The 56,266-nt window shown below is 68.0% G+C and carries 48 protein-coding genes and 1 other RNA gene (2 of these 49 only partly in view); 32 read left to right on the top strand and 17 right to left on the bottom strand.

The features are described 5' to 3' along the window. On the bottom strand, positions 1–745 hold the 5' portion of the coding sequence (locus ACFFJ7_RS19970; protein ID WP_377594764.1) for an N-acetylmuramoyl-L-alanine amidase. Its footprint begins 71 nt before the window's first position; only the first 745 of its 816 coding nucleotides appear in the window; the start codon lies at positions 743–745; its stop codon lies off the left edge, out of view. Positions 746–835: 90 nt separating this feature from the next. After that, positions 836–1,069: a YMGG-like glycine zipper-containing protein gene (locus ACFFJ7_RS19965; RefSeq protein ID WP_166955070.1), complete on the bottom strand. Its 234-nt coding sequence runs from the start codon at positions 1,067–1,069 to the stop codon at positions 836–838. 565 nt (positions 1,070–1,634) lie between these two features. Between ACFFJ7_RS19965 and ACFFJ7_RS19960 the strand changes: the two genes are divergently transcribed. The 19 genes from ACFFJ7_RS19960 to ACFFJ7_RS19870 all read left to right on the top strand — a co-directional run bounded on the left by ACFFJ7_RS19960 (position 1,635) and on the right by ACFFJ7_RS19870 (position 24,352). Then, positions 1,635–2,474, top strand: a complete 840-nt coding sequence (locus ACFFJ7_RS19960; RefSeq protein ID WP_377594761.1) for a lytic transglycosylase domain-containing protein — start codon at positions 1,635–1,637, stop codon at positions 2,472–2,474. A gap of 57 nt (positions 2,475–2,531) precedes the next feature. Beyond that, positions 2,532–2,924, top strand: an RNA gene (gene rnpB / locus ACFFJ7_RS19955) — RNase P RNA component class A. A 383-nt stretch (positions 2,925–3,307) separates the two neighbouring features. Then, complete coding sequence (locus tag ACFFJ7_RS19950) at positions 3,308–3,793, top strand: division/cell wall cluster transcriptional repressor MraZ (protein WP_166955073.1); 486 nt, start codon at positions 3,308–3,310, stop codon at positions 3,791–3,793. Further along, on the top strand, positions 3,790–4,830 hold the full coding sequence (gene rsmH / locus ACFFJ7_RS19945; protein ID WP_377594759.1) for a 16S rRNA (cytosine(1402)-N(4))-methyltransferase RsmH: 1,041 nt from the start codon (positions 3,790–3,792) through the stop codon (positions 4,828–4,830). The genes ACFFJ7_RS19950 and rsmH overlap by 4 nt, the downstream gene beginning before the upstream one ends. After that, the gene (ftsL, locus tag ACFFJ7_RS19940) at positions 4,830–5,219 is read left to right on the top strand and encodes a cell division protein FtsL (RefSeq protein WP_246225403.1); all 390 of its coding nucleotides are present in this window, start codon (positions 4,830–4,832) and stop codon (positions 5,217–5,219) included. The genes rsmH and ftsL overlap by 1 nt, the downstream gene beginning before the upstream one ends. Positions 5,220–5,253: 34 nt before the next feature. Further along, positions 5,254–7,056: a peptidoglycan D,D-transpeptidase FtsI family protein gene (locus tag ACFFJ7_RS19935; RefSeq protein WP_166955077.1), complete on the top strand. Its 1,803-nt coding sequence runs from the start codon at positions 5,254–5,256 to the stop codon at positions 7,054–7,056. Between the two features lie 36 nt (positions 7,057–7,092). Then, the gene (locus tag ACFFJ7_RS19930) at positions 7,093–8,571 is read left to right on the top strand and encodes a UDP-N-acetylmuramoyl-L-alanyl-D-glutamate--2,6-diaminopimelate ligase (RefSeq protein WP_377594756.1); all 1,479 of its coding nucleotides are present in this window, start codon (positions 7,093–7,095) and stop codon (positions 8,569–8,571) included. Continuing rightward, on the top strand, positions 8,568–10,085 hold the full coding sequence (locus ACFFJ7_RS19925; RefSeq protein WP_377594755.1) for a UDP-N-acetylmuramoylalanyl-D-glutamyl-2,6-diaminopimelate--D-alanyl-D-alanine ligase: 1,518 nt from the start codon (positions 8,568–8,570) through the stop codon (positions 10,083–10,085). Before ACFFJ7_RS19930 ends, ACFFJ7_RS19925 begins: the two co-directional genes overlap by 4 nt. Before the next feature lie 47 nt (positions 10,086–10,132). Beyond that, positions 10,133–11,236 carry a phospho-N-acetylmuramoyl-pentapeptide-transferase gene (mraY, locus tag ACFFJ7_RS19920; RefSeq protein WP_166955083.1) on the top strand — a complete coding sequence of 368 codons (1,104 nt, stop codon included), beginning with the start codon at positions 10,133–10,135 and terminating at the stop codon, positions 11,234–11,236. A 116-nt stretch (positions 11,237–11,352) separates the two neighbouring features. After that, a complete protein-coding gene (gene murD / locus ACFFJ7_RS19915) occupies positions 11,353–12,753 on the top strand; it encodes a UDP-N-acetylmuramoyl-L-alanine--D-glutamate ligase (protein ID WP_377594753.1) in 1,401 nt (466 codons plus the stop codon). Between the two features lie 11 nt (positions 12,754–12,764). Next, positions 12,765–13,913 (top strand): FtsW/RodA/SpoVE family cell cycle protein, encoded by a 1,149-nt coding sequence (locus ACFFJ7_RS19910; RefSeq protein ID WP_166955087.1) that lies wholly within the window; start codon positions 12,765–12,767, stop codon positions 13,911–13,913. Beyond that, positions 13,906–15,042: an undecaprenyldiphospho-muramoylpentapeptide beta-N-acetylglucosaminyltransferase gene (gene murG / locus ACFFJ7_RS19905; RefSeq protein ID WP_377594750.1), complete on the top strand. Its 1,137-nt coding sequence runs from the start codon at positions 13,906–13,908 to the stop codon at positions 15,040–15,042. Before ACFFJ7_RS19910 ends, murG begins: the two co-directional genes overlap by 8 nt. Before the next feature lie 102 nt (positions 15,043–15,144). Next, positions 15,145–16,554, top strand: coding sequence for a UDP-N-acetylmuramate--L-alanine ligase (gene murC, locus ACFFJ7_RS19900; RefSeq protein WP_377594749.1), 1,410 nt, complete (start codon positions 15,145–15,147; stop codon positions 16,552–16,554). Continuing rightward, complete coding sequence (gene murB / locus ACFFJ7_RS19895) at positions 16,551–17,480, top strand: UDP-N-acetylmuramate dehydrogenase (RefSeq protein WP_166955093.1); 930 nt, start codon at positions 16,551–16,553, stop codon at positions 17,478–17,480. The genes murC and murB overlap by 4 nt, the downstream gene beginning before the upstream one ends. Before the next feature lie 339 nt (positions 17,481–17,819). Further along, positions 17,820–18,746, top strand: coding sequence for a cell division protein FtsQ/DivIB (locus tag ACFFJ7_RS19890; RefSeq protein ID WP_166955095.1), 927 nt, complete (start codon positions 17,820–17,822; stop codon positions 18,744–18,746). Beyond that, the gene (ftsA, locus tag ACFFJ7_RS19885; RefSeq protein ID WP_166955097.1) at positions 18,743–20,095 is read left to right on the top strand and encodes a cell division protein FtsA; all 1,353 of its coding nucleotides are present in this window, start codon (positions 18,743–18,745) and stop codon (positions 20,093–20,095) included. The genes ACFFJ7_RS19890 and ftsA overlap by 4 nt, the downstream gene beginning before the upstream one ends. 94 nt (positions 20,096–20,189) lie before the next feature. Next, a complete protein-coding gene (ftsZ, locus tag ACFFJ7_RS19880; protein ID WP_377594746.1) occupies positions 20,190–21,947 on the top strand; it encodes a cell division protein FtsZ in 1,758 nt (585 codons plus the stop codon). A 411-nt stretch (positions 21,948–22,358) separates the two neighbouring features. After that, on the top strand, positions 22,359–23,309 hold the full coding sequence (gene lpxC / locus ACFFJ7_RS19875; RefSeq protein ID WP_377594744.1) for a UDP-3-O-acyl-N-acetylglucosamine deacetylase: 951 nt from the start codon (positions 22,359–22,361) through the stop codon (positions 23,307–23,309). A 134-nt stretch (positions 23,310–23,443) separates the two neighbouring features. Beyond that, complete coding sequence (locus ACFFJ7_RS19870; RefSeq protein ID WP_166955104.1) at positions 23,444–24,352, top strand: outer membrane protein assembly factor BamD; 909 nt, start codon at positions 23,444–23,446, stop codon at positions 24,350–24,352. A gap of 18 nt (positions 24,353–24,370) precedes the next feature. Here ACFFJ7_RS19870 and ACFFJ7_RS19865 read toward each other — a convergent pair whose 3' ends face one another. The 4 genes from ACFFJ7_RS19865 to ACFFJ7_RS19850 all read right to left on the bottom strand — a co-directional run bounded on the left by ACFFJ7_RS19865 (position 24,371) and on the right by ACFFJ7_RS19850 (position 28,828). After that, positions 24,371–25,705: a class I SAM-dependent RNA methyltransferase gene (locus ACFFJ7_RS19865; protein ID WP_377594742.1), complete on the bottom strand. Its 1,335-nt coding sequence runs from the start codon at positions 25,703–25,705 to the stop codon at positions 24,371–24,373. Further along, complete coding sequence (locus ACFFJ7_RS19860) at positions 25,702–26,430, bottom strand: TlyA family RNA methyltransferase (protein WP_377594740.1); 729 nt, start codon at positions 26,428–26,430, stop codon at positions 25,702–25,704. The genes ACFFJ7_RS19865 and ACFFJ7_RS19860 overlap by 4 nt, the downstream gene beginning before the upstream one ends. Positions 26,431–26,460: 30 nt before the next feature. Continuing rightward, complete coding sequence (dxs, locus tag ACFFJ7_RS19855) at positions 26,461–28,383, bottom strand: 1-deoxy-D-xylulose-5-phosphate synthase (RefSeq protein WP_377594738.1); 1,923 nt, start codon at positions 28,381–28,383, stop codon at positions 26,461–26,463. Between the two features lie 181 nt (positions 28,384–28,564). After that, positions 28,565–28,828, bottom strand: coding sequence for an exodeoxyribonuclease VII small subunit (locus tag ACFFJ7_RS19850; protein ID WP_166955110.1), 264 nt, complete (start codon positions 28,826–28,828; stop codon positions 28,565–28,567). Positions 28,829–29,027: 199 nt separating this feature from the next. On the opposite strand from ACFFJ7_RS19850, the gene ACFFJ7_RS19845 reads away from it, so the two are divergent. The 4 genes from ACFFJ7_RS19845 to ACFFJ7_RS19830 all read left to right on the top strand — a co-directional run bounded on the left by ACFFJ7_RS19845 (position 29,028) and on the right by ACFFJ7_RS19830 (position 31,621). Continuing rightward, complete coding sequence (locus ACFFJ7_RS19845) at positions 29,028–29,750, top strand: SDR family NAD(P)-dependent oxidoreductase (protein ID WP_166955247.1); 723 nt, start codon at positions 29,028–29,030, stop codon at positions 29,748–29,750. Next, entirely contained in the window at positions 29,747–30,241 is a 495-nt protein-coding gene (locus ACFFJ7_RS19840) for a TIGR02301 family protein (protein WP_377594736.1), read from the top strand. Before ACFFJ7_RS19845 ends, ACFFJ7_RS19840 begins: the two co-directional genes overlap by 4 nt. Before the next feature lie 196 nt (positions 30,242–30,437). Beyond that, complete coding sequence (gene mscL, locus ACFFJ7_RS19835) at positions 30,438–30,878, top strand: large conductance mechanosensitive channel protein MscL (protein ID WP_166955112.1); 441 nt, start codon at positions 30,438–30,440, stop codon at positions 30,876–30,878. A gap of 242 nt (positions 30,879–31,120) precedes the next feature. Further along, on the top strand, positions 31,121–31,621 hold the full coding sequence (locus ACFFJ7_RS19830) for a hypothetical protein (protein WP_377594734.1): 501 nt from the start codon (positions 31,121–31,123) through the stop codon (positions 31,619–31,621). Between the two features lie 7 nt (positions 31,622–31,628). Here ACFFJ7_RS19830 and ACFFJ7_RS19825 read toward each other — a convergent pair whose 3' ends face one another. From ACFFJ7_RS19825 to ACFFJ7_RS19780, 10 genes are all read right to left on the bottom strand, one after another. Continuing rightward, complete coding sequence (locus ACFFJ7_RS19825; RefSeq protein WP_377594732.1) at positions 31,629–33,953, bottom strand: PAS domain-containing sensor histidine kinase; 2,325 nt, start codon at positions 33,951–33,953, stop codon at positions 31,629–31,631. Positions 33,954–34,175: 222 nt separating this feature from the next. Then, the gene (locus tag ACFFJ7_RS19820; RefSeq protein ID WP_377594731.1) at positions 34,176–35,675 is read right to left on the bottom strand and encodes a phosphomannomutase/phosphoglucomutase; all 1,500 of its coding nucleotides are present in this window, start codon (positions 35,673–35,675) and stop codon (positions 34,176–34,178) included. A 261-nt stretch (positions 35,676–35,936) separates the two neighbouring features. Then, complete coding sequence (upp, locus tag ACFFJ7_RS19815) at positions 35,937–36,566, bottom strand: uracil phosphoribosyltransferase (protein WP_377594729.1); 630 nt, start codon at positions 36,564–36,566, stop codon at positions 35,937–35,939. 48 nt (positions 36,567–36,614) lie between these two features. Continuing rightward, entirely contained in the window at positions 36,615–38,336 is a 1,722-nt protein-coding gene (locus ACFFJ7_RS19810) for an ABC transporter ATP-binding protein (RefSeq protein WP_377594727.1), read from the bottom strand. Positions 38,337–38,347: 11 nt separating this feature from the next. Then, positions 38,348–39,469, bottom strand: coding sequence for an ABC transporter permease (locus ACFFJ7_RS19805; RefSeq protein WP_166955118.1), 1,122 nt, complete (start codon positions 39,467–39,469; stop codon positions 38,348–38,350). Between the two features lies 1 nt (position 39,470). Then, the gene (locus tag ACFFJ7_RS19800; RefSeq protein ID WP_377594724.1) at positions 39,471–40,574 is read right to left on the bottom strand and encodes a microcin C ABC transporter permease YejB; all 1,104 of its coding nucleotides are present in this window, start codon (positions 40,572–40,574) and stop codon (positions 39,471–39,473) included. A 3-nt stretch (positions 40,575–40,577) separates the two neighbouring features. Further along, on the bottom strand, positions 40,578–42,371 hold the full coding sequence (locus tag ACFFJ7_RS19795; RefSeq protein WP_377594955.1) for an extracellular solute-binding protein: 1,794 nt from the start codon (positions 42,369–42,371) through the stop codon (positions 40,578–40,580). Positions 42,372–42,632: 261 nt separating this feature from the next. Then, on the bottom strand, positions 42,633–43,424 hold the full coding sequence (locus ACFFJ7_RS19790) for an ABC transporter permease (RefSeq protein ID WP_166955121.1): 792 nt from the start codon (positions 43,422–43,424) through the stop codon (positions 42,633–42,635). Next, the gene (locus ACFFJ7_RS19785; RefSeq protein WP_166955123.1) at positions 43,421–44,377 is read right to left on the bottom strand and encodes an ABC transporter permease subunit; all 957 of its coding nucleotides are present in this window, start codon (positions 44,375–44,377) and stop codon (positions 43,421–43,423) included. Before ACFFJ7_RS19785 ends, ACFFJ7_RS19790 begins: the two co-directional genes overlap by 4 nt. 15 nt (positions 44,378–44,392) lie before the next feature. Next, complete coding sequence (locus ACFFJ7_RS19780) at positions 44,393–45,589, bottom strand: ABC transporter ATP-binding protein (RefSeq protein WP_377594722.1); 1,197 nt, start codon at positions 45,587–45,589, stop codon at positions 44,393–44,395. A 212-nt stretch (positions 45,590–45,801) separates the two neighbouring features. Here ACFFJ7_RS19780 and ACFFJ7_RS19775 point away from each other — a divergent pair, with 212 nt between their 5' ends. Together ACFFJ7_RS19775 and ACFFJ7_RS19770 are read left to right on the top strand one after the other, a co-directional pair. Then, entirely contained in the window at positions 45,802–47,199 is a 1,398-nt protein-coding gene (locus ACFFJ7_RS19775) for a glutamine synthetase family protein (protein ID WP_377594720.1), read from the top strand. A gap of 219 nt (positions 47,200–47,418) precedes the next feature. Next, the gene (locus ACFFJ7_RS19770; protein WP_377594718.1) at positions 47,419–48,726 is read left to right on the top strand and encodes an NAD(P)/FAD-dependent oxidoreductase; all 1,308 of its coding nucleotides are present in this window, start codon (positions 47,419–47,421) and stop codon (positions 48,724–48,726) included. A gap of 176 nt (positions 48,727–48,902) precedes the next feature. On the opposite strand, the gene ACFFJ7_RS19765 is transcribed toward ACFFJ7_RS19770, so the two are convergent. Further along, positions 48,903–49,514, bottom strand: a complete 612-nt coding sequence (locus tag ACFFJ7_RS19765) for a c-type cytochrome (protein WP_377594716.1) — start codon at positions 49,512–49,514, stop codon at positions 48,903–48,905. Positions 49,515–49,744: 230 nt separating this feature from the next. On the opposite strand from ACFFJ7_RS19765, the gene ACFFJ7_RS19760 reads away from it, so the two are divergent. The 7 genes from ACFFJ7_RS19760 to rnhA form a co-directional block, all read left to right on the top strand. Next, positions 49,745–50,488 carry a 3-deoxy-manno-octulosonate cytidylyltransferase gene (locus ACFFJ7_RS19760; protein ID WP_377594714.1) on the top strand — a complete coding sequence of 248 codons (744 nt, stop codon included), beginning with the start codon at positions 49,745–49,747 and terminating at the stop codon, positions 50,486–50,488. Continuing rightward, a complete protein-coding gene (locus tag ACFFJ7_RS19755; RefSeq protein ID WP_166955135.1) occupies positions 50,485–51,360 on the top strand; it encodes a prephenate dehydratase in 876 nt (291 codons plus the stop codon). The genes ACFFJ7_RS19760 and ACFFJ7_RS19755 overlap by 4 nt, the downstream gene beginning before the upstream one ends. Positions 51,361–51,592: 232 nt before the next feature. Then, positions 51,593–52,195, top strand: coding sequence for a GNAT family N-acetyltransferase (locus tag ACFFJ7_RS19750; RefSeq protein WP_166955137.1), 603 nt, complete (start codon positions 51,593–51,595; stop codon positions 52,193–52,195). A gap of 278 nt (positions 52,196–52,473) precedes the next feature. After that, a complete protein-coding gene (locus ACFFJ7_RS19745; protein ID WP_166955139.1) occupies positions 52,474–53,667 on the top strand; it encodes a GGDEF domain-containing protein in 1,194 nt (397 codons plus the stop codon). 225 nt (positions 53,668–53,892) lie between these two features. After that, positions 53,893–54,888: a 4-hydroxy-3-methylbut-2-enyl diphosphate reductase gene (gene ispH, locus ACFFJ7_RS19740; RefSeq protein ID WP_377594710.1), complete on the top strand. Its 996-nt coding sequence runs from the start codon at positions 53,893–53,895 to the stop codon at positions 54,886–54,888. A gap of 15 nt (positions 54,889–54,903) precedes the next feature. Then, positions 54,904–55,869 carry a homoserine kinase gene (gene thrB, locus ACFFJ7_RS19735; protein WP_166955143.1) on the top strand — a complete coding sequence of 322 codons (966 nt, stop codon included), beginning with the start codon at positions 54,904–54,906 and terminating at the stop codon, positions 55,867–55,869. Next, positions 55,866–56,266, top strand: partial view of a ribonuclease HI gene (rnhA, locus tag ACFFJ7_RS19730; protein ID WP_166955145.1) — the 5' portion only. It continues 40 nt past the right edge of the window; 401 of the gene's 441 nt are visible here — the first part of the coding sequence; it begins with the start codon at positions 55,866–55,868; its stop codon lies beyond the right edge, outside the window. Before thrB ends, rnhA begins: the two co-directional genes overlap by 4 nt.

The following is a 56,266-nucleotide window of genomic DNA, read 5'->3' as shown; positions in this document are numbered from 1 at the left end:
CGGGCCGGAAATGGCGCTGGAAGGCGCGCACCGCCGCTTCCGTGGCGATGCCGTAGTGGCCATCGATGTCGAGGCCGTAGCCATACAGCGCCAGCATTGCCTGCAGCGCCTCGACCGGCTGGCCGCGCTCGCCCGGTGAGAGAAAACGCCCGCCGCGCAGCGGCGCCGGCGGCACCCAGTGGCCGACGCCCGCCTTCGCCAGTTCCTGCCACGGGAAGGCTTCGCCCGGGTCGCGCTTGCGCAGCGGCGCGACGTCGGAATGGGCGAGCACCCGGTCGGCGCGGATGCCCCAGCGAGCGACGATGTCGCGCGCAAGCGCGATCACCGCCTCGATCTGCGTGGGCGGATAGGGCGGCATCGCCTCCGGCTGCGCCGGTTCGCGGTAATGGCCGGGGTGGGCGATCTCGATGCCGATGGAGGCGGAATTGATGTCGCGCTCCTCGCCCCACACGGCCGCCCCCGCGTGCCACGCCCGCCGCGCCTCCGGCACGAGCTGCAGGATGTGCCCGTTCTCGAACACGAAGTAATGCGCGGATACCTCCGACGTCGCGTCGCAAAGCCGATTGAGCGCCTGCCCGGAATCGCTCATGTCCGTGTAGTGCAGCAGCAGGATGTCCGGCCGGCGCGCCGCGCCTTCCCCGCCGGCCTTCGCGGCGCGCGCGCCGTGGTTGGGAGACGGGAACACCTTCGACGCGACGGGACTGTCGGGTGTGGGGCGGGCCATGGTGCCGGGGCTGGATGTCATGTCGGGCGGGCCGTGAACGGTGAGAGCGTCAATGGCAGACTTCTATATCCGCTTCGCCTCATGCCCGCAAACCGCCGCGCGGAACTGTTCCTACCTTCTGGGTGCCGTGGCGTGGCCGATGATCGCGCCGCCCGCCGCGCCGATGGCGCCGCCGGCGAGCGCACCGCCCGCGCGGCCCGTCGCCGCACCGCCGACGACCGCGCCGGTGGCGCCGCCGATCAACGCCCCCTCCACCGTGCGTTGACGGGGATTCGAGCTGCAGGCACCGAGCGAGAGCGCCAGCGCCCCCACAGCGACCAGACCGACAAGCCGTGACGTGACCATGATGACCTCCGAATGCTTGCAAAAACCTCGCCCGCGGGAAAACCGCCACGGGCAAGAGCGGAAAATGCAGCCTTTTTATAGCTTATTTGCACACGGGAAGGCACGACATGCGGCCCGTCAATTTTTTGCCGCATCACGAAAACTTTATATCTGCGGAAATGAAAAGAAAAGAATGGATAATGGAATGTAAATTTTATGTAAAATGATTAACTTTTATAAATCTTAATATATAAATTTACATGATTTATTATTGTGCCAGAAGATCGCCGCATTTGCCCGCTGAATGTACGTCTGTTCGTGGCCGGGGGGCATGCGGAGACTGGTGTCATGTCTGTCATGAACTTGTACCCATCCGGATAAGCTGATCCGGTGCGCTGATGTTCTGGCCGCGCACCGGGCCGTGCCCGATCGGGGGCGGCATCTTCCGCAGTTGTTGTGTCATGTCCGGACGGAGCGTGTCTGCGCTCCGAAGGCTTTCTGTCGGCCTGCCGCTGGCTGGATCGTCAAGCCGTCCCGCCATCGGGGCGCGGGCGTATCAGCGTCGGGTCGGCCAAGGAGCATTGGATTGAATAGAGTACAGATGTTCGCGCTGGCCGGCGTATTGGCCGGCGCTTTGGGCGCGGTTCCCGCGTATGCATCGGATAACGCAGGTGTTTATGAGTTCCTGGCCGCCGAGAAGGCCAGGGCCCTTGCCGCGGCGGCGACAGTCGCGCCGGGCAAGGCTCCCGCCGGAAAGCGCGCCGCCGTCGCGGACGCAGGCGGAACGGACAGGGCCTCCCGCAGAGGGCCTTCCCTTGATAAACCTTCCATCGAGAGGCGCTCATCCGGAAAATTCCGTGCCGACAAGGCGTCGCGCGGCAAGGCACCGCGCGGCAAGCGGGCGATCGTTGCGCCGCCGGCGCTTGCGGCCGTTGAGCCAGAGCGGGTTTCCCGCACTCTCACGGGGGGGCAGCCGCTCGGCTATCATCAGCCGGCGCGTGAGCGCTACCGGGCGCTGATCGCCAAGCACGCTGCCGCCAACGGTGTGCCCTTCGCGCTGGGCGACGCGGTGGTGCGGGTGGAGAGCCGCTATCAGCCGCGCGTCAGCAACGGCGGCGCCGTCGGGCTGATGCAGATCAAGCCGGCGACGGCGCGCGGAATGGGCTATCGCGGTGGTGCCGGCGGGCTGATGGAGCCCGAGACCAATCTCATGTATGGCATGAAATATCTGGGCCAGGCCTATCGGCTCGCGGGCGGCGACACCTGCGGCACGGTGATGCGCTACCAGAGCGGGCACTACGCCCGACGCATCAACCGCGCCAATCTCGCCTACTGCGCCAAGGTGCGCACCATCGCCGCCAGCCTGGCGCGCGAGAAGGTGGCACAGGCGGGGACCGGAAACACCGGTACGGTCGTCGTCGACTGAAGGCGGCTACAGACTTGCACTTGACCGCGCGTGCGCATGACCTTATCTCGCACTATGTCAGCCGGCCGGACGGCCGCTGTCCGGAAGGGCAGAGGAAAGTCCGGGCTCCACGGAAACACGGTGCCGGATAACGTCCGGCGGGGGCGACCCCAGGGAAAGTGCCACAGAAAGCAAACCGCCCCGGATGCGTCCGGGGTAAGGGTGAAAGGGTGCGGTAAGAGCGCACCGCGGGCCCGGTAACGGGAACGGCAAGGTAAACCCCACCGGGAGCAAAACCGAATAGGGATGACGGACGGTCCGGTCCGCCGGGCCGTCAGGCGCGTTTCCGCGCCGGTTATCCGGGTTGGTTGCCAGAGGCGGCTGGCGACAGCCGTCCCAGATGAATGGTCGTCACGCGGGTGCCGCAGGGCATCCGCCATACAGAACCCGGCTTACAGGCCGACTGACATCAAGGCTGCGGATGCCGCGAGGCATCCGCAGCCTTATTTTTTCGGCCGGACGTTTTTCTTTTTCATGGGATAGCGCGAATTTTTTCCGGAATGCGCGAAATCCGTTCCGATTCAACGGTTCATTAACCCTAACGCGGTTGTGATGGGGGTGGAAATCCCGGCCGCGGTGGCCGTGATTCCATTGACGACCATGGCATCCCATGATATCCCAAATCATCCCGTTCGCGATCGGCCGGACGCGGTTTGCCCATCGGGCGAATTGCCTTGCCGGCCAGCGCTTTCGCCCGATGTTGCGGGCGCGCGTCGCGGTCGTGACGGCGGCCTTGTTGGTGAGGGCGGCGGATAACGCCGCGATCGGGCTGCGGCTCTGCGGATATGGGCTTCATGGATCGGTTCGTATCCAACTTCACCAACCGGCTGGACGCCAAGGGGCGGGTGTCGATCCCCGCGTCGTTCCGGGCGGTGCTGGCGCGGGACGGTTTCGAGGGGCTTTACGTGCATCCGGCTCTGGACAGCCCGGCGCTCGACGCCGGGGGCAACCTTCTGTTGCGGGAGATCGATGGGCTGCTGTCGACGCTTCCGCCCTATTCGGACGAGCGCGACCATCTGTCGACGGCGCTGCTTGGCACGAGCGAGATTCTCAAGGTGGACCCGGAAGGGCGCATCATCCTGACGGAAGGGCTGCGCGAGCATGCGGGCCTGACGCAGGCGGTGACCTTCGTGGGGCACGGGTACAAGTTCCAGATGTGGGAGCCGGAGCGCTTCCGCGCGCACCTCGACGCGGCGCGGGAGAAGGTGCGGGCGTTGAAGAAGGCGCTCGGCGGACAATCCGGCGTGCCAGCCGCGGTTTCGGGAGCGCGGGAACGATGACGGGTCGCGACGACGGCCCGGCCGGCGTCGCAGGCGGACCGGCCCGTCACGTTCCCGTGCTTCTGGGGGAGGTGCTCGCAGCGCTCGCCCCGCGCGACGGCGGCCTCTACCTCGACGGCACTTTCGGCGCGGGCGGCTATACGTCCGCCATCCTCGCCGTTCCCGGCGCGCGGGTCATCGCGCTCGACCGCGATCCCGACGCGATCGCCGCAGGTGCGCCGCTCGTCGCGGCGGCGGGCGGGCGGCTCGCGCTGGTGGAAACGGTCTTCGGCGCGATGGAGGCGGCGGCGCGAGGGCAGGGCGCGGATCGCCTCGACGGCGTTGTGCTCGATATCGGCGTGTCCTCCATGCAGATCGACGAGGGCGAGCGCGGCTTCTCGCTGCGCTTCGACGGCCCGCTCGACATGCGCATGGCGCAGGCGGGCGAGAGCGCGGACGAGGTGGTCAATACGGCGGATGAGGCGCTGCTCGCCGATATCATCTACAATTTCGGCGAGGAGCGGCGCGCGCGCGCCGTGGCGCGGGCCATCGTGGAGCGGCGGGCGGCGGCGCCCATCGCGACGACGAAGGAACTCGCCGATCTCGTCGCATCCGTCGTCTGGGCCGAGCCGCACGGGCCGCATCCGGCGACCCGCACGTTCCAGGCGTTGCGCATCTATGTCAACGACGAACTCGGCGAACTCGCGCGGGCGCTGCATGCCGCCGAGCGCCTGCTGCGGCCGGGCGGAAGGCTGGCCGTGGTGACCTTTCATTCACTGGAAGATCGTATCGTCAAGCAGTTCCTGGCCCGCCGCGCGGGCCGCGCCGGCGGCGGCTCGCGCCATCTGCCCGAGGAAGCGGGCGAGGCGCCGACCTTCCGGCTAGTCACCCGCGGCGCGGTGGCGCCGTCCGAGGCTGAATGCCGCGCCAACCCGCGCGCGCGTTCGGCCAAGCTGCGGGCGGCCGAGCGCACCGACGCGCCGGCACGGGAAGAGGATGAATCGGTGATGTCGCTGGCTACGTTGCCGGAGCGGCGTTTTCGCAAGAGGGGGCGGTGATGCTGGTACGTCTGCTGCACGTCCTGGCGGTGTTGGCGCTGATCGGCTCGGCCGGCTACGCCTATTCGATCAAGTACGAATCGATTTTCTATGCCGAGAAGCTGTCCAAGCTGAAGGCGCAAATCCAGCGCGAGAAGGATGCCATCGCCGCCTCCCGCGCCGACTGGCAGTTTCATGTGCGTCCCGACCGCCTGACCGTGCTCGCGGGCAAGTATCTCGACACGCAGCCGCTCCAGATCGGGCAGATCGTGCGTTTCGCGGATATCCCGGAGCGCCGGGCGAAAGTGGACGAGATCGGCAAGAAGCTTGAGTCGCTGGGACTGTCGATGTCCACCAGCACGCCCTCCGGCCCGCAGGGCGGGCGGGCGGGCTCGACGGCGACCCCGTGAGGCCCGACATGGAACGGATCGACGAGAGGGTGTCATGACAGAGGCGATGGACGAGATGAACGGACGCGATGCCGCCGGCGCCGGCCCGCGGGGTATGCCCGTCTACGAGGAGGCGCCGCAGCCGCACCTCTCGCGCGGCGCGCGCCTGTGGCTGTTCGTGCGCGATCTCTTCCGCATGCGGTCCGACCGCTCCGGCCAGCGGGTGACGCTGGTGGGGGCGTTCTTCGTCGTGCTGTTCGCCACGCTGATCGGCCGCCTGTCGTGGATGGCGATGCATCCCAAGGCGCCGAACGAGTTCAGGGGCGGCACCACGGTGGCGGCGGCCCGTCCGGATATCATCGACCGCAACGGCGTCGTGCTCGCCACCGACATCAAGACGGTGTCGGTATTCGCCGAGCCGCGCAACATCATCGACGCCGACGAGGCGACCGAGCTGCTGACCGCCGTCCTGCCCGATCTCGACGCGCGTGAACTGCGCGACAAGCTCAGTACCAGCAAGGGCTTCGTCTGGGTCAAGCGCCAGATCACGCCGCGTCAGCAGGCGGAGGTGCACCGTCTTGGCATTCCCGGCGTCGGCTTCGTGCCGGAGAACAAGCGCGTCTACCCGAACGGCCCCATTGGCGCGCACGTGCTCGGCTTCGCCAACGTGGACAACGAAGGCATCGCCGGCATCGAGAAATACATGGACAACCAGGGGCTGAAGGCGCTGGCCGGCTACGGCTTCGCCCGCTCCGCCGACGATCTGGAGCCGGTGCGCCTGTCGCTCGACCTGCGCGCCACGGCTGCGGCGCGCGACGAGCTGGTGAAGGGCCTGGCGTACTTCCGGGCGAAAGCGGCAGCCTCCCTCATCCTCGACGTGAACACGGGCGAGGTGGTTTCGCTCGTCTCGCTGCCCGACTACGATCCCAACAATCCTGTCGATGCATTGCAGCCCGACCGCATCAACCGCATGATCGTCGGCGTGTTCGAGATGGGCTCGACCTTCAAGGCGCTGACGCTGGCCATGGGCCTCGACTCCGGCAAGGCCAACATCAACTCCACCTACGACGCGCGCGGCGGCCTGCATTACGGCCGCTTCACCATCAAGGACTACCACGGCAAGAACCGCATTCTCAACGTGCCGGAAATCTTCATCTATTCGTCGAACATCGGCACTGCCCGCATGGCCCTGCAGCAGGGCGTGCCGGCGCACAAGGCGTTCCTCAAGAAGATGGGCCAGCTCGACCGCATGCGCACGGAAATGCCGGAAAGCTCCGCGCCGCTGCTGCCGCCCAACTGGGGCGAGCTGAACACCATCACCATCTCCTACGGCCACGGCCTCGCGGTGGCGCCCATGCAGGCGGCGGCGGCCGTCGGCGCGCTGGTGAACGGCGGGCAGCTCGTCAACCCCACCTTCCTGCTGCGCACGGAGCAGGAGGCGCGGGCGAACGCGCCGCAGGTCATCAAGCCCGAAACGAGCGAGGCCATGCGCTTCGTCATGCGCCTCAACGCGACGAAGGGGTCGGCGCGCAAGGCCGATGTGCCGGGTTACTTCGTGGGCGGCAAGACGGGCACTGCGGACAAGGTCATCAACGGCCGCTACGCCAAGAACAAGAACTTCACCACCTTCATGACAGTGCTGCCGGCGGACGATCCCAAATACCTGTTCCTGACTGTCTACGACGAGCCGCAGGCAACGGCGGACAGCTACGGCTACGCAACCGCCGCCTGGAACGCGGGCGTGACGACGGGCAAGATCATGGCGCGGGTGGCGCCGCTGCTCGGCCTGCCGCCGCGCTTCGATGAGCCGGCCAATCCGTTCCCCACCATGGCGCGGCTGGGCGCCTGGGGGCTCTGACGTGCATGACGGGCGATGACCGTGGGAGGCTGTGACATGGCGGACAACGATCGCGGCGCGGCCGCCCTCGCCGAGCTGCTGCCGGGCGTCGCCGTTCCCGATATCCGGGTGACGGGGCTGCGCCTCGACTCGCGCGCTGTCGCTGCCGGTGACGTGTTCTTCGCCGTGCCGGGCAACCGGGCGGACGGCCTCGCCTTCGCTGCGGACGCGGCGGCGAAGGGCGCGGCCGCGGTCGTGGGGGAGGCCGCGCGTCCCGCTGCCCTGCCGCCCTCCGTCGCCTATGTTCAGGTCGCCGACGTGCGCCGGGCCGTGGCGCTGGCGGCAGCGAGGTTCTACCCCCGCCAGCCGGAGAGGATCGTCGCCGTCACCGGCACCAGCGGCAAGAGTTCCGTGGTGGATTTCACGCGCCAGATATTCCTGCGCGCCGGCCGCCAGGCGGCGAGCCTCGGCACCATCGGCGTCGTCGCGCCGTCCGGCGCGGTCTACGGCTCGCTGACGACGCCGGACAGCATCAGCCTGCACAAGACGCTTGACCAGCTCGCGGGCGAGAGCGTGACGCATCTGGCGTTCGAGGCGTCCTCCCACGGCCTCGACCAGCACCGGCTCGACGGTGTGCGCCTGACGGCGGCAGCCTTCACCAATCTGGGGCGCGACCATCTCGACTACCATCCGGACATCGAATCCTATCTCGCGGCCAAGCTGCGGCTGTTCGCGGACCTGCTGCCCGACGGCGCGCCCGCCGTCGTCAACGCCGATTCGCCGGAGGCCGCGCGCGTGGCCGAGGTCGCGCGTCGCCGGGGCCTGCCGCTCGTCGGCGTCGGCAGGGCGGGCGGGGAGATCGCGCTGCTGAACGCGGCGCGCGAGGGCTTCGCGCAGCGCCTGACGCTCCGCCATGCGGGCGTGACCCGCGACATCCGCCTGCCGCTCGCGGGCGATTTCCAGGCCTCGAATGCGCTCGTCGCCGCCGGCCTCGCCATCGCGGCGGGGGAGGAGGCCGATGCCGTATTCTCCGCGCTGGAGACGCTTCAGGGCGTGCGGGGAAGGCTGGAACGGGTCGCGGAGGTTAACGGCGCGCTCGTCGTGGTGGATTACGCCCACAAGCCCGATGCGCTGGGCGCCGTGCTCGACACCCTGCGCGGCTACGCGACGGGCCGGCTCGTCGTGGCCTTCGGCGCGGGCGGCGACCGCGACAGGGGCAAGCGGCCGCTGATGGGCGCCATCGCGGCGCGCAAGGCTGACGTCGCCATCGTCACCGACGACAATCCGCGTTCCGAGGAGCCCGCCGCCATCCGCGCGGCCATTCTGGCGGCGGCGCGCGAGGTGTCGGGTGCCGACGTGATCGAGATCGGTGACCGTCTCGCGGCCATCCGCCACGGCGTGCGGCTGCTGCAACCGGGGGATATCTTCGTCGTGGCCGGAAAAGGCCATGAAACGGGCCAGATCATCGGGTCAACCACGGTTCACTTTTCTGATCACGAGGCGGTGCTCGCCGCCGTCGCGGAGCTGACATCATGACGCTTGCCATCCGGCCGGGGGATGCCGATTCGGTTGCCCCCCGCGCGCCCCAACCGCCCGCCGAGGTGCTCTGGTCGGGGCTCGACCTCATCCCGGCGCTGAACGCCCGTGCCGCTGACGGCCTGCCCGACCGGGTCACAGGCATCTCCATCGACACGCGCACGCTCGCGCCGGGCGACCTGTTCTTCGCCGTCAGGGGCGGCAACAGCGACGGCCATGCCTATGTCGCGCAGGCACTGGAAAACGGCGCGGCGGCGGCCGTCGTCGACGAGGCGCACGCGCCGCAGCTCCAAGGCACGGGGCCGCTCTACGTGGTGAACGACGTGCTCGCCGCGCTCGTCTCGCTCGGCCGTGCGGCGCGGGCCCGCGCGCGCGCGCATGTCATCGCGGTCACCGGCTCCGTCGGTAAGACGAGCACGAAGGAGGCGCTGCGGATGGCGCTCGGCGGCCAGGGGCGCACGCATGCCTCCGCGGCCTCCTACAACAACCATTGGGGCGTGCCGCTGTCGCTGGCGCGCATGCCGCGGCGCACGCAATACGGCATCTTCGAGATCGGCATGAACGCGCCGGGCGAGGTGCGGCCGCTGTCGCAGATGGTGCGCCCGCACGTGGCCATCGTCACCACGGTGGGGCCGGTTCACCTCGAATACTTCCCCTCCGTCGCGGCGATCGCGGATGCCAAGGGTGAGATTTTTGCGGGGCTTGAGCCGGGCGGCGTCGCCATCCTCAACCGCGACAACGACCAGTTCGAGCGGCTGAAGGCGCATGCGCTCGCCTCCCGCGCCGGGCGGATCGTTTCCTTCGGCGAGCATGAGCAGGCGGACGTGCGCGCCCAACGGATCATCCTGAAGCCGGAGATGACGGTGGTCGAGGCGCAGGTGTTCGGCGCGCCGGTGGTGTACCGCATCGGCTCGCCCGGGCGGCATATCGCGCTCAACAGCCTCGCGGTGCTCGCGGCCGTCCAGGCGGTGGGCGGCGACCTCGCGCTGGCGGCGCTGGCGCTCGGCCAGCTCGCTCCCCCCGAGGGGCGCGGCGAGCGCGTGCGGCTGTCCGCGCCCGGTGGCGAGTTCAGCGATCCGGAAGGCGCGTTCCTGCTGATCGACGAGAGCTACAACGCCAATCCGTCATCGATGACGGCGGCGCTCAACATGCTGGGGCAGGCGGACGTCGGCCTGCGCGGCAGGCGCATCGCGGTGCTCGCCGACATGCTGGAGCTGGGTGCCGACAGCGCCGGCCTGCACGCGGCGCTGAACGGCCCCATCGTGGACAACGATATCGATCTCGTCTTCGCGGCGGGCCCGGCCATGCATCACCTGTGGCGCGCCCTTGCACCCGAGACGCGCGGGGCGTATGCCGAAACGCCGGCCGAACTTGAGGGCGCTGTCCTGCGCACCGTCCGCGCCGGCGATGCCGTCATGGTCAAGGGATCGAACGGCACGAAAGTGTCGCGCATCGTCGCGGCGCTGAAGAACCATTTCCCGGCGGTGAACACGAATGGCGCCCGCACCGCCTGACCGGCAATCGGAACAGCAACTTCAGGGCTGACGGAGACCGACAGCGCATGTTTATCTGGCTTGCGGAACTGAGTGCCTCGGTGCCGGCGCTCAACGTGTTCCGCTACATCACCTTCCGCACCGGGGCGGCGACCGCCACCGCGATGTTCTTCGTCTTCATGTTCGGCCCTGCCATCATCGCCTCGCTGCGGGTGCGGCAGGGCAAGGGCCAGCCGATCCGCACCGACGGACCGCAGTCGCACCTCGCCAAGAAGGGCACGCCGACCATGGGCGGCCTGATGATCCTCTCCGGCGTGCTGGTCTCCGCGCTGTTGTGGGCGAACCTCGCGAATCCCTATGTCTGGGTGGTGCTGTTCGTCACGCTTGGCTTCGGCGCCATCGGCTTCTATGACGACTATCTGAAGGTCACCAAGCAGTCGCACAAGGGCTTTTCGGGCCGCCTGCGGCTCGGCATCGAGGGGCTGATCGGGTTCGTCGCCTGCGTCGTCATCGTGCTGGTGAGCCGCGAGACGCTGCCGCCGGCGCGCGAGCTGCTGGCGACGTCGGTGGCGATCCCCTTTGTCAAGGATCTGCTGATAGATCTCGGCTGGTTCTTCGCCGTGTTCGGCACGCTCGTCATCGTGGGCGCGGGCAACGCCGTCAACCTCACGGACGGCCTCGACGGCCTCGCCATCGTGCCGGTGATGATCGCTGCCGCGACCTTCGGCTTCATCGCCTATCTCGTCGGCAACGCCATCTTCGCCAACTACCTGCAGCTCAACTTCGTGCAGGGCGTGGGCGAGCTTTCGGTGCTTTGCGGCGCGCTGATCGGGGCGGGCATCGGCTTCCTGTGGTTCAACGCGCCGCCCGCGCAGATCTTCATGGGCGACACCGGCTCGCTGGCGCTCGGCGGCATGCTGGGGACGATCGCGGTCGCGACCAAGCACGAGATCGTGCTCGCCATCGTCGGCGGCCTGTTCGTGCTGGAGGCGCTGTCCGTCATCGTGCAGGTGGCTTCCTTCAAGCTCACGGGCAAGCGCGTGTTCAAGATGGCGCCCATCCATCATCACTTCGAGCAACTCGGCTGGACGGAGCCGCAGGTCGTGATCCGCTTCTGGATCATCGCCGTGGTGCTGGCGCTCGTCGGCCTCTCCACGCTGAAGCTGCGGTAGAGCGCTTCTACGTTCCATTAAAACGCGGAAGTGTTCTGTCCTTTTGTTCGAGCATATCTTTCCGGAAAGCGGCACGCGCTTTCCGGATCATGCCTCAGATTGAAAGCTGACTTGGAATGACCCCGGTAACATCGTTCAAGGGCAAGCGCGTTCTTGTTTTCGGTCTCGGCGGCTCGGGCCTCGCCACGGCCGGGGCGCTGGTGGCGGGCGGCGCGGACGTCATCGCCTGGGACGACGGCGAGCAGGGGCGCGAGAAGGCGCGCGCCGCCGGCATCGCGGTTGCGGATCTGCGCGAGGCGGACTGGAACGCGACGCAGGCGCTCGTGCTGTCGCCCGGCGTGCCGCTCACCCATCCCGAGCCGCACTGGTCGGTGAAGCTGGCGCGCGCGGCGGGCGTCGAGGTCATCGGCGACATCGAGCTGTTCGCACGCGAGCGGCGGCTGATCGCCCCCGACGCGCCCTTCATCGCCATCACCGGCACCAACGGCAAATCGACGACCACGGCCCTGATCGCCCACCTGCTGCGCGAGGCGGGGCGGGACGTGCAGCTCGGCGGCAACATCGGCACCGCCATCCTGTCGCTGGAGCCGCCGGCGCGGGAACGGGTGCACGTCGTCGAGTGCTCGTCGTTCCAGATCGATCTCGCGCCCTCGCTCGATCCCACGGTGGGTGTGCTGCTGAACCTCACGCCGGACCATATCGACCGCCACGGCTCGATGGAGAACTATGCCGCCATCAAGGAGCGGCTGGTGGCGAAATCCGGCACGGCAGTCATCGGCGTCGACGACGCATATACGGCCGCCATCGCGGCAAGGCTTGCGGAAATCGTCGCGGCGGCGGGCGTGCGCGTCGTGCCGCTCAGCGTGGCGCGGGCGCTGGAGCGGGGCTTCGCGCTTGCCGGCACGCGGATCGTGCGCGATGGCGTCCCGGTGGCGGACCTGGCGGGCATCGGCTCGCTGCGCGGCCGGCACAACGCGCAGAATGCGGCCGCGGCCTTCGCCGCCGTAACGGCGATCGGCGTGCCCGACGACGTGGCCGCCCGGGGCCTCGCGACCTTCCCGGGCCTCGCCCACCGCATGGAGACGGTGGGGCGCGCGGGCAACGTGCTGTTCGTCAACGATTCCAAGGCCACCAACGCGGATGCGACCGAAAAGGCGCTCGCCGCCTTCGATCGCATTTTCTGGATCGTCGGCGGGCGGCAGAAGGAAGGCGGCATCGCGCCGTTAACGGAATATTTTCCAAAAATCGTTCATGCTTACCTCATCGGTGAATCGAGCGCGGACTTTGCGCGCACGCTCGACGGCAAGGTGCCCTGCAGCCTGAGCGGCACGCTCGATCAGGCGTTGCGGGATGCGGCCGCGGCGGCGGGCAACGACCGGGCGGGAGAGGCGCAAGGTGAAGCGGTCGTGCTGCTGTCGCCGGCCTGCGCCTCCTACGACCAGTTCCCGAATTTCGAGGTGCGTGGCGATCGTTTTCGCGATGCCGTGCGGGCTTTGCCGGGAGTTACGCCGGTTTGAGGGGTTGAGGAATGGCTTCGCGGGCTGAGCGCACCTATGCGGGGGAATGGCTGTGGACGGTCGACCGGCTGTCGCTGGCCGCCGTCGGCGCGCTGATGGTGGCCGGGCTCGTGTTCCTGATGGGCGGCGGTCCGCCCGTGGCGGAGCGGCTGGGCCTGTCGGACTTCCACTTCGTCAACCGGCAGGTGTTCCACCTCATCCCGACAATCGTCATCCTCCTCGGCGCCTCCATGCTGCCGCCGCGCTACGTGCGGCGCGCGGCGCTGCTCACCTATCTCGGCGGCATGCTGCTCATCGTCCTCGCGCTCTACATGGGGCCGGAGGTGAAGGGCTCGCGGCGCTGGTTCGTGCTCGGCGGGCTCACGCTGCAGCCGTCCGAATTCGTCAAGCCGGCTTTCGTGGTGCTCACCGCCTGGTTGTTCGCGGAGGGTAACCGCCGCAAGGACATGCCCGGCACGCTGCTCGCCATCCTGATACTGCCCGCCACCATCGTGCCGCTGATCCTTCAGCCGGACATCGGCCAGACCATGCTCACGACGATCGTATGGGCGTGCCTGTTCTTCACGGCGGGGCTGCATATGTTCTGGGTGCTCGGCATCGGCGGCATCGCGCTGCTCGGGCTCGTGGCGGCCTATGAGTTCATCGGCCACGTGCGGGCGCGCATCGAGCGCTTCCTCGATCCCTCGTCTGGCGACAGCTTCCAGGTCAATACGGCGCTCGATGCCTTCGCGCAGGGCGGCTGGCTCGGCAAGGGGCCGGGCGAGGGCACCGTGAAGCGCATCCTGCCCGACGCCCATACCGACTTCATCTTCGCCGCCACCGCGGAGGAGTTCGGCGTCGTCGTCTGCATCGGCCTCGTGCTGCTCTTCGCCTTCATCGTGCTGCGCAGTCTCGCCATGGCCCGGCGCAACGAAGACCCGTTCTGCCGGCTGGCCGCGACGGGGCTCATCACGCTGTTCGGCGTGCAGGCCTGCATCAACATGATGGTGAACGTGCATCTTCTCCCGGCGAAGGGCATGACGCTGCCCTTCGTCTCCTACGGCGGCTCGTCGCTGTGGTCGCTGGCGCTCGCCATGGGCTTCCTGATCGCGCTCACCCGCAAGCGCCCGCGCGCGGCGATCCTCGACCGCGGCATTCCGGCGGATGGCTACGATGGTTGAAACGCAGAACGCGCCTCTTGTCATCGTCGCCGCCGGCGGCACGGGCGGCCATCTGTTCCCGGCCGAGGCGCTGACAGTGGCACTGAAGGCGCGCGGCGCGCGGGTGGAACTCGCCACCGATACGCGCGCGGCGAAATTCGCCGGCAGTTTTCCCGCCGACGCCATCATCGAGTTTCCCGCCGCGACGCCGTCCGGCCGCTCGCCACTCACGGCGCTGAAGGCGGTGGTGACGCTGGCGCGCGGCTTCCTCGCCGCGCGCGGGGCCATCCGCGCCCGCCGGCCTGCGGTCGTCGTCGGCTTCGGCGGCTATCCGACAGTTCCGCCGCTGCTGGCGGCCGCGTCGCTGCGCGTGCCCGTCATCGTGCATGAGCAGAATGCGGTGCTGGGGCGTGCCAACCTGATGCTGAGCCGCTTCGCCACGCTGATCGCCACGGGGTTTCCCGGCGTCGGCAAGGTGCCCGAGGGCGCGCGGGGCCGTGTCGCGCATGTCGGCAACCCGGTGCGCCCGGCGGTGCGCGAGGCGGCGGCGGTGCCCTTCCGGCCGCTGGATGCGGCGGGCACGCTCAGCCTGGTGGTGACGGGCGGCAGCCAGGGCGCGCGGGTGATGAGCGACATCGTGCCGCCCGCTGTCGAGCAGCTGCCGGAGAACCTGCGCCGGCGCCTCTCCATCGTCCAGCAGGCGCGCGCCGAGGATGTGGAGCGCGTGCGCGAGACCTACGCCCGGCTCGGCGTGGCTGCGGAAATCGCGCCCTTCTTCACCGATCTGCCGCGCCGGATGGCGGAGGCCCATCTCGTGATCGGGCGCGCGGGCGCTTCCACGGTGGCGGAACTCGCCGTGATCGGGCGCGCGTCCATTCTGGTGCCGCTGCCCGGCTCGCTCGATCAGGATCAGGCGGCGAACGCGGCGGTGCTGGTGCACGCGGGCGCGGCCTCCGCCGTGGCGCAGAAGGACTTCACGCCGGACTGGCTGGCGCGCGAACTCGCGGCCCGCTTCGACGATCCGGCATCGTTGCAGCGCGCGGCGGAGGCGGCGCGTACGGCCGGCTATCCGGATGCGGCGGAGCGGCTCGCCGACAGGGTCCTGCGCGTGGCGCGCGGCGAAAAGATAACCGAAACGGCGGCCGGATAGTTGAATTCGGGCGCACACGGGCGCAAAACGCGAACGTGACATCGAAATCTGAAATCACGGAAGCAAGGGCGTCCGTGAAACAAGTCTGAAGGAAAGCGGTTCATGAAACTGCCGCGCGAACTGGGCCCCATCCATTTCATCGGTATTGGCGGCATCGGCATGTCGGGCATCGCGGAGGTGCTGATCAACCTCGGCTACACCGTGCAGGGTTCCGACGCCAGCGACAACGCCAACGTCAAGCGTCTGCGCGACAAGGGCGCCGCCGTCTACACCGGCCACGAGGCGAGCCATCTCGGCGAGGCGGAGGTCGTCGTGGTGTCGACGGCCATCAAGCGCGACAACCCGGAGCTGGTGGAGGCGCGCCTGCGCCGCCTGCCTGTGGTGCGCCGTGCGGAAATGCTGGCCGAACTCATGCGGCTGAAGACTTGCGTCGCGATCGCCGGCACGCACGGCAAGACGACGACCACCTCTCTCGTGGCGACGCTGCTAGACGGCGGCGGTTTCGATCCCACGGTGATCAACGGCGGCATCATCAACGCCTACGGCACCAACGCGCGCCTCGGCGCCGGCGACTGGATGGTGGTGGAGGCGGACGAGTCCGACGGCACCTTCCTCAAGCTGCCTGCCGACGTTGCCGTCGTCACCAACATCGACCCGGAGCACCTCGACCATTTCGGCACGTACGACAAGGTCAAGGAAGCGTTCCGCGCCTTTGTGGAAAATCTGCCGTTCTACGGCTTCGCCGTGATGTGCATCGACCATCCGGTGGTGCAGGATCTCGTCGGCGCCATCGAGGACCGGCACGTCATCACCTACGGCCAGAACCCGCAGGCCGACGTGCGTTTGCTCGACGTCGATCTCACCGGCGGCCGCAGCCGCTTCACGGTGCTGATCCGCGAGCGCCAGTCGAATGCCGCGACCGTCATCGACAACCTGACGCTGCCGATGCCTGGCCTGCACAATGCACTGAACGCCACGGCGGCCATCGGCGTCGCCTTCCGGCTTGGCATGACGCCGGATGCCATCCGCAAGGCCATCGAGGGCTTTGGCGGCGTGAAGCGCCGCTTCACGCGCACGGGCGAGTGGAACGGCGTCGCCATCTTCGACGACTACGGCCATCACCCGGTGGAGATCGCCGCCGTGCTGAAGGCGGCGCGCGCCTCGACCGCCGGGCGTGTCATCGCGGTGGTGCAGCCGCATCGTTACACGCGCCTGCAGTCGCTGTTCAACGATTTCTGCACCTGCTTCAACGACGCCGACGCCGTGCTCGTCGCTCCCGTCTACGCAGCGGGGGAGGCGCCCATCGAAGGCGCGGGGCGCGACGATCTCGTGGCCGGCCTGCGCGCGCGCGGCCACCGCGACGTCATCGCCATCGACGGTCCGGAAGGGCTCGCGGACAAGGTGCGGGCGCTTGCCTCGCCCGGCGATTACGTGGTGTTTCTGGGCGCGGGCAGCATCACCGGCTGGGCGAACGCGCTGCCGGGCGAACTCGCGGCAAGCGAGGTGGCATGACGTTTCCGGACATCTCCGCGCCGTTCCGCGACGCGCCGCTGCGGGGAAGTCTTGCCGTCAACGCGCCGCTGGCGCCGCTGACGTGGTTCCGCACCGGCGGCCCTGCCCAGTTGCTGTTCACCCCGGCGGACGCTGAAGACCTCGCGCTGTTTCTGCGGCATCTGCCGGCCGACGTGCCGCTGCTCGTCATTGGGCTCGGCTCCAACCTGCTGGTGCGCGACGGTGGCGTGCCGGGCGCTGTGGTGCGGCTGGGCAAGGGGTTTTCCACCATCGCTATCGAGCCGGGGCACCGCGTGCGCGCAGGTGCCGCCGCTGCCGACGTGAAGGTGGCCCGCGCGGCGGCCGAGGCCGGCATTGACGGGCTCGCCTTCCTGCGCGGCATTCCGGGCACCATCGGCGGCGCGCTGCGCATGAACGGCGGCGCCTATGGCGGCGATGTCGCGCAGGTGCTGGTGGAGGCGCGGGCGCTCGATCGCGGCGGTGAAAGCCGCGTCCTCACCCATGCGGACATGGGATTCAGCTACCGCCATACGGCCGCGCCCGACGATCTCATCTTCACCGGGGCGCTGTTCCAGGGCACGCCGGGCAATCCCGAAGAGATACTGGCGCGCATGGGCGCCATCACGGAGGCGCGCTCGGCCACGCAGCCCGTGAACACCCGCACGGGCGGTTCTACCTTCACCAATCCCGAGGGCAGCAAGGCCTGGGAGCTGGTGGACGCCGCCGGCTGCAGGGGGCTGCGAATCGGCGCGGCGCAGGTGTCCGAGCTGCACTGCAACTTTCTCGTCAACACGGGCGGCGCGACGGCCGCCGACATTGAGACGCTCGGTGAGGAAGTTCGCCGAAGGGTCCATGAGAAAACGGGAATTGTCCTGCAATGGGAAATCAGGCGGGTCGGCGTGCCTGCGGAAAGCCTCAAATCTTAACATCCGGGGACAGTGGATTTCGCGAACGGTTAATGGTTGTGAATAACCGCTTCTCCAGCCCCTTGCCGGCTCATCACGGCTCTTGGAAACTCCATCCATCCCCTTGATGGAAAACGGATTATCCGGGCAGGGAAGGCGCCGGCGCCGAGCCCGGGGGATGAGGAAAACCGCATTTTCCGCCGCCGCGCCGCGCGCTCCTTAAACCAAATATTTACCAAAAGGCTGAAGAGTCATCGTTAACGGTGGCCGCGACGCCGTTGATGCGATTGTCGATGTGTCGGCGTTCCGGCGGCTGTTCCCGACATGTGTTCTCAGGCGAGTTTTTCGGGCGGGCTTTCGATGGCTGGTGGCAAGCATTTTCTGCGAGGTCTGAAGAGCGGCGGTCCCTCCTTCGCCGCCGCTGGCCCGCGCGCCGGGGGCGACCGGCGTTCGCAGCGCCTGACGGCGTTCGAGAAGGCGGCGCGCTACATGCCGCGCGGCAGCGGGACGGCGATGACAATCGCCTTCTTCACGCTCGTCGGCGTTGTCGGCGCGTCGTACGGCGGCCAGATGGAGACGTTCCGCGCCACCTACGGCGAGCCGTATGATGCGTTCGCGCGGGCCGTGGGCCTCGGCATCGACGAGGTGCAGATCAGCGGCATGGTGGAGCTGCGCGAGAGCGAGGTACTGGCGGCGGCGGGCATCACGCCCCTGCGCTCGCTCGCCTTTCTCGACGCGGGCGAGGTGCGCAAGCGTCTCGAACTGGTGCCGATGATCCGCCAGGCGTCGGTCAGCAAGCTCTATCCGGACGCGCTGGCGATCAACATCGTGGAGCGCGAGCCGCGCGCGCTGTGGCAGCTCAACGGCGAGCTGTTCGTCATCGCCGGCGACGGCACGGTCATCGACCTGATGACCGACGCGCGCTTCGCGCGCCTGCCCTTTGTCGCGGGCGACGGGGCGAACACCCGCTCCCAGGAATACATCGACGTGCTGCGCGCCGCCGGCCCCATCGCCGGCCGCATCCGCGCCGGCATCCTGGTTTCCGGCCGGCGCTGGGACGTCAAGTTCGACAACGACCTGATCGTGCGCCTGCCCGAGATGGAACCCGTGGAAGCGATGCAGCGTCTCGTGGAGCTGGAGAAGCGCGAGCGTCTCCTCGAAAAGGACCTCATCGCCATCGACATGCGTCAGCCGGACCGCGTCGCCATGCGTCTGAGCGAGGAGGGCGCGGCGGCAATGGCTGAAGCGAAGAAGAAACCCGCCAAGCGGAAGGCCCCCGAAACATGAGCTCCAACGGCAATCGCCTGACCCCGGGGCTGACGCCACGGATGAAACCGCTCTCCGCCCGCAAGAGTGCCACGCTGTCGGTGCTCGATGTCGGCACCAACAAGATCGTCTGCCTCATCGCCCAGCTCAACCCCGCGGGCGAGACGGAGGCGCTGCGCGGGCGCACGCATCTGGCGCGCGTGCTGGGCATCGGCCACCAGCGCTCCATGGGCCTGAAGGGCGGCATCATCGTCGATCTCGACGCGGCCGAGCGTGCCATTCGCCACGCCGTGGACGCGGCGGAGCGGATGGCACAGGTGGAGCTGAAGTCCGTCATCGTGAATCTCACGGGAGGACGGCTCGCCTCCCAGCGTTTCGCGGCCCATGTCGCGGTGCGCGGCGGCGCGGTGACGACGGGCGACGTCGGCCGGGTGCTCGACGCCGCCTCCGCCCACGCCACGCGGCCGGGGCGGGCGGTGCTGCACGCGCTGCCGACCGGCTTCTCGCTCGACGGCCAGCGCGGCCTGCTCGATCCCGCCGGGATGATCGGCGAGAAGCTCGGCGTCGACATGCATGTCGTCAATGCCGACGGGGGCGCCGTGCGCAACCTGATGCTCGCGGTGGAGCGCTGCCATCTCGACGTCGAGGCCGTGGTGGCGACACCTTACGCCGCCGGCCTTTCCGCGCTCGTCGACGACGAGGCGGAAATGGGCGCGGTGCTGATCGACCTCGGCGGCGGCACCACGAGCATGGGCGTCTTCGCGGGCGGCCACCTCGTCCATGCGGATGCCTTCGCCGTCGGCGGCCATCACGTGACGATGGACGTGGCGCGCGGCCTGTCCACCCGCGTGGCGGCGGCGGAGCGGCTGAAGACGCTCTACGGGGCGGCGATCTCCTCGCCCTCCGACGAGCGCGAGATCGTGGCGGTGCCGCAGGTCGACGACAGCGAACAGGACGTGCCCAACCACGTGCCGAAATCGCATCTGGTGCGCATCATCAAGCCGCGCGTCGAGGAAATTCTTGAGCTGGCGCGCGGACGCCTGCGCGAGGCCGGCTTCGCCGCGGAGGCGGGGCGGCGGGTGATACTGACGGGCGGCGCGAGCCAGCTCACCGGCCTGCCGGAGCTGGCGCGGCGCATTCTCGTCGGGGAAAAGGGTACGGGGCAGGTGCGTATCGGCCGGCCCCTCGGGATCAAGGGGCTGCCTGAGGCTGCGAAGGGGCCGGCGTTTTCCGCGTCGGTCGGCCTGCTGGTTTACCCGCAGATGGCGCATGTGGAGCATTTCGAGCCGCGCTCGGCGGGCTATGGCCTGCGGACCGGCACGGACGGGTACTTCAGCCGCATGGGCCGCTGGATACGCGACAGTTTCTGAGCACGGGCGGCGGTGCGGCGGCCGCCACGTCCAGGATTTATCTGAAGAGAGAGGGGCGCGCAGCCGGGCGCCGATTGATGAGAAGAGGCCAAACATGGCGATCAACCTGCAAGCCCCGGATATCCGGGAACTGAAGCCCCACATCACTGTTTTCGGCGTCGGTGGAGCCGGCGGCAATGCAGTGAACAACATGATCGAATCCGGCCTGCAAGGGGTCGAGTTCGTCTGCGCCAACACCGATGCCCAGGCGCTCATGAGTTCCCGTTGCGAGCGCATCATCCAGATGGGCACGCAGGTGACCGAGGGCCTCGGCGCCGGCTCCCAGCCCGACATCGGCCGCGCGGCGGCGGAAGAGGTGATCGACGAGATTCGCGACAACCTCTCCGGCGCGCACATGGTGTTCATCACCGCCGGCATGGGCGGCGGCACCGGCACGGGCGCCGCGCCCGTCATCGCGCAGGCCGCGCGCGACATGGGCATCCTCACGGTCGGCGTGGTCACGAAGCCGTTCCAGTTCGAAGGCGCGCGCCGCATGCGCGTGGCGGACGCGGGCATTCAGGAACTGCAGAAGTCGGTCGATACGCTGATCGTCATCCCGAACCAGAACCTGTTCCGCGTCGCGAACGAAAAGACCACCTTCGCCGACGCTTTCACGCTCGCCGACCAGGTGCTCTACTCGGGCGTCGCCTGCATCACCGACCTGATGGTGAAGGAAGGTCTCATCAACCTCGACTTCGCCGACGTGCGCTCCATCATGCGCGGCATGGGCAAGGCGATGATGGGCACGGGCGAGGCTTCCGGCGAGAAGCGCGCCATCACGGCGGCGGAGGCGGCCATCGCCAACCCGCTGCTCGACGACGTGTCGATGAAGGGCGCGCGCGGCCTGCTGATCTCGATCACCGGCGGCAACGACCTCACCCTCTATGAAGTGGACGAGGCCGCGACCCGCATCCGCGAGGAAGTCGACTCCGACGCCAACATCATCCTGGGCGCGACCTTCGACCCCGCGCTAGAGGGCATCATCCGCGTGTCCGTGGTCGCCACCGGCATCGAGCCCCTCCTTGCCGGCAGCACGCAGGACGTGACCGCCACCGAGCAGCGGATCGCCGAGGTGGCGGAGCGGCTGCGCTCCGAGGCGCGCCTGCGCGCCGTCCAGGGCTCCGGGCAGATCGCGGTTGCGGGCGGCGAGGCGCCGCAGGCAGCGGCTTCCCTCACGGTGCCGCAGGCCGTGCCGGTCGCCGGCATCGCGCCGACGCTCGCCCAGTCTTCCGCGCCGGCGGTGGGCCGTCACGACGTCGTGTTCGAGCCCGCGCAGCCGCGCCCGAACATCGTGCCGACCGCCGCCGCGCTTGCGGCTGCGCCCGCGCCGCAGCCGGAAGCGCTGCCGGAGCACTTCCTGCCGCCGCGCGCGGAGCAGACGGTGCGCCCGGCTCGCATGCCGCGTGTCGACGAGCTGCCGCTGCCCGCGCAGAACCAGATCCGCGCCAGCCGCGGCGAAGCGCCGCAGCACGCGCCGCAGAGCCAACAGGGGCATGATCCGCGCCAGCGCATGTCGCTGCTGCAGCGTCTCGCCTCCGTCGGGCTCGGCCGTCGGGACGAGCCGGCACCGCAGCACGCGCCGCAGGTCCGGAGCCAGCCGCAGGCCGCTCCCCAGGGCGCGCAGCCGCAAGTGCACGCGCAGCCGCAAATGCACGCGCAGCCACATGCGCAGCCCGTCCCTCAGCCTCCTGTGTATCGGCCCGCGCAGCCCGAGCAGCAGGCCGTGCGGCCCTCCGTTCCCGCGCCGCGCAACGCCACCATCGACGACGAGCAGCTTGAAATTCCGGCGTTTCTCCGTCGTCAAGCCAATTGATCAAGTTTACCCGATCACATTTTACAGAACTATCCACAGCGGGGCCGAAAGGCCCCGTTGTCCGTTTTTTTGGCGTTTCATGAAAGAAGGACTTTCCAACGACAGATATGCGGCGCGTCGGGGGCGAAACAGACGCTTGTGTCGCAATTTTGCCGCAATCAAGCTGCCACGGCATCCGTTTCCGGGGAAAGGTTAACGAAGTGTAAACGATTGTTTTGAAAGCATATTATGTGTCTGAAGGGCTTGTAACAGACGGTAAGAAAGCGTGATTTGGCGTCAGTGGACGAGGGTGTTTATGTAAGCTCGCAACGTGAGTCGACAGCCTCGAATCGAGTGCTCCCTCACACGGCACGCCGACCGGGACCGGGGTTCGGCGCCGCCTATCTGGTACCCCGGTCCGGGACGCATTCGATGAAGGCCAGCAGGCAAACGACGCTTCGTAAAGCCGTAACGCTCACCGGGACCGGTGTTCATTCTGGCAAGCCTGCGAGACTTGTGCTGCATCCCGCCGACGCCCACCACGGCGTTGTTTTTTTAAGGACCGGCCTGTCGAATGGCCGTGAACGCCTGATCAACGCGCGCTACGCCAACGTCAGCACCACGGAACTCTGCACCGTGCTGGGCGAGGCCGACACGGGCTCCGTCGCTACCATCGAACACCTCATGGCGGCCCTTTCAGGGCTTGGCATCGATAACGTGCTGGCCGAGATCGACGGGCCGGAGATGCCGATTCTCGACGGCAGCGCCAGCTGCTTCGTCGACGCGATCGTCTCCGCCGGCATCGTGCGTCAGGAGGCGTCGCGCCGCTACCTGAAGATCCTGCGTCCGGTACGGATCAACCACGGGCGCGGCTACTCCGAGCTTCGTCCCGCTGACCGCGGCTTCCGTCTCGATGTCGAGATCGATTTCGATTCGGCGGTGATCGGGCGCCAGCGCAAGGTGGTGGATCTGGACGCCGCCGTGTTCCGCAACGAGATTTGCCGCGCGCGCACCTTCGGCTTCATGCGCGATGTCGAGAAGCTGCGCGGCATGGGGCTGGCACTCGGCTCGTCGCTCGACAACTCGATCGCCATCGCTGACGACGGTATCGTCAATCCCGAGGGTCTGCGCTACGGCGACGAGTTCGTGCGCCACAAGCTGCTCGACGCCGTCGGCGATCTGGCGCTGGCGGGCTTTGCGCTGCAGGGCGAATACCGCTCCTACTGCGCTGGCCACCGCATGAATGTCGCGGTGCTGGACGCGCTGTTCAGCGACCGGGCGAATTACGCCATCATCGACTCGCTCGCCCCGCGCCGCGAATACGGCTACGCGGAAGTCGCCGCGGGCGCGGCCGCTCCGGCCTACGCGCCTGATCTGACCTGATTTTTCCGATGTCTTGTGTGCGGATTTGACTGCGGGCGAAACAGAGTGCTTGGCGGATGAGGTCTGTTTGGGGTAAACACCCCGGGGTTGGGGGTGTCATGTGTCCCTCGCGCCATCTGGAGGATTGACGAGGGATGCGTTTCTCGCACTTGCCTTTTTCCGACAACGTGGTTTCCGGCGGGCGTCCGGTCCTGCGCGTCGCGGGCCGTCTCGCAGCGGCCGGTGTGATCCTTCTTGCCGTCGCGGCCTGCGACTCGGTGAAGTCGCTTAATCCGTTCTCCAAGCCGGAAGTCTACAAGCCCGAGATCGTTCCGGTGAAGCCGGCGGAAGAGCTTTACAACGACGGCCTCGCGAGGTCGGCGAAGGGCGATTTCGAGGGCGCCTACAAGGCGTTCGACACCATCAACCGGCAGAATCCCGGCACGACCTGGGCGCAGAAGTCGCTGATCATGCAGACCTACGTCGCCTACGAGGGCGGCCGGTATGACGACGCGGCCAACAGCGGGATACGCTATACGACGCTCTATCCCAATTCCGAGGACGCCGCCTACGCGCAGTATCTGCTGGCGATGTCCTACTACAAGCAGGTGCCGGACGTCACCCGCGACCAGGCGTCCACACAGCGCGCCGTGCAGGCGTTCGAGACGCTGATCGAGCGCTATCCGCGTTCCGAATATGTGAAGGACGGCAAGTTCAACCTTCAGGTGGTGCGCGACCAGCTCGCCGGCCACGAGATGGAGGTGGGCCGCTTCTATCTGGGCAAGCGCAACTACACGGCCGCCATCAACCGCTTCCGTGAGGTTGTGGCGCGCTACCAGACGACACGCTCGGTCGAGGAGGCGCTGATGCGCCTGACAGAGGCCTACGTCGCCCTCGGCATCGTCAGCGAGGCCCAGACGGCGGCAGCGGTGCTCGGCCACAACTTCCCGGAAAGCCCGTGGTACAAGGACGCCTACGCGCTGCTCGCCAGCAAGGGCCTTGAACCGCGCGAGGACACGGGCTCGTGGATCAGCAAGCTCTTCAGCGGCGGCCAGTTCAGGTAACGGCCGTCGGCCGCGCCGTCACCGGCGCCTCGCCTTGCCGGTCCGCACGAACACGCCCACCATCTCGACATGGGGCGAGTGGCGGAACTGGTCGACCGGCGTGATGCGCGCGGCGGCATAGCCGCCATCGGTCAGGATTTTCGCATCGCGGGCGAAGGTGCCGGCGTCGCATGAAACGGCGACGACGAGCGGCACCTGGCTCTTGGCGATCTCGCGCGCTTGCGCTTCCGCCCCTGCCCGGGGCGGATCGAAGACGACGGCGTCGTAGCGGTTCAGTTCAAGCGGCAGCAGAGGGCGGCGGAACAGGTCGCGCGCCTCCGTGGTGATGCGGCGCAAGCCAGGCGTGGCGCGGAAGGCGCGGTCCAGCGCGGCCAACGCGGCTGCTGCGCTTTCCACAGCATGCACCTCGGCGCGTTCCGCCAGGCGCAGCGCGAACGGCCCGCAGCCGGCGAAGAGGTCGGCGGCGCGCTTGATGCGCCCGGGCGCGCTGTCGCAGGCTTCCGTCACCAGCCGCGCCAGTGTTTCCTCGCCCAGCGCCGTCGCCTGAAGGAAGCCGCCCGCCGGCGGCGTCACCAGCCCGCGCCCCATCGCGATGCCCGGCGGCCGGCGCTCGACGACGAGATCGCCGTGGATCGACAGGCGGGCGAGATCGAGCCGCTCGGCCGCGCCCGTCAGCACGCGCCGCTCCACCTCGCCGGCAGGGCCGTGGCCGCGCACATCGATGTCGAGGCCGGAGGTCGTGGCGGTGATCTGAATATCGAGCGGCTTGCCTTTCGGCAGCAGCAGCCTGGCGAGATCGAGGGCGACCGCCGGCGCGCGCGCCAGCGCGGGGTCGAGCACCGGGCAGTGCGCGACGGGCACGAGATCGTGGCTGCGCGCGGCCATGAAGCCGACGGCGTCGTCGACACCGTCCGCGTCCTGCCTGCGCCGACCGTGGAACGTCACCCGCCGGCGGCCTGTGCCGTGCGCATCCACAAGCGGTTCGACGGGTGTGTCGATGCCGGCGCGCGCCAGCGCGGTGACGACGCTGTCGCGTTTCCAGGCGCCATAGGTCGCCTCCGACATATGTTGTGTCACGCAGCCGCCGCAGCGCGTGAACAGCACGCATTCGGGCGCGCGCCGGTCAGGCGCGGCGTGCTCGACGGCGATCAGGGCGGCGCGCGCGTCCGCGCGGCCCATCGAGGAGCGCGCGGCGCGTCCGGTCGAAGGGTCGGGCGCGGGCAGGCTGACGCGCACCGTCTCGCCGGGCAGCGCATAGGGCACGTAGACGGGACCGGCAGGCGTGTCGGCAATGCCGTCCCCGCGCGCTCCGAGGCGGGCTATCGTCAGCGTCAGTGTGGCGTCCTGTGTCATGACAGGCGGGCTCCGATCAGATATTCGCGGTTGCCGTCGCCGCCCTCGATGGGGGAGGGGATGAGGCCGCTCACGGTGAAGCCGAGCCCCGCAACGTGGGCGCGGATGTCCTCGCATACGCGCGTCCGCACCGCCTCGTCGCGCACGATGCCCTTGCTGAGATGCGCGCGACCGGCCTCGAACTGCGGCTTGATTAGCGCCGCGAGCGCCGCGCCGGGTTTCAGCAGCGGCACCGCCGCCGGCAGCACGAGCTTCAGCGAGATGAAGCTGACGTCGACGCTCAGCACATCGAACGGGCCGATGCCGCGCCCGGCGAGCGCGCGGGCGTCGGTGCCCTCCAGCGCGGTGACGCGCGGGTCGCCCGCGACGAGCGGATGCAACTGTCCGTGGCCGACATCGACCGCGTGCACATGCGCCGCGCCGCGCGCCAGCAGCACCTGCGTGAAGCCGCCGGTGGAGGCGCCGAGGTCGAGCGCCGCGGCCCCCGTGACGTCGAAGCCGAAGGCGTCGAGAGCAGCAGCGAGCTTCAGACCGCCGCGCGACACCCAGGGATGAGGTGCCTGCGCCACGATGCCGGCGTCTGCGGGGATGGTCTGCGAGGGTTTGCGCAGCACGGCGCCGTCGACGCTGACGCCGCCCGCCTCGATGGCGGCGCGTGCCTGCGCGCGGCTGTCAAAAAAGCCGCGCTCGACCAGCACGACATCCGCCCTGCGCCTTTCCGACATCCGGACCCTATCCGTTTCCGCGTCCCGGGATCACGCCCTGAGCGCCGGCACGTCCGCGATCGCGGAGGCGTTGCCCAGCGCCGCGAACACCGTGGCGACGATGCCGGCCGCGTCCAGCCCGGCGGCGGCGTACATACGCTCCGGCTTGTCGTGCTCGATGAACGTGTCGGGCAGCGTCATGGTGCGCACCTTGAGGCCCTGGTCGAGCAGGCCCTCCTGCGCGAGCGCGTGCAGCACGAAGGCGCCGAAGCCACCCTGCGATCCTTCCTCGACGGTGATCAGGCACTCGTGCTCGCGCGCCAGGCGGCGCAGCAGGTCGAGGTCGAGCGGCCGGGCGAAGCGCGCATCGGCGACGGTGGTGGAAAGGCCGCGCGCCTCCAGCTGCTCGGCGGCAGCGAGCGCCTCGGCAAGGCGCGTGCCCAGCGACAGCAGCGCCACGCGGTTGCCCTCGCGCACGATGCGGCCCTTGCCGATGGGCAGCACCTCGCCCCGTTCGGGCAGCTCCAAGCCCACGCCCTCGCCACGCGGGTAGCGCAGCGCAATGGGACCGGCGTCGTGGGCGGCGGCGGTCGCCACCATATGCACGAGTTCCGCCTCGTCGCTCGCCGCCATCAGCACCATGTTGGGCAGACAGCCGAGATAGGCGATGTCGAACGAGCCCGCGTGCGTCGGCCCGTCGGCCCCCACCAGCCCGGCGCGGTCGATGGCGAAGCGCACTGGCAGGTTCTGGATCGCCACGTCGTGGACGATCTGGTCGTAGGCGCGCTGCAGGAACGTCGAGTAGATGGCACAGAACGGTCTGTAGCCTTCCGCCGCCAGCCCGGCCGCGAAGGTCACGGCGTGCTGCTCGGCGATGCCGACGTCGTAGGTGCGCTTGGGGAACGCCTGCCCGAAGAGGTCTAGGCCGGTGCCGGACGGCATGGCGGCCGTGACGGCGACGATCTTCTCGTCGCGCTCCGCCTCGCGGATCAGGCTGTCGGCGAACACCCGCGTATAGGTGGGGGCGTTGGCCTTGGGCTTGGCCTGCGCGCCGGTGACGACGTCGAACGTGTTCACACCGTGGTATTTGTCGGCCGCGGCCTCGGCGGGAGCATAGCCTTTGCCCTTCTGCGTCACCACGTGGACGAGGATCGGCCCGTCCTCGGCGGCGCGGGCGTTGCGCAGCACGGGCAGCAGGTGGTCGAGGTTGTGGCCGTCTACCGGGCCGACATAATAGAACCCCAGCTCCTCGAACAGGGTGCCGCCGGTCCAGAAGCCGCGGGCATATTCCTCGGCGCGTTGCGCCTTCTCGTAGAAGAAGCGCGGCAGGCGGCTCACGATCTGCTTGCCGGTTTCGCGCAGCGAACGGTAGGTGCCGCTGGAGACGATGCGCGCCAGATGCGCGGAGAGCGCGCCCACGGGCGGGGCGATCGACATGTCGTTGTCGTTGAGGATGACGATGAGCCGCGCCCCGAGCGCGCCGGCGTTGTTCATGGCCTCATAGGCCATGCCGGCCGACATGGCGCCGTCGCCGATCACGCAGACCACATGATTGCCGCCGTTCGAAAGGTCGCGTGCGGCGGCCATGCCGAGCCCCGCCGAGATGGAGGTGGAGGAATGGCCGGCGCCGAATGGATCGTAGGGGCTTTCCGCCCGCCTGGTGAAGCCTGAGAGGCCGCCGCTCTTGCGCAGCGTGCGGATGCGGTCGCGCCGCCCGGTGAGGATTTTGTGCGGATAGGCCTGGTGGCCCACGTCCCAGATCAGCCGGTCGTCCGGCGTGTCGAAGACGTAGTGCAGCGCTGCCGTGAGTTCCACAACGCCGAGCCCCGCGCCGAGATGCCCGCCGGTGACGGACACGGCGTCGATCACCTCCGCGCGCAACTCGTCGACGAGCTGCGGAAGCGCGGCCTCCGGGAGGTGGCGCAGGTCGGCGGGCGTCAGGATGGTATCGAGGAGCGGGGTGGATATGGGCAACGTCAGAAAACCTCCGGAAACCTCTCGGGTCCCGTCATGTCATGGATCGCGAAACGGCCGCGCCACGGTGTGCGCGGCCTTCTCGCGCAAGATAACAGGGAATAGGCGTTTGGCGAGATTTCGTCAAATTCCCCGTGATCCCGGGTGTTCCGCCGCGCAAGGATGCAATCGGCGGGCACGATCAGGCTTCGACGTCGAGCGGTTCCGTGGCGACGGTGCCATTGCCCGCCTGCGAGATCTTCTCGATCCGGGCCTCGGCGGTTTTCAGCAGCGCGTCGCAATGTTTCTTCAGCAGCTCGCCGCGCTCGAAAATGGCGATGGATTCTTCAAGCGGCACGTCGCCGCGCTCAAGGCGCGACACGATCTGTTCAAGCTCGGCCAGTGCCTTTTCGAAAGGCAGGCCGTCGATGTCCGCGAGGGCGGAGGAGGGGATTTTCTCGCTCATGGCCGCAGTTATCGCGCCTGCGCGACGCGAATACAAGTGTTCTGTGGCCGTCAGCTGCGCGGGAAGATCGCCCGTGCGCGTGATATCGGCGCATTCGCGCGGTGGCAGTGGACCGCGGCGCGATCCAGGCGTAGTGTGTCGCATATACCTCAGACGAGAATCCGCCGTGACCAGAACCACGAATGCCCGACGTCGCATCATGCTGCTCACCGGCGCCAGCCGGGGGATCGGCCACGCCACGGTCAAACGCTTTTCCGCCGCGGGCTGGCGCGTGATCACCAGCTCCCGCCACGCCTTTCCCGAGCAATGTCCGTGGGAGATGGGGCCGGAAGACCATATCCAGGTCGATCTCGCCGATACCGGCTCCACCCTCGCCGCCATCGATGAGATGAAGCGCCGCCTCGCTGAAGAGGGCGGGGTGCTGGACGCGCTCGTCAACAACGCCGGCATCTCTCCCAAAGGCGGGAGCGGCGGCCGGCTGAACACGCTCGACACCCCCATCGAGGACTGGCACCGCGTGTTTCAGGTGAATTTCTTCGCCTCCGTCATGCTGGCGCGCGGTCTCGTCGAGGAACTGTCGCGGGCGAGCGGCTCGGTCGTCAACGTCACCTCCATCGCCGGTTCGCGCGTCCATCCCTACGCGGGTGCGGCCTATGCGACGTCGAAGGCTGCGCTCGCGGCCCTCACGCGCGAGATGGCGGCGGATTTCGGCCCGCTGGGCGTGCGCGTCAACGCCATTTCGCCGGGCGAGATCGATACCTCGATCCTTTCCCCCGGCACGGCGCGCATGGCGGAAGCGTTTCCGCTGCGCCGCCTTGGCACGCCCGACGAGGTAGCGAAGGCGATCTACTTCCTGTGCACCGAGGCGTCGTCCTACGTGACGGGTGCGGAGCTGCACATCAACGGCGGGCAGCACGTGTGAGCGCGCGGGGCGCCCGCCGCCGTTTCCCGCGGCTTCTCGCCGTCTGCCTGCTGGCGGCGGCATCCGCCCATGTGAGTTCCGCCGCGCGCGCGCAGCGTGCGCCGCTGCCGCCCGTGCGCGAGGCGCCGCCGGTGGAAAGCGCGCCGGTGCAGGAGCCGGAGGCGGAGGCGGAGACCATCCGCACGCCGCCGCCCGGCTATGAAAACAACCTGGTGCGCCTTTCGGAAGTCATGGGCGCCCTGTCGTTCCTGCGCGCGCTGTGCGGCGCGCCGGACGCGCCGGAATGGCACGGGCGCATGGCGGCGCTGATCGACAGCGAATCGCGGGATGCGGAGACGCGCGCGCGGCTCGCGGGCGCCTTCAACCAGGGTTACCGGGGGTTCTCCGTCACCTACCGCATCTGCACGGATGCGGCGCAGGTATCGGTCGCGCGCTATCTCGCGGAGGGCGAGCGCCTCAGCCGCGCCATCGCCGCCCGCTTTGGTGGTTGAGGGGGCGATGTTCTGCTACCAAAAACGCCCGCAATGCAGTATTGGCGTCCCGGGAACTTGACCCCAGAGCGCTTGCCGATCAGATGGAATCATCTGATCAATCAGAATTCACTCAAAATAAGGAACCTAGAATCTGTCCTGTTTCAACATAAACAGGACAGATTCTAAAAACCTCCGGGCCTGAGGAACTGAACTGATGCTGAAGGAATTTCGGGAATTCGCCCTGCGGGGCAACGTGGTGGATCTCGCCATCGGCGTGATCATCGGCGCCTCGTTCAGCCGGATCGTTGAATCGATCGTCGGCGACATTTTCATGCCCCTGATCGCCTGGATCACGCGCGGCGGCGTCGACTTCTCCAACTACTTCCTGCCGCTCTCCGGCGAGGTGACGTCCACGTCCCTCGACGCCGCGCGCTCGCAGGGCGCGGTGCTCGCCTACGGCAGCTTCATCACCGCCGCCATCAACTTCATCATCGTCGCGTGGGTGCTGTTCCTCGTGGTCAAGGGCATCAACGAGCTGAAACGCCAGGCGGAGCGGAACAAGCCGCCGGCGCCGGCGCCCGAGGAGCCCGCCGACGTCAAGCTGCTCACGCAGATCCGCGATCTGCTGGCCGACCGTCCGCGCCCGCAGGCGTGACGCCCGCATGGAGCTTCAGACCGGAAAACGGGTGCCGTTTTCCGGATGAATCCGATACGTCGACAAGAAGACAGGACGGCGAACGGGCTTCCAGGCGGATGTTCGTCGTTCAGGATGCATGACATCTGTCATTGCGCCTTATTGATGACGGTATTATCTGCCAGATAATAGAGTTCGCGCTGCCGCCCGAACGCCGGTTCCGGCGGCGGCCTGCTGTCGTACGTGGCTATGAGGGTATTGCCGTGAGGATTGTCGCTGTTCTGGCGTTCACGTTGCTGGCAGGGGCGGCACACGCCGCCGGGGGAGGCGCCGCAGCCACCGGCTCGGCCAATGCCGCCGCCGTTGCCGGGCCCGAGATGTTCTCGCCGGAATGGCGGGACGAGAAAGTGCGCGACCGTGAGGCGAACCTGCGCGCCCTCGACGAGGAGCAGCGCCGTTTCGACCGCTGGGAGCGCAGCGCCAAGCAGGCGGTTGGCGGCATCTGCGCCGACTGCCTAAACGGATCGGGCGGGCGCACCGTCACCATCCCGGGCGATGCGATTCCGAACTATGGCGCGGCCGGGGACAGCGCCGGTTTCGATGAGATGAGCGCGTTCTACACCTCGCCCGCATCGCCGCAGGCTCCCGTTGCAACCCGCGTGCCGTCTGCGCCGGCTGTAATGCCCGCGCCCGCCGTCGTGTCGTCACCGGTTGCGGCGCGCTCCGCCGGGCCTCTCGACATCCGCACGCCGGCCGGCCGCTGATTCGGTATCAGGCTGCCTGCCGGCTCTGGATTTCGGCGGGCAGGCTGACCATCACGACGGTGCCGTTGCCGACGCTGGAGCGGATGCGCAGCGCGCCGCCGTGCAGTTCCGCGAGCGAGCGGGCGATGGCGAGGCCCAGTCCCGATCCCTTGTAGCTGCGGGCGAATTCCGTCTCCACCTGCTCGAACGGCCGGCCGAGCTTCTTCAGCGCCTCGGCCGGAATGCCGATGCCTGTATCCTCCACATAGAGATGGATGTTCGGACCGGACACGCGCGCCCGCAGCGTCACGCGGCCGCCCTCGGGCGTGAATTTGACGGCGTTGCGCAGGATATGGCCAAGGATTTGCTCCACGGCGCGCGGGTCGGCGCTGATGGCGGTTTCGGGCAGTGTTTCCACGGCGAGCGCGAGGCCCTTCAGTTCCGCGTCGCGCGTCACGGCCCGGGCGGCCTCGCGCATCACGGTGTCGACGGCGAGCGATTCGCACGCCAGCCTGATACGCCCTGCCTCGATGCGGGACATGTCCAGAATGTCGCTGATGACGTCGAGCAGATACTTGCCGCTCTGGCGGATGTCCCGGCAGTATTCGTGGTATTTCTCGTTGCCGAGTTCGCCGAAGATGCCGCTTTCCATCACTTCCGAGAAGCCGATGATGGCGTTGAGCGGCGTGCGCAGCTCGTGGCTCATGTTGGCGAGGAACTCCGCCTTGGCGCGGTTGGCGGATTCGGCTTCCGCCTTCTGCTCCAGATAGCGTTCGGCGAGATCGGCGAGCTGGCGTGCCTGCGTCTCCAGCTTCTGGCGGGAGCGCTTGAGATCGGCCACGGTGGCGATAAGCCGCCGTTCCGATTCCATCAGCTTTTCCTCGTGGTTCTTCAGCGCCGTGATATCTGTGCCGACGGAGACGTAGCCGCCGTCGCGCGTGCGCCGCTCGTTGATCTGCAGCCAGCGCCCGTCCGCCAGCTGCGCCTCGAAGGTGCGCGCGCCGGTTTCACGGGCGTGTCCGGGCCTCGCCTGCCCCATCAATTCCGTGCGCACGGGGGGCAGGGTGCCGAGGCTCATAAGCTCGTCATAGGCCATGCCCGGCACCACGCTTTCGGGCGCCAGCCCGTGCAGGCGCTGGAACTTCGAGTTGCAGGTGACGAGACGGTTGTTCGCGTCCCACAGCACGAAGGCTTCCGAGATGGTCTCCACCGCTTCGCGCAGCCGCATGTCGGCCGTGGCGGTGCGCTCGGCCAGGCGGCGCTGCTCGGTGATGTCGACGGCGATGCCGACAAGATGCGGCCCGTCGCCGCCCTCGTCGTCGATGAGCTGCGCGCGGGCCTTGATCCACACCCACTGGCCGTCCGCGTTGAGGATGCGGAACTCGTGGTCGATGGCGGAAGCACGGTTGCTCGCCACCATGTCGGCCATGGCGTAGAGATCGGCGTCGTCCGGATGCACCAGACGGTTCATCTCGCCGAACGACATGAACTCGTCGTGGCGGCGATAGCCGAGGATGTCGTACATCGAGTCCGACCAGTAGAGCCGCCCGCGCGCGATGTCCCAATCCCACAGGCCGCAGCGGCCGCGGTCGAGGGCGGCGTCCACGCGCTCGCGCACCTTTTCGCACACCTCGTCCGCCGCCCGCGCGCGCCCCGCTTGCATGAAATAGGCCAGCGCCAGCGCCACCAGCACGAAGGCGCAGGCCGCGAGCAGTGTCGTCTGCCCCGTCAGGCCTGCGCGCCAACCCGCCAGCGCCCGGTTTTCCGGCTGGATGACGGCAACCTGCCCGCCGCCGGGCAGGTTGCGCACCGTCGCGAGTGCGGCCTCGCCGGAGGCGAGCTGGATGCGCAGCACCCCGGCCCGGTCGGCGAAAGTGGTGAGAGGCTGCGCGCCGCCGAGGATATCCGCGAGTTTCGCGCCGACCGCCGCCGCTGGACGCGCGGCGCTGACGCGGCCGGTGGCGTCGGCGACCGCGACCAGCCGTCCGTCCGTGACGGCCTGCGCGGGAATGGTGCGCTCCAGAACCGCCCGCGCCAACGCCGGCAGCGACACCTCGTCGTCCCCGGCGGCGGAGGCGGCGAGCTTCTGGCCGATTTCGCTTGTGGCGAGCGCGGCAACGAGGTCGATTTCGGTAATGGCGTCGTTCAGGGTTTCGTTGCGGCTGTCGATGCCCTGCAGCACCGCGCCGGCGATCAGCGATGTGAGAAACACAACCAGCAGCGTCGGCACCATGAGCCTCAGCCACGGTTCCATCATAGCCAGTTGGCGGTATCCGGGATTGGCGATCGATCGCGTAATTCCCAGAATCGTGCCCGCGCGTGCGGGCACGCCCGCCGCTTGCGCGCGCGCCATGCAACGCCCCCTTCGGAGTCCCAAACGTCTGATCGGTAAGACGTGCCGCATCTTTCCGAATCGACTCCATCTGAATCCCAAATCGCTGATTTGTCCAGATGGTTTATGAAGTATTGACAGGGATAGATGCGCGAACTGTTGCCCTGATGGAAAAGGCGCGGGAGTTGCCTCCCGCGCCTGCACGTCCGATTATTCAGGAAAATCAGAAGGTTCCAGAAAAAATCAGAAGGTCTGATTGTATGCGCCGACTTCCGGGTTCTCCCGCAGGATGTCGTCGACCGCCTTGAACATCTCGCGCGTGCGCGCCTCGGAGATGGGGCTTTCGATCACCACGACGAGTTCCGGCTTGTTGGAGGAGGCGCGCACCAGCCCCCACGTCCCGTCCTCTGCAACGACGCGCACGCCGTTCACGGTGACGAGATCGTGGATCGCCTGCCCGCCGACCTTGCCGCCTTCGGCCTTCAGCGTCTCGAAGCGTTTCACAACGCGCGCGACGACGTCATACTTCACCTCGTCCGCGCAATGGGGCGACATGGTCGGCGTGCCCCAGGTGCGCGGCAGGGCGCGGTAGAGGTCGGCCATCGACTTGTCCGGGTTGCGGTCGAGCATGTCGCAGACCGCGAGCGCCGTGACGAGGCCGTCGTCGTAGCCGTGGCCGATGGGAGCATTGAAGAAGAAGTGGCCCGATTTCTCGAAGCCCGCGAGCGCGTTGAGTTCCTTCACCCGGCGCTTGATGTAGCTGTGCCCGGTCTTCCAGTAGTCCGCCTTCACACCGTTCTGCTGCAGCACCGGATCGGTGACGAAGAGGCCGGTCGACTTCACGTCCACCACGAAAATGGAACCGGGATGAAGCGCGGAGAGATCGCGCGCCAGCATCACGCCGATCTTGTCGGCGAAGATTTCCGCGCCCTCGTTGTCGACGACGCCGCAGCGGTCGCCGTCGCCGTCGAAGCCGAGCCCGACGTCCGCGCCCGATTCACGCACCGCGTCGGCGATGGCGTGCAGCATCTTCATGTCTTCGGGGTTGGGATTGTAGCGCGGGAAAGTGTGGTCCAGCGTCGTGTCGAGCGGCACCACTTCCGCGCCGATGCCCTCCAGCACCTGCGGGGCGAAGGCGCCGGCCGTGCCGTTGCCGCAGGCGGCGATGACCTTGAGCTTGCGCTTCAGCTTCGGCCGGTTGATCAGGTCGTCGATATAGCGCTGCGCGAAGCCCTCGACGAATTCGTATTCGCCGCCCGGGCGCGCCCGCGAGGTGCCGTTCAGCACGATCTCCCTGAGGCGCGACATCTCATCCGGGCCGAAGGTGAGGGGGCGGGCCGCGCCCATCTTCACGCCGGTCCAGCCGTTGTCGTTGTGCGAGGCAGTGACCATCGCCACCGCCGGCACATCGAGCGCGAACTGCGCGAAATAGGCCATGGGAGAAAGCGCGAGGCCGATGTCCTTCACCTTGACGCCCGCCGCCAGCAAGCCGGTGATCAGCGCATACTTGATCGACGCCGAATAGCCGCGGAAGTCATGGCCGGTGACGATCTCCGGCTTCACGCCGAATTCGTGCAGCAGGTGGCCGAGGCCGAGCCCCAGCGCCTGCACGCCCATCAGGTTGATCTCCTTCTCGAACAACCAGCGCGCATCGTATTCGCGAAAGCCCGTGGGCTTCACCATCGGCAACGATTCGTATTCGTAGGTGTTGGGGGTGAGCAGGGGGAGGGGCTTCGGAAACATGGTGTTCCTTACAGGCTCATGGCTGCTGTGGCGCGTTCGGGAAAAGTGGATAGCGCTTTTTCCGTGCGGCGGTCAAATAAGAAACCCGGATCACTTGAGCGTTTCGACGAATAGCAAAATCGCTCCACCCGGAGGTTGCGCGGCGACCGTGCAACGGCACGTGCCTATACAACAAAGAATACCAGTATCATGACGGATGTTTGGCAGTTTGCCCGCCTTTACGACAAATGGTTAACGTCACCGTTCCTCCAGGGTGCCGGCTCAGCGCGTGCCATACATGCGGTCTCCCGCGTCCCCGAGGCCGGGCACGATGTAGCTGTGCTCGTTCAGGCCTTCGTCAATGGCGGCCGTCCAGATGCGCACTTCCGGGTGCGCCGCCTGCAGCCGGTGGATGCCCTCCGGCGCGGCGAGCAGGCACACGAAGCGCAGGTCGCGCGCGCCGCGCTGCTTCAGCAGGTCGATGGCGGCGATGGCCGAATTCGCGGTGGCGAGCATTGGGTCGATAACGATGACGAGCCGCTCCGCCACATCCGCGGGCGCCTTGAAATAGTATTCAACCGCCTGCAGCGTCTCCGGATCGCGGTAGAGGCCGATGTGCGCGACGCGCGCGGAGGGCACCAGGTCGAGCATGGCATCGAGAAAGCCCGCGCCCGCCCGCAGGATCGGCGCGAAGACGAGCTTCTTGCCCGCGAGCACCGGCGCGCGCATCGTGGCGATGGGCGTCTCCACCTCGATCAGCTCGGTCGGCAGGTCGCGCGTCACCTCGTAGCACAGCAGCATGCCGATCTCGTTCAGCAACTGCCGGAAGCCCTTGGTGGAGCGCGTCCTGTCGCGCATCAGCGTGAGCTTGTGCCGCACCAGCGGATGATCGACGACCGTGACGCCTTCCATGATGCTCCCCTCTGATCTGCGGCCTTGCGGCGTCCCCCTTCGCCCGCCTCAGGAGGCGGCGCCCGCGTTTTCCCGCGCCGATGACGCGAAAGCGGCCGCGAACAGCGTGCGCGTATACTCCGTCTGCGGATCGGCGAACAGCGGGCCGGCCGGCCCCTGTTCCACCACCCGGCCATTCTGCATCACGATCACGGTGTTGGATAGCGCCCGCACCACCTTGAGGTCGTGGCTGATGAACAGGTAGGCGAGCCTGCGCGTGCGCTGCAGCTCGCGCAGCAGGTCGACGATCTGGGCCTGCACCGACATGTCGAGCGCCGAGGTGGGTTCGTCCAGCACGATGAAGCGCGGCTCCAGCACCATGGCGCGCGCGATGGCGATGCGCTGGCGCTGGCCGCCGGAAAACTCGTGCGGATAGCGATCCATGGCCGCGGGATCGAGCCCGACATCGGCGAGCGCCCGCGCCACCCGGGCGCGCCGTTCCGCCTGCGACAGGTGGCCTTGCTGCACGCGAAGGCCGGAGTCGATCCGGTCCTCGCTCCGCGCTTCTTTTTCCCGGGCGAGTTCTGATCGGCCGAATGATTCCACGCGGCCGGAAAGCGCTCCGAGCCCCTCGGCCACGATCTCGGCCACGGAAAGGCGCGGCGACAACGAGCCGTAGGGGTCCTGGAACACGATCTGCATGGAGCGTCGCAGCGGCTTCACCGCCTTGCGCTTCAGCCCGTCGATGCGCTGGCCGAGAAAGGCGATCGGCCCTTCCGAGCGGATCAGCCGCAAAAGCGCGAGGCCGAGCGTCGTCTTGCCCGATCCCGATTCGCCGACGATGCCTACCGTTTCGCCCTCACGCACGGTCAGCGACACGCCGTCGACCGCCTTCACGTAGCCCACCGTCCGGCGGAAGAAGCCGCGCCGGATCGGGAACCATACCTTGATGGGGCCGGCTTCCAATACCACCGGCGCGTTGTCCGCCACCGGCTGGGGGGCGCCCTTCGGCTCTGCGGCCAGCAGCTTGCGCGTATAGGCATGCTGCGGTGCGTCGAACACCTGCGCCACCGGCCCGGTCTCGACGATCTCGCCGCCGGTCATCACGCAGACCCGATCGGCGATGCGGCGCACGATGCCCAGATCGTGGGTGATGAACAGCAGCGACATGTTGAGCCGCGCCTTGAGCTGTGCCAGCAGGTCGAGAATCTGCGCCTGCACGGTCACGTCGAGCGCCGTGGTGGGCTCGTCGGCGATCAGCAGATCCGGCTCGTTTGCGAGCGCCATGGCGATCATCACGCGCTGGCGCTGCCCGCCGGAGAGCTGGTGCGGATAGGCGTCGAGCCGGCTTTCCGCGTCGCGGATGCCGACGAGTTCCAGCAGTTCCAGCGTGCGCCGGCGCGCGGCCTCGCCCGTGATGCCCTTGTGCAGCGCGAGAATCTCCCCGATCTGGCGCGAGATCACGTGCAGCGGGTTCAGCGAGGTCATCGGCTCCTGAAACACCATGGTGATGTCGTTGCCGCGCACCTTGCGCAGGTCGTCCTCCGTGGCGCGCAGCAGGTCGCGGCCCTTGAACAGCACCTCGCCGGACGGATGGTACGCCGCCGGATAGTTCAGCAGCCGCAGCACGGACAGTGCCGTCACCGACTTGCCGGAGCCGGATTCGCCGACGAGCGCCAGCGTCTCGCCCGCCGCGAGATCGAAGGAAACGCCCCTGACGGCCTTTATCTCGCGCCCGTCCTGGCGGAAGTTGACGGCGAGATTCCTGACGGAGAGCAGCGGCGCACTCATGCTTGTCTCCTTCAGTTGAACGTCTTGCGCGGATCGAAGGCGTCGCGCACCGCCTCGCCGATGAAGATCAGCAGCGACAGCATCAGCGCGATGACGAAGAAGCCCGTGAGGCCAAGCCAGGGCGCCTGCAGGTTCGCCTTGCCCTGCGCCAGCAGCTCCCCGAGCGAGGGCGAGCCCGGCGGCAGGCCGAAGCCGAGGAAGTCGAGCGAGGTCAGCGTGGTGATGGAACCGTTGAGCACGAAGGGCAGGAAGGTCAGCGTCGCCACCATGGCATTGGGCAGCAGGTGGCGGAACATGATGGTGGCGTCGGAGAGGCCGAGCGCCCGCGCCGCGTTCACGTATTCGAAGTTGCGTGCGCGCAGGAACTCGGCCCGCACGACACCGACGAGCGCCACCCACGAGAACAGCAGCAGGATGCCGAGCAGCACGAAGAAGCCCGGCGTGATGATCGACGAGACGATGATCAGCAGGTAGAGCGAGGGGATCGAGTTCCAGATCTCGATGATCCGCTGCAGCACGAGGTCCGTCCAGCCGCCGAAATAGCCCTGAACGGCGCCCGTAAAGATGCCGATCACCGACGAGATGCCGGCCAGGATCAGCCCGAACAGCACCGAGAGGCGGAAGCCGTAGATGAGGCGCGCCAGCACGTCGCGGCCCTGGTCGTCGGTGCCGAGCCAGTTCCACTCGATGCCGGCGCACGAGCCGCCGCATTGCTCGTCCGTCAGCAGCCACGTCGGCGGCGCGGGCGCCGGCACCGGAATGGCGAGGTTGTGCGTGTTGTAGGCGAAGCGGACCGGCGGCCAGAGGGCCCAGCCGTTCGCGTTGATCTCGTCGGCGATGAACGGATCGCGGTAGTCCGTGCGGGCGAGGAAGCCGCCGAATTTTTCTTCCGGATAGTCCACCAGCACGGGAAACAGGATTTCGCCCTTGTAGGAGGCGACCAGCGGCCGGTCGTTGGCGATGAACTCCGCGCCCAGCGTCACGAAGAACAGCGCCAGGAATATCCACAGCGACCAGAAACCGCGCCTGTGCGCGCGGAAGTTGCGCAGCCGGCGGCGGTTGAGCGGCGACAGCCGCAGCCATCCCTTTTCGGGCAGGGGCGGCGCGGCGGCGATGGCTGCGGCGTCCGTCATCTCAGACCTCCCGCGTCTCGAAATCGATGCGCGGATCGATCCATGTGTAGGTGAGGTCCGACAGCAGGTTCACCACGAGTCCGAGCAGCGAGAAGATGAACAGGCTGGCGAACACCACCGGGTAATCCCGGTTGACGATGGACTCGAACGACAGCAGCCCCAGCCCGTCCAGCGAGAAGATGGTCTCGATCAGCAGCGAGCCGGCGAAGAAGGCGCCGATGAACGCGCCCGGAAAACCGGCGATGACGATCAGCATGGCGTTGCGGAACACGTGGCCGTAGAGCACCTGCCGTTCCGTGAGGCCCTTCATGCGGGCGGTGAGCACGTACTGCTTGCGGATTTCGTCCAGAAACGAGTTCTTGGTCAGCAGCGTCGACGTCGCGAACGCGCCGATCGCCATGGAGAAGATCGGCAGCGCGATGTGCCACAGGTAGTCGGCGATCTTGCCGACGAGCGACAGCTCCGAGAAATTCTCGGAGGTGAGGCCACGCAGCGGGAAAATCTGCCAGAACGAGCCGCCCGCGAAAAACACGATCAGCAGGATCGCGAACAGGAAGGAGGGAATAGCGTAGCCGACGATGACCACGCCCGATGTCCACACGTCGAACCTCGAACCGTCGCGCACCGCCTTGGCGATGCCGAGCGGGATGGAGATAGCGTAGGAGATCAGCGTCATCCACAGGCCGAGCGTGATCGACACCGGCAGCTTCTCGCCGATCAGCGACAGCACAGAGACGTCGCGGAAGTAGCTCTTGCCGAAGTTGAAGGTGGCGTAGTCCGTCATCATCTTGATGAAGCGCTCGTGCGCCGGCCTGTCGAAGCCGAACTGCTTTTCGAGCTGGGCGATGAAAGCGGGGTCGAGCCCCTGCGCGCCGCGATAGCGCCCGCCGGAACCCGCGTCCGCGGCGCCGCCTGCCGCGCCCAGATCGCCGCCACCCCCGCCGCCGATGCGCGCCGTGGCGCCGCCGTCCGCTCCCTGCATCTGCGCGATGATGCGCTCCACCGGCCCGCCGGGGGCGAATTGCACGATGACGAAGGAAATCAGCATGATGCCGAAGATGGTGGGAATCATCAGCAGCAGGCGCCGCGCGACATAGGCGAACATGGACTAGCCCTTCCAGCCGATGCGTGCGGCTTTCTCGGCGTCGAACCACCACGTGCCCGGCGCGCCCGAGCTGTAGCGGGGCGACTGCGCGGGGCGGGAGAAGATGTCCCAGAAGGCATACCAGTCGTCAGGCCGGAACCACATCGGCACCCAGTAGCGCCCGGCGCGCAGCACGCGGTCGAGGGCGCGGGCGCCGACGTTGATTTCCTCGCGCGTCCCGGCGCGGATGATGTGCTCGATCAGCGCATCGACCGCCGGGCTGTTGATGCCGGCGAGATTGAGCCCGCCCGGTGTCCTGGCGGCTTCGGAGCCGTAGAACACCCGCAGTTCCGCCCCCGGCGTCAGGCTGCCCTGCCGCGCCACGCTGACGACGTCGTAGTCGTATTTGCGCAGCCGCTCCTGATACTGCGACGGATCGACGATGCGCGACGTCGCCGTGATGCCGAGCCGGCGCAGGTTGCCCTGGAACGGTTGCGTGTGCGGTTGCAGCCGCGTGCCGGAATCGAGGAATTCGATCTCGAACGGCTTGCCGTCCGGCAGGCGCAGCGTGTCGCCCTCGCGTTTCAGCCCTGCTTCCGTCAGCAGCGCGAAGGCGCGGCGCAGCATGTTGCGGTCGTTGCCGGAACCGTCGGAGACGGGCGGCACGAACGGCTCGCCGAACACCTCGTCCGGCACCTTGCCGCGAAACGGCTCCAGTAGCGCCAGCTCTTCCGGCGCGGGCAGGCCCTCCGCCTTCAGGGGCGTGTGCTCGAAGAACGACGTCGTGCGCCGGTAGGCGCCGTACATGATCTTGGCGTTGGTCCATTCGAAATCGAACGCCAGCCCGATGGCCTCGCGCACGCGCGGATCGGCGAACTTCTCGCGGCGCGTGTTGAAGTACCAGCCCTGCACGTTGGGCGCGGCGGCGGTCTCGATCTTCTCGCGCTTCACGCGGCCCTCGCGGAAGGCGGCAAAGTCGTAGCCGTTCGCCCACAGGCTCGCGGTATATTCCTCGTGAAAGTTGATGATGCCGGACTTGAACGCCTCGAACATCACCTGCTCGTCGCGGAAATACTCGTAGCGCACGTGCCGGAACCTGTTCTGCCCGACATTGACGTTGAGATCGCGCGCCCAGTAGTCGTCCACGCGGTCGAACTCGATGAAGCGCCCCACCTCGAACCGCCCCACCTTGTAGGCGCCCGAGCCCAGCGGCGGCTCCAGCGTGGAGGCGGCGAAATCGCGCGTGCTCCAGTACGCCTTCGAGAAGATCGGCAGGCTGGCGACAATGAGATGCAGGTCGCGCCCGCGCCGTTCTGAGAGGTGGAAGGTGACGACGTCATCCGCCTCCGCCACCGCCCGCTCGGCCTCCGCCAGGATGGCGCGGTAGGACGGATGGCCTTTCTCCTTCAGGATATCGAAGGAGAAGGCGACGTCCGCCGCGGTCAACCGCGTGCCGTCGTGGAAGCGCGCCTCGGGGCGCAGCCGGAAGCGATAGGTGCGCCGGTCGGCGCTTGCCTGCACCGATTGCGCCACCAGGCCGTAGACAGCGTCCGGCTCGTCGCCCGAGCCGGCCATCAGCGAGTCGAACGTCGCGCTCATGCCGGCCGCAGCGTCGCCCTGCAGCACGAAGGCGTTCAGTGTGTTGAAGGTGTCGAAGCTGCCCTGCGTGACCCGCATCACGATCTTGCCGCCCACCGGCGCGTCCGGATTCACGTAGGGAAAGTGCGGAAAATCCTTCGGCAACTGCAGGTCGCCGAACGCGGAAAGGCCGTGCGCCTCATACGCATCGCCGGCCGGAGGCGCGCTCTCCTGCGCCATCGCCGCGGCCGGCAGCAGGCGCGCGGCGAGCGCCGCGCCGGCGATGCCGCCCGCGAGGCCGAGCAGGTCGCGGCGCGTGGCGAGGGTTGTGGCGCGGCGCAACGCCTCGACGGAAGGCTCATCCGGCGAACGGGGGCGAATACGGCGAACCAAGAGCGATCTCCCGAAAGGCGATGACACGAATCGAACCGCGTCAGTGTAACGTCCAATAGGAGATGAATCGCATTAACATTTCGTCAAGCTTGCGGGCAGCCCGCAACCTTACCGTGTCGGCAACGCCGCCCGCTTCGTCACCAGCGACGACCCTACCACCACCACCGTCACCACCAGCAGCATCAGCGACGACAGCGCGTTGATCTCCGGCGAGAGGCCGCGGCGCGCCCTGTTGAAAATCTCGATGGGCAGCGTCGAGGTGCCGGGGCCGGTGACGAAGCTCGCGATCACCACGTCGTCGAGCGACAGGGTGAAGGCGAGCAGGAAGCCGGCCGCGACGGAAGGCGCGATCAGCGGCAGCGTGATGGTGAAGAAGGTGCGCACCGGCGGGCAACCGAGGTCCTGCGCGGCCTCCTCCAGCGTCCTGTCGAAGGCGACCAGCCGCGACTGCACCACGACGGCGATGTAGCACATCGTGAATGTCGTATGCGCGAGCGTCACTGTCCAGAAGCCGCGTTCCGCGCCCACCGAGACGAAGAACAGCAGCAGCGACAGGCCCGTGACCACTTCCGGCATCACCATCGGCGCATAGACCATGCCGGTGAACAGCGGCCGACCCCAGAAGCGCGTGTAGCGCACCAGCGCGAGCGCCGCGAGCGTGCCGAAGAAGGTTGCGATCGCCGCCGAGAGGAACCCGATGGCGAGCGAGTTGCGCAGCGCCGTGAGCAGCGGCGCATTGTGCCAGAGCGACACATACCAGCGCGTGGAGAAGCCGCCCCAGACATTGAGAAGCTGCGAGTCGTTGAAGGAATAGGCGATGAGCACCAGCAACGGCACGTAGAGGAACGCGAAGCCGAAGGTCAGCGCCGTGGTGTCGAACAGCGTGAAGCGGCGGGTCATCGGGCCTTCTCCAGCCTGCGGGTTTCAAGCTCGCGGTAGACCATCACCGGGCCGACGACGATGATCAGCAGCACCACCGCCACGGCCGATGCCAGCGGCCAGTCGCGGTTCTTGAAGAACTCGTCCGACAGCGTCTTGCCGATCATCAGCGAGTCCGGGCCGCCGAGCAGTTCGGGGATCACGTATTCGCCGACGATGGGGATGAAGCACAGCAGGGCGCCGGCGGCGATGCCGGGCAGCGCCAGCGGCACGGTGATGCGCCAGAAGGCCCGCCACGGCGGGCAGCCCAGGTCTTGCGCCGCCTCGATCAGCGTCCAGTCCATCTTTTCGAGCGTCGCGTAGAGCGGCAGCACCATGAAGGGCAGGTAGCAGTAGACCACGCCGATGAAGATGGCGATGTCAGTATTCACGATCTGCAGCGGCTGGTCGATCAGCCCGAGGCTGATCAACACCGTGTTGAGCAGCCCTTCGGGCTTCAGGATGCCGATCCAGGCATAGACGCGGATCAGGAAGCTCGTCCAGAACGGCAGGATGACGAGCACCAGCAGCACAGGCCGGCGGTTTTCCGGCGCCTTGGCCATGGCATAGGCCATGGGGAAGCCGATCAGGAGCAGCAGCAGCGTCGAGACCGCCGCCATCCGCAGCGACGAGAACGCCGAGGCGACATAGAGATAGTCGTCCGCGAGCAGCAGGAAGTTGTCGATGTTGAGTTCGCCCAGCGCCGCCCACAGCCCGGCGAGCCCCTGCGCCCAGTCGATCACGGGCGTATAGGGCGGCTGCGCCGTCGCCGGCTGCGACAGTGACATCCTGAACACGATGGCGAACGGCGTGAGGAAGAAGATCAGCAGCCACAGGAATGGCAGGGCGGGCACCACCGCGCGCAGCAGGCGCGGTGTCCGCGAAAAGGGCGCCGTCTCCGGCGTCTGCGTGGCGGGAAGGGCGTTGTCGCTCATGCCGGCGCTCCCCGCCTATTGCGTCAGCAGCACGCCGGCCTCGGGCGCGAAGGTGATGTGCACCTTGTCGTCCCAGGTCAGCGGCTGTTCGACGAAGCGGCTGGCGTTGGCGCGCGACACGCGCACGATCTGGCCGCTGGCGAGCTTCACCAGATAGATCGTCCAGTCGCCCAGATAGCCGATATCCCAGATTTCGCCCGACAGCAGGTTCTGCGCGCCGGCCGGGGGCTCGCGGTGCAGCACCAGCTTTTCGGGCCGCAGCGCCACGGCTATTTCCTGCCCCGTCTGCGTCGCCACGCCGGGCGGCGCCTCGATCGCCAGTTCGCCCTCGCCGTCCGTGCGCGTGATGCGCAGCCGCCCGGCGTCGCTCGCGGCGATCCTGCCCTCGATGATGTTCACGTCGCCGATGAACTCCGCCACGTAGCGGCTCGCCGGCTGCTCATAGACCTGCCCGGGCGGCGCGATCTGCCTGATGGTGCCCCTGTCCATCACCGCGATGCGGTCGGCCATGGTCATGGCCTCTTCCTGGTCGTGGGTGACGACGAGGAAGGTCATGCCGAGGTTCACCTGCAGGTCCATCAGCTCGAACTGCGTTTCCTCGCGCAGTTTCTTGTCCAGCGCGCCGAGCGGCTCGTCGAGCAGCAGCACCTTGGGCCGCTTCACGAGCGCGCGCGCCAGCGCCACGCGCTGCCGCTGGCCGCCGGAGAGCTGGTCCGGCTTGCGCCGCGCGAAGGGCGTGAGCTGCACGAGGCGCAGGATTTCCGCCACCCGGTCGGCGATCTCCTGCTTCGGCAGGCCGTCCTGCACCAGCCCGAAGGCGATGTTCTTCTCCACGTTCATGTGCGGGAAGAGCGCGTAGGACTGGAACATCATGTTGACGGGCCGGCGGTGGGGCGGGATGCCGCTCACCACCTGGTCGCCGAGAACGATCTTGCCCTGCGTCGGCTCCTCGAAGCCGGCGAGCATGCGCATCAGTGTCGTCTTGCCGCAGCCCGACGGTCCGAGCAGACAGAAGAACTCGCGCTCGTAGATGTGAAGGGTGAGGTTATCCACAGCTACGAAATCGCCGAAGCGCTTGGTCACCTGATCGAAGCGGATCAGGGGCTTCGCTTGCGGGTCGAGCCACGGCGCGAAGTCGCGGCGAACCGCGCCGATCGCCAGCGAATCGCGTTTGCGTGCTTCTGTTCGAGCTTCAGTCCGAGCCTCGGTCATAGACGCGCCAATCCTGAGTTCCGGGCACGGACATACGCCCCGTGCTCCCCTCGCCTTGTTGCGGAAAAAACGTTAGCGGCCACGCGGAGCCGCCGCAAGCGCCTTCGCTTTTCCCCATCCTGCCGGACCACGATCCGGGGATTTGATGTCAGATGATTGACAGATGCGGCGTCTCGGCGATTACTGCCTGCGGCAGATCGAACGGGTGATGGATGACCAGGAAGAAAACAGCCCAGAAGAAGAGTTTGCGCAGCCGGCGCGGCGCGGTCGATATCGACGACGCGCGCGATTTCATGGCGCGCGCCGGCATCGAGGAGATCGAGTGCTTCGTCGCCAACCAGGCCGGCGTCGCGCGCGGCAAGGTGATGCCGTCCGAAAAGTTTCTCGGCAATCCGGTGATGAGCCTGCCGGGGGCGATCTTCTACCAGACCATCGCCGGCGACTATCCGGAGGAGGTGCTCCAGCGCGAGATGCCCGCCGACGGCGATCTCGTCCTGCGGCCGGACCTCTCCACGCTGACGGCGGTGCCGTGGGCCTCCGACCCCACGGCGCAGGTCATCCTCGACGCCTTCCACCGTGACGGCCGCGCGCAGGAGAACGCGCCGCGGCAGGTGCTGCGCCGCGTGGTCGAGCTTTTCCGCCGCAACGGCTGGGAGCCCGTGGTCGCGCCGGAGATCGAGTTCTATCTCGTCAAGCGCAATACCGACCCCGACTATCCGCTGGAGCCGCCGATCGGCCGCTCGGGCCGGGCGGAGATCGGCCGGCAGGCCTATTCCATCGCCGCCGTCAACGAGTTCGACGACCTGTTCGAGGACATCTACGACTATTCGGAGGCACAGGGCCTGGCCATCGACGCGCTCATCCACGAGGAAGGCGCCGGGCAGATGGAAATCAACCTGCGCCACGGCGATCCCATCGATCTCGCCGACCAGGTGTTCCTCTTCAAGCGCACCATCCGCGAGGCCGCGCTGCAGCACGACATGTACGCCACCTTCATGGCCAAGCCCATCGCCCGCCAGCCGGGCTCGGCCATGCATATCCACACCTCCGTCGTGGATACGAAGACCGGCCGCAACCTGTTCTCCAACGAGGACGATTCGCCGTCGCCCGCGTTCTTCTCCTTCATCGCCGGCCTGCAGACCTATCTGCCCGCCGCCATGTCGATGCTGGCGCCTTACGTCAACTCCTACCGGCGGCTGACGCGCAACTCCACCGCGCCCATCAATGTGCGCTGGGGCTACGACAACCGCACCACGGGCCTGCGCGTGCCGCCTTCGGACGCCGCTGCGCGGCGCGTCGAAAACCGCGTGCCGTCCTCCGACGCCAATCCCTATCTCGCCATCGCCGCGACGCTCGCCTGCGGCTATCTCGGCATCGAGGCGGGCCTCCAGCCCGGCGAGCCGGTGACGGGCTCCGCCTACAATCTCGATTTCGACCTGCCGCGCGGCATTCTGGAGGCGGTGATCGAGCTTGGCGAATGCGAACCGCTGATCGACGTGCTGGGCCAGAGCTTCGTCAACACCTATTCGGCGGTGAAGCGCACCGAGTACGAGACGTTCATGCAGGTGATCAGCCCCTGGGAGCGCGAATATCTGTTGCTGAACGTCTGAACATATGGAATCTGCACTTCAGGAAAGGGCGGGGGTTGCAGCAGCCTTTCCGTCCGGCCGCTGCGCTTCCGCTCCGAAAGCGCGTCCAACCAGCACGTCAGGGCCATTCGCGCGTTCGCCAACAAGCGGAATGGTTCTGGCCGGCAATCCCCGCCTCATCCTCGCCCCCCATAGCGCTCTCCCTCCATTGCGGACCGACGGCCGATGGCGCCAGCTTCCTTGACGAATCTTTACGCGGAGCGGGCCGATGCCCGCGCCCCCCGTCCCGCTGTCGCGGGCGATATCCTTGCCGACGTCTGCGTGGTCGGCGCGGGCTTCACCGGTCTCGGCGCGGCTCTCACGCTGGCGCGAGCGGGCGTGGACGTGCGCGTCGTCGAGGCGTCGCGCGTCGGCGGCGGCGCATCGGGCGTCAACGGCGGCCAGGTGCATCCCGGCCAGCGGCGCGAGCAGGCGTGGCTGGAGGCGCGCGTGGGCGAGGCGCGGGCGCGCGAGCTATGGCAGATCGCCGAGGAGGCGCGTCTGTGGCTCGCCGACATCGCTGCCGACATCGACAACGCTGCCGGTCTGGCCGGCGACGGCGCGGGCGGCTGCGCCCTGCGGCCCGGCCTGCTGCTGCTGGCGCACCGCACACGCCATTTCCGCGCGCTGGCGGAGGATGCCGAGCATCTGGCCCGCCATTACGGTGTCGCCGGGCTTGAGGTGCTCGATGCGCGCGCGGTGGAGAAGTACACACACATGCGCGGTTGCCACGGCGGCGTCTTCAATCCCCATGGCGGCCACCTCGATCCGCTGGCGCTGGCGCGCGGCCTCGCGCGGCTCGCGGAAGCGGCGGGCGCGCGGCTTCACGAGCAGTCGCGGGTGCTTCGCGTCGCGCGCGAGGGCGATCTCTGGCGCGTGGCGACGGAAGCGGGCGCCGTGCGGGCGCGGGCGGTGCTGCTGACGGGCGATGGCTCGCTCGATCCGCTGTCGGAGGTGACGGCGGCGCACGTCATGCCACTGGTGAATTTCATGATCGCCACCGCGCCGCTCGACCCCGCGCTGGCCGACACGGTGCTGGCCGGCGCCATCGCCGCTTCGGACACGCGCTGCGTGGTCAACTATTTCCGCCGCACGGACGACAACCGCATCATCTTCGGCGGTGGGGAAAGCTATGGCGCGGATCTGCCGGCGGATTTCGCCGCGCGCGTGCGGCGGCGCATGCTCGCGCTTTATCCCCAACTCGCGACAGCGGCGATCACGCACGGCTGGGGCGGGCGGCTCGGCGTCACCTCGACGCGCCTGCCCTTCGTGCGCCGGCTGGAAGGCGGGCGGGAGGACGGGCTTTACGTCGCATCCGGCTTTTCGGGGCAGGGAGTGATGCTCGGCCCCTACACCGGCCGCCTCATCGCCGAGGCCATTGTCGGCGATACGGAGCGTTTCGACCGGATGGCCGCGCTGCCGGTGCCTGAGCTGCCTGGCGGCCGCTGGCTGCGCCGCCCGCTGCTGACGGCGGCGATGATCGGTTTCGGCTTGCTCGACAAGCTCTGACGCACGACCCGGAAAGTGGATAACACTTTTCGGAGCAATCCTGCCCAAAGCAATCCTGCTCAAACGAAAAGACGGAGCATTTCCGCGAAAGGTAGGAATGCTCCGGGCCGCTGCAGGAAGCCCCGCGCAGAAAACCCCGGCCGCGCCGGGATTTTCCCGTGGAGGCCATCCGTGCCTTACTGGCCGGAGGCCGGCGCGGCTCCTTCAGCGGGCGCTGCCCCTTCAGCCGGTGCTGCGTCGGGCGCCGGCAGCGGCGCGGGCTCGTGGGCGAGCGTGCGCAGGTAGGCGATGATATCGGCGCGCTCTTCCGGCTTCGCCACACCGGCGAAGGCCATGATCGTGCCCGGCACGAAGCCCTTGGGATTGGTGATGAAGTGGTCGAGGTTGTCGTACGTCCACTTGTCGCCGGCGCTCGCGTGGGTCTTCATCGGCGCGGAGTAGCCGAAGCCCTCGACGGCGCCTATGGTGCGGTTGACGATGTCGTACAGGTCCGGGCCCACCTTGGCGCCCGCGCCTTCCACGAAGTTGTGGCAGGCCTTGCACTTGGCGACCGCCTTCTCGCCGCGCGCGGGATCGGCGCTCGCCAGCCGCGTGGCGATGGGCGCCACCTTCGCCGCGGCCGGTGCCGCAGCGCCGCCGCCCGCATCCGCGCCGCTCGGCAGGTCATAGCCGGGGATGACCGGGATCGCCGGGTTGAAGATGATGCCCGATAAAACGCCAAGGCCCATCGTGAAAAGCAGGGTGCCGAGCACTCCGCCGGCGATCTTGTTGAGCTCGAAGGAATCCATCGGTGTGCGGCTCCGGTCCAAACCTAAACTGCTGCCCGGGAGGACCATGCCGGCCCATGCGAGCGATCACAGCGAGGATGATTAACCGGTTTTCCCAGTACTTTGCAACTCGTATAATCAACGGGAAGCCGACGATCGCGGGGTATCGCGAAAGATCGTGTGTGACATCCCGGGATTTTTTCGCTAACCGTGGCGGGAACTCACCTTTTTTCGAAGGTTCCGGTCCTGCAATGGCCTCGCCCGTCGTCATCATTCCCGCGCGTCTCGCCGCCACCCGTCTGCCGGACAAGCCCCTGGCGGACATCGCCGGTTTGCCGATGATCGTGCAGGTGCTGCGCCGGGCGGAGGCTGCGGCAGTCGGGCCGGTGGTCGTGGCAACTGATTCGCCCGCCATCGCCACCGTGGTGGAGCAGGCGGGCGGGCGCGCCGTCCTCACCCGCGCGGACCACCCCTCGGGCTCCGACCGCATCTTCGAGGCGCTCACCCTCATCGATCCGCAGGGGCGGCACGACGTCGTCGTCAACGTGCAGGGCGACCTGCCGACCATCGACCCCGCTGTGATCGCCGCCGCGCTCACGCCGCTCGACGATCCGGCCGTCGACATCGCCACGCTCGCGGCCGTCATCACCCGCGAGGAGGAGCGCACGGCGCCCAGCGTGGTGAAGGCTGTCGGCAGCGACCTCGGCGGAGGGCGCCTGCGCGCGCTCTACTTCACCCGCGCCACGGCCCCGTGGGGGGAGGGGCCGCTGCTGCATCACATCGGACTCTATGCCTATCGCCGGGAGGCGCTGGCGCGCTTCGTCTCGCTGGCGCCCTCGCCGCTGGAGCAGCGGGAGAAGCTTGAGCAGCTGCGGGCGCTGGAGCACGGCATGCGCATCGACATCGTCGTCGTGGATGATGTGCCGCTCGGCGTCGACACGCCCGGCGATCTCGCCCGCGCCCGCGCCATCCTCACAGGAACCGAGAAAGCATGACCGCCACGTTCGACCAGCAGCCCCGCGTCATTTCGTATCAGGGCGAGCCGGGGGCCAATTCCCATATCGCCGCCCACGAGGTGTTTCCCGACTGGCAGCCCCTGCCGTGCGCCACGTTCGAGGATGCCCTCGCGGCGATTTCGGAGGGGCGGGCCGGGCTCGGCATGATCCCGATCGAGAACTCCATCGCCGGGCGCGTCGCGGACATCCATCACCTGCTGCCCGCCTCCGGGCTTTACATCGTCGGCGAGCACTTCCTGCCTATCCGCTTCCAGCTTCTGGCGCCGAAGGGCGCGACGCTCCAGACCATCACCACCGTCCACAGCCACGTCCACGCGCTTGGCCAGTGCCGGCGCATCATCCGCGAACTCGGCCTCAAGGCCGTGGTGGCGTCGGACACGGCGGGCTCCGCGCGGCAGGTGGCGGAATGGAACGACCCGACGCAGGCATCGCTCGCTCCGTCGCTTGCCGGCGAGATCTACGGTCTCGTCACCCTGGCGCGCGATGTCGAGGACGAGAAGGACAACACCACCCGCTTCGTGGTGCTGGCGCGCGAGCCGCAATGGGCGCCCGCCGGCAACGGCCCCACGGTGACGAGCTTCATCTTCGAGGTGCGCAACGTGCCCGCCGCGCTCTACAAGGCGCTCGGCGGCTTCGCCACCAACGGCGTCAACCTGACGAAGCTCGAAAGCTACATGGTCGAGGGCCGCTTCGTCGCCACCCGCTTCTATGCGGAGGTGGACGGCCATCCGGAAGATCGCTCCCTGCGGCTGGCGCTGGAAGAGCTCGCGTTCTTCTCGCGGCAGACGCACATCCTGGGCGTCTATGCGGCGCATCCGCTGCGCGGCCTTCAGGCGCGGCCGGGCGAATAATACCGTACCTTGAGCGCCTGGATCGTCGATGGACGGTCAAGCCCTTGCGGCGCTTGCGCAAAACCCGCACGCGAGCGGTCGGGGGCCGGGGGCGCCGGTGTAACGCGCCGCTACGGATTACCGGCGATTCGCCGCTTTCTGGCCATTCTCGGGAAGCACTATCCCCGCGATTTGTGCGAGGCTGCGTCGTCGGCGCGGTCCCGCACGGGAGAGAAGCCCGGGGAGATGCCAGATGCTGGAAAACATGTTCGATCCGATCGGGGCGCCGGGGGCGGCAAAGGTTATCGTCCGCTCTGCGACGGTGGCGGACGGGCCCGCCATGGCCCGCCTTCATGACAATGTATGGCGCGAGATGAACTGCGGCCTGTTGCCGGCGCAAATCGCGGGAACGCCGGAGAGTGAGCGCGGCGCGTGGTCGCAGGCCCCCGGCGGCGCGCGGCTGGTGGCGGAGTATCGCGGCGAGGTGGTGGGCCTCTGCGTGGGCGGGCTGGCGCGGGATCCGCTGCTGCACGCCGATGCCGAAATTCAGGGGGTCTACGTGCGCCACGGCTTCCGCTTCCGCGGCATCGGCGCCCGGCTGGTGTCGGCGCTGGCCCGCCGCCTGTCCTTCTGCGGCGCCAGTTGCACGGGCGTGTGGATTTCAGCCGTGAACGTCGCGGCCGTGGCCTTCGCCCGCGCGCTCGGCGCGGCGGTGGAGGGGCGCGCCGCCATCATCCGCCACGCGCTGGAGGAAGGCGCCCTGCTTGCCGGCCGGCCCCGGCTGGCGCTGGTGTGGCGCGACATCGATGCCCTCGCCGCGCAGGATAATCGCGGCCGCCTGCGTATAGCGGATTGACACGGCGACAGTTTTAAGGTTGGAAATCGCGTGAAAGGATAATACCCCGTTCTGGCCGGGCGGGTGCTGTGTTATCCGCTCTTATGCATTTGCTAAAGTAGTATCATTAGAAACTATACTTTATCTGAAGCTGCTTTTGAACCGGATTCGATTATGGGCGCTGTCGTAGAATCCTCCCATGTCAGGTGGAGCCGGCTGATCGACAGGCATTCGCCCTGCGTCGTGAACCGCAAGGCATTCGTCCTGCCGCGGCGTGCTGGCGCCGGAGGCCGCGCCCGATGCAGCTAGATCCCGTGACGTTGCGGACGGTCGGCATTGTCGTGCACCTGCTGCTCGGGGGGCTGCTGCTTTTCTCGTGGCGTAACAGCCGGGCCAATCGCGAGCTGCTGTTTCTCGGCATATGCTTCGCGGGTGCGGCGCTGTTCGATCTGCTGGCGGGCTACGCCGTGGGCATCGGTGTGCCCCACTTCGTTGACGTTGGCTTCGCCATGCTGTTCTTCGGCTATGGCGCGGCGTGGCAGGCGGCGCGTCTGTTCGAGAGGCTGCCGACATCCATCCTGCAGGCGTCGGCGGGCGGCATCGGCTGGCTCGCCTTTTCCCTTGTCGCGAGCGGCGACCTTCTCGTTATGGGACGAACCGTCGCGACCACCGCCGTGCCCGTGCTCTATGGTGCGCTGGCGATTTTCGAGCTGTCGCGCGGACGGCGTGAATATATGCCGTCACGTATGCCGCTTTGCGTGGCGCTTGCGGGCAAAAGCGCGATTTTCGTCATGCGCGGGCTGGTGCTTCTCGCCGGCGCCCTGCACACCGGGAACCCGGTCGCGGCGGCCTTGCCCGACGACTGGGCGGCGCCGATGCGGCTGGTGTCGCTCGGCGCGAACATCGCCATCGCCTATCTCACGCTTTCCCTGACCAAGGAGCGGCTGGAGGCCGAGCAGGCGGTGCAGATTCTGGTCGATCCGCTGACCGGCCTCGGCAACCGCCGCGCGCTTGGCAAATATGCGGAGCGTATTGTGCGCCGGCACGCGATATCGAGCGCGCCGCTCTGCGTCGCCATCATCGATCTCGATTACTTCAAGCAGATCAACGATACCTACGGCCATGCCGTCGGCGACGACGTCCTGCGCGCCTTCGCCGAGCGCGCCTCGATGAAATTGCGGCCCACCGACAGTCTCTTCCGCACCGGCGGCGAGGAGTTTCTCTGCATCCTGCAATCGGCGCGGGAGAAGGATGCCGTGCAGGTGATGGAGCGCATCGGGCGCAGCATGTCGGGCTACCGGCTGGGCGATGGGAAGGCCGCGCGCGACATCACCGTCAGCGTGGGCGTCGCCTCGTCCCAGCTTGTGGGTTACGATCTGGAGGAACTCACGCGCGCCGCCGACAACGCGCTTTACGCCGCCAAGCGCGCCGGTCGCAACCGCGTGCACGTCTACACCGAGACCACCGAGCAAGAGCGATTCGAGGCCAGCTGAATTGCGTGGCCGGGTTGCCGCCGCAGGGCGGCAGGGCACGTCCGTCCGTCTGCGCCGGTCCACCGTTGTATCTTGACAGATGCGTCCGATCCCCGCACAGATCGGCTTCCCTGGAACATCCGCGGCTCCGGGCCGACCGGCGGATGTTCCGCGATTCTTTTTTGGGCGCGTTTCCGCGGGCCGGCGACACCGGCGGGCGGAGGGGCGCTCCGGGAAGGTAGGCCGATGCCCGTCTGCGTCTCTCCGGCTTCGTTTCCGCCGGCTGACAAGCCGCCGCTCGATGTGCTGATCTGCGCCCCGCGCGGCTTCTGCGCCGGCGTGGTGCGCGCCATCGATGCGGTGGAGAAGGCGTTGGCGCTCTATGGTCCGCCCGTCTACGTGCGCCACGAGATCGTCCACAACAAATACGTGGTCGAGAGCCTGCGCCGCAAGGGCGCGGTCTTCGTCGACGAACTCGACGAGATTCCGGATACGACGGCGCCCGTCATCTTCTCCGCCCACGGCGTGCCGAAGTCCGTGCCGCGTGAGGCCGTGACGCGCCGCTTCTTCGCCATCGACGCCACCTGTCCGCTCGTCACCAAGGTGCACCGGGAGGCTGAGGTGCACCACAAGCGTAGCCGTCACGTCGTGCTCGTCGGCCATGCCGGCCATCCCGAGGTGGTCGGCACCATGGGTCAGTTGCCGGAGGGCGCGATCTCGCTGATCGAGACGATAGCGGACGTCGCGCGGCTGTCGCCTCCGGCGGACCAGGAGCTTGCCTACGTCACGCAGACGACGCTTTCTGTGGACGACACGGCCGGCATCGTCGCGGCGCTGAAGGCGCGCTTTCCCGATATCGTCAGCCCGCACAAGGAAGACATCTGCTACGCCACCACAAACCGGCAAGAGGCGGTCAAGCGCGTCGCGCCGCAGGTGGATGCGATGATCGTGGTGGGCTCGCCCAATTCCTCCAATTCCCAGCGCCTGCGCGAGGTGGCGGAGCGGGCGGGCTGTCCCGTCTCGCGGCTCGTCCTGCGGGCGGAGGACATCGACTGGTCGCTGTTCGGCGACATCCGCCGGCTCGGGCTGACGGCGGGAGCTTCGGCGCCCGAAATCCTCGTCGAGGAGATCATCGACGCCTTCGCCCTGCGCTTCGAGGTGCGCGTCGAGACGGTTTCCACCGCCGACGAAAGCGTGTTTTTCCCCCTGCCGCGCGACCTGCGCGAGCAGGCGACAGTCTGACCAGAGCATATATCCATGGCCGTTTATACCGATGTTTCGGATGCGGAACTGTCCGCGTTCGTCGCCCGCTACGATATCGGCGCGCTGTTGTCCGCCAAAGGCATCGCGGAGGGGGTCGAGAACTCCAACTTCCTGCTGCAGACGGAAAGCGGCTTCTACATTCTCACCCTGTACGAGAAACGGGTGAACGAGGCCGACCTGCCGTTCTTCATCGGCCTCATGGACCATCTGGCCGAGCGTGGCATCACCTGTCCGCGTCCGGTGCGCGACCGTGAGGGCAGGGCGCTGCAGCGGCTCGCCGGCCGGCCGGCGGCGATGGTCACCTTCCTGTCCGGCATGTCGGTCAACCGGCCGGAGGCCGTCCATTGCGCCGAACTCGGGCGTACGCTGGCGCGTCTGCACGCGGCGGGGGCGGATTTTTCCCTGCGGCGCGCCAACGCGCTGTCGCTGGCGGGCTGGCGGCCGCTCTGCGAGCAGGCGCGCGATCAGGCGGACAGCGTCAGCCCCGGCCTGCGCGCGCGTATCGCGGACGATCTCGCGGCGCTGGAGGCGGCGTGGCCGCGCGGCCTGCCTGAGGGCGTCATCCATGCCGATCTCTTTCCCAACAACGTGTTCTTTCTGGGCGAGCGGCTGTCCGGCCTGATCGACTTCTACTTCGCCTGCAACGACGCTTTCGCCTACGATCTCGCCATCTGCCTCAATGCGTGGTGCTTCGAGCCCGACGGCTCCTTCAACATCACCAAGGGGCACGCGATGACGCATGCCTATGAGGAAGTGCGGCCGCTGACCGAGGCCGAGGTCGCGGCGCTGCCTGTGCTCGCGCGCGGCGCGGGCCTGCGCTTCCTGCTGACGCGGCTGGTCGACTGGCTGAACGTGCCCCCCGGCGCGCTGGTCAAGCCGCTCGATCCGCTGGAGTACGACCGCAAGCTCGGCTTCCACCGCCACGCCACCTCCGCCGCCGACTACGGCCTCATGCGATGAGCGAGCGGGTGACGATCTATACCGACGGCGCGTGTTCCGGCAATCCCGGCCCCGGCGGCTGGGGGGTGCTGCTGATGTTCCGCGGCACCGGGAAGGAGCTTTCCGGCGGCGAGGCGCACACCACCAACAACCGCATGGAGCTGCTCGCGGCGATCAATGCGCTGGAGGCGCTGAAGCGCCCTTGCACCGTCGACCTGCACACCGATTCGCAATACGTCCGCCAGGGCATCACCTCCTGGCTCGCGAGCTGGAAACAACGCGGCTGGAAGACCGCCGACCGTAAGCCGGTGAAGAACGAGGACCTGTGGCGCAGGCTGGACGAGGCCGCCAGCCGCCACGACGTCGCCTGGCATTGGGTGCGCGGCCACAACGGCCATCCCGAGAACGAGCGCGTTGA

It is taken from the genome of Pseudochelatococcus lubricantis (genome assembly GCF_042432495.1).
In the GTDB taxonomy this organism is placed as follows: Bacteria; Pseudomonadota; Alphaproteobacteria; order Rhizobiales; family Beijerinckiaceae; genus Pseudochelatococcus; species Pseudochelatococcus lubricantis.
This window is presented reverse-complemented; position numbering and strand designations above follow the sequence as displayed.

What these genes read in the sequence shown, in the direction of transcription:
- lpxC (WP_377594744.1), top strand. Translation starts at nt 22,359, where the DNA reads ATGAAGGCCAGCAGGCAAACGACGCTTCGTAAAGCCGTAACGCTCACC.
- murB (WP_166955093.1), top strand. Translation starts at nt 16,551, where the DNA reads ATGACGTTTCCGGACATCTCCGCGCCGTTCCGCGACGCGCCGCTGCGG.
- ACFFJ7_RS19910 (WP_166955087.1), top strand. Translation starts at nt 12,765, where the DNA reads ATGGCTTCGCGGGCTGAGCGCACCTATGCGGGGGAATGGCTGTGGACG.
- ACFFJ7_RS19965 (WP_166955070.1), bottom strand. Translation starts at nt 1,069, where the DNA reads ATGGTCACGTCACGGCTTGTCGGTCTGGTCGCTGTGGGGGCGCTGGCG.
- mscL (WP_166955112.1), top strand. Translation starts at nt 30,438, where the DNA reads ATGCTGAAGGAATTTCGGGAATTCGCCCTGCGGGGCAACGTGGTGGAT.
- murD (WP_377594753.1), top strand. Translation starts at nt 11,353, where the DNA reads ATGACCCCGGTAACATCGTTCAAGGGCAAGCGCGTTCTTGTTTTCGGT.
- ACFFJ7_RS19890 (WP_166955095.1), top strand. Translation starts at nt 17,820, where the DNA reads ATGGCTGGTGGCAAGCATTTTCTGCGAGGTCTGAAGAGCGGCGGTCCC.
- ACFFJ7_RS19765 (WP_377594716.1), bottom strand. Translation starts at nt 49,514, where the DNA reads ATGGATTCCTTCGAGCTCAACAAGATCGCCGGCGGAGTGCTCGGCACC.
- rsmH (WP_377594759.1), top strand. Translation starts at nt 3,790, where the DNA reads ATGACGGGTCGCGACGACGGCCCGGCCGGCGTCGCAGGCGGACCGGCC.
- ACFFJ7_RS19825 (WP_377594732.1), bottom strand. Translation starts at nt 33,953, where the DNA reads ATGGCGCGCGCGCAAGCGGCGGGCGTGCCCGCACGCGCGGGCACGATT.
- murG (WP_377594750.1), top strand. Translation starts at nt 13,906, where the DNA reads ATGGTTGAAACGCAGAACGCGCCTCTTGTCATCGTCGCCGCCGGCGGC.
- ACFFJ7_RS19865 (WP_377594742.1), bottom strand. Translation starts at nt 25,705, where the DNA reads ATGACACAGGACGCCACACTGACGCTGACGATAGCCCGCCTCGGAGCG.
- ftsZ (WP_377594746.1), top strand. Translation starts at nt 20,190, where the DNA reads ATGGCGATCAACCTGCAAGCCCCGGATATCCGGGAACTGAAGCCCCAC.
- ACFFJ7_RS19950 (WP_166955073.1), top strand. Translation starts at nt 3,308, where the DNA reads ATGGATCGGTTCGTATCCAACTTCACCAACCGGCTGGACGCCAAGGGG.
- thrB (WP_166955143.1), top strand. Translation starts at nt 54,904, where the DNA reads ATGGCCGTTTATACCGATGTTTCGGATGCGGAACTGTCCGCGTTCGTC.
- ACFFJ7_RS19800 (WP_377594724.1), bottom strand. Translation starts at nt 40,574, where the DNA reads ATGTTCGCCTATGTCGCGCGGCGCCTGCTGCTGATGATTCCCACCATC.
- ACFFJ7_RS19925 (WP_377594755.1), top strand. Translation starts at nt 8,568, where the DNA reads ATGACGCTTGCCATCCGGCCGGGGGATGCCGATTCGGTTGCCCCCCGC.
- ACFFJ7_RS19745 (WP_166955139.1), top strand. Translation starts at nt 52,474, where the DNA reads ATGCAGCTAGATCCCGTGACGTTGCGGACGGTCGGCATTGTCGTGCAC.
- upp (WP_377594729.1), bottom strand. Translation starts at nt 36,566, where the DNA reads ATGGAAGGCGTCACGGTCGTCGATCATCCGCTGGTGCGGCACAAGCTC.
- ACFFJ7_RS19870 (WP_166955104.1), top strand. Translation starts at nt 23,444, where the DNA reads ATGCGTTTCTCGCACTTGCCTTTTTCCGACAACGTGGTTTCCGGCGGG.
- ACFFJ7_RS19795 (WP_377594955.1), bottom strand. Translation starts at nt 42,371, where the DNA reads ATGGCGCAGGAGAGCGCGCCTCCGGCCGGCGATGCGTATGAGGCGCAC.
- ACFFJ7_RS19930 (WP_377594756.1), top strand. Translation starts at nt 7,093, where the DNA reads ATGGCGGACAACGATCGCGGCGCGGCCGCCCTCGCCGAGCTGCTGCCG.
- ACFFJ7_RS19810 (WP_377594727.1), bottom strand. Translation starts at nt 38,336, where the DNA reads ATGAGTGCGCCGCTGCTCTCCGTCAGGAATCTCGCCGTCAACTTCCGC.
- ACFFJ7_RS19750 (WP_166955137.1), top strand. Translation starts at nt 51,593, where the DNA reads ATGCTGGAAAACATGTTCGATCCGATCGGGGCGCCGGGGGCGGCAAAG.
- ACFFJ7_RS19805 (WP_166955118.1), bottom strand. Translation starts at nt 39,469, where the DNA reads ATGACGGACGCCGCAGCCATCGCCGCCGCGCCGCCCCTGCCCGAAAAG.
- ACFFJ7_RS19790 (WP_166955121.1), bottom strand. Translation starts at nt 43,424, where the DNA reads ATGACCCGCCGCTTCACGCTGTTCGACACCACGGCGCTGACCTTCGGC.
- ftsL (WP_246225403.1), top strand. Translation starts at nt 4,830, where the DNA reads ATGCTGGTACGTCTGCTGCACGTCCTGGCGGTGTTGGCGCTGATCGGC.
- ispH (WP_377594710.1), top strand. Translation starts at nt 53,893, where the DNA reads ATGCCCGTCTGCGTCTCTCCGGCTTCGTTTCCGCCGGCTGACAAGCCG.
- ACFFJ7_RS19820 (WP_377594731.1), bottom strand. Translation starts at nt 35,675, where the DNA reads ATGTTTCCGAAGCCCCTCCCCCTGCTCACCCCCAACACCTACGAATAC.
- ftsA (WP_166955097.1), top strand. Translation starts at nt 18,743, where the DNA reads ATGAGCTCCAACGGCAATCGCCTGACCCCGGGGCTGACGCCACGGATG.
- ACFFJ7_RS19755 (WP_166955135.1), top strand. Translation starts at nt 50,485, where the DNA reads ATGACCGCCACGTTCGACCAGCAGCCCCGCGTCATTTCGTATCAGGGC.
- mraY (WP_166955083.1), top strand. Translation starts at nt 10,133, where the DNA reads ATGTTTATCTGGCTTGCGGAACTGAGTGCCTCGGTGCCGGCGCTCAAC.
- ACFFJ7_RS19780 (WP_377594722.1), bottom strand. Translation starts at nt 45,589, where the DNA reads ATGACCGAGGCTCGGACTGAAGCTCGAACAGAAGCACGCAAACGCGAT.
- ACFFJ7_RS19850 (WP_166955110.1), bottom strand. Translation starts at nt 28,828, where the DNA reads ATGAGCGAGAAAATCCCCTCCTCCGCCCTCGCGGACATCGACGGCCTG.
- ACFFJ7_RS19785 (WP_166955123.1), bottom strand. Translation starts at nt 44,377, where the DNA reads ATGAGCGACAACGCCCTTCCCGCCACGCAGACGCCGGAGACGGCGCCC.
- murC (WP_377594749.1), top strand. Translation starts at nt 15,145, where the DNA reads ATGAAACTGCCGCGCGAACTGGGCCCCATCCATTTCATCGGTATTGGC.
- ACFFJ7_RS19935 (WP_166955077.1), top strand. Translation starts at nt 5,254, where the DNA reads ATGACAGAGGCGATGGACGAGATGAACGGACGCGATGCCGCCGGCGCC.
- ACFFJ7_RS19760 (WP_377594714.1), top strand. Translation starts at nt 49,745, where the DNA reads ATGGCCTCGCCCGTCGTCATCATTCCCGCGCGTCTCGCCGCCACCCGT.
- ACFFJ7_RS19775 (WP_377594720.1), top strand. Translation starts at nt 45,802, where the DNA reads ATGACCAGGAAGAAAACAGCCCAGAAGAAGAGTTTGCGCAGCCGGCGC.
- ACFFJ7_RS19845 (WP_166955247.1), top strand. Translation starts at nt 29,028, where the DNA reads ATGCTGCTCACCGGCGCCAGCCGGGGGATCGGCCACGCCACGGTCAAA.
- ACFFJ7_RS19860 (WP_377594740.1), bottom strand. Translation starts at nt 26,430, where the DNA reads ATGTCGGAAAGGCGCAGGGCGGATGTCGTGCTGGTCGAGCGCGGCTTT.